Source organism: Mycobacteroides chelonae, from assembly GCF_016767715.1.
Taxonomy (GTDB): domain Bacteria; phylum Actinomycetota; class Actinomycetes; order Mycobacteriales; family Mycobacteriaceae; genus Mycobacterium; species Mycobacterium gwanakae.
The window spans coordinates 4,451,877-4,509,547 of record NZ_CP050145.1 but is presented as its reverse complement, the minus strand read 5'-3'; the positions used below and the strand labels follow the sequence as shown (position 1 = coordinate 4,509,547).

At 64.3% G+C, this 57,671-nt stretch carries 50 protein-coding genes and 1 tRNA gene (2 of these 51 cut by a window edge); 28 read left to right on the top strand and 23 right to left on the bottom strand.

Features of this window, described 5'->3' with window-relative positions; all coding sequences use genetic code 11:
• The 3 genes in view from fadD2 to HBA99_RS22150 are tightly spaced (at most 27 nt apart) and all read left to right on the top strand, a layout consistent with a single transcriptional unit that may run on beyond the window.
• Positions 1-491, top strand: the end of a protein-coding gene (gene fadD2, locus HBA99_RS22160) for a long-chain-fatty-acid--CoA ligase FadD2 (RefSeq protein ID WP_070950527.1). The gene continues 1,180 nt to the left of window position 1, outside the view; 491 of the gene's 1,671 nt are visible here — the last part of the coding sequence; its start codon lies off the left edge, out of view; its stop codon occupies positions 489-491.
• Positions 492-494: 3 nt separating this feature from the next.
• Complete coding sequence (locus HBA99_RS22155) at positions 495-1,754, top strand: saccharopine dehydrogenase family protein (protein ID WP_070951952.1); 1,260 nt, start codon at positions 495-497, stop codon at positions 1,752-1,754.
• Positions 1,755-1,781: 27 nt separating this feature from the next.
• The gene (locus tag HBA99_RS22150) at positions 1,782-2,246 is read left to right on the top strand and encodes an SRPBCC family protein (protein ID WP_070951953.1); all 465 of its coding nucleotides are present in this window, start codon (positions 1,782-1,784) and stop codon (positions 2,244-2,246) included.
• Between the two features lie 27 nt (positions 2,247-2,273).
• Here HBA99_RS22150 and HBA99_RS22145 read toward each other — a convergent pair whose 3' ends face one another.
• From HBA99_RS22145 to HBA99_RS22120, 6 genes are all read right to left on the bottom strand, one after another.
• Positions 2,274-3,218, bottom strand: coding sequence for an alpha/beta fold hydrolase (locus tag HBA99_RS22145; protein WP_064409806.1), 945 nt, complete (start codon positions 3,216-3,218; stop codon positions 2,274-2,276).
• The gene (locus HBA99_RS22140; protein WP_064409805.1) at positions 3,208-5,391 is read right to left on the bottom strand and encodes an acyl-CoA dehydrogenase family protein; all 2,184 of its coding nucleotides are present in this window, start codon (positions 5,389-5,391) and stop codon (positions 3,208-3,210) included. Before HBA99_RS22140 ends, HBA99_RS22145 begins: the two co-directional genes overlap by 11 nt.
• Positions 5,392-5,405: 14 nt before the next feature.
• The gene (locus HBA99_RS22135; RefSeq protein WP_046255035.1) at positions 5,406-6,257 is read right to left on the bottom strand and encodes an SDR family oxidoreductase; all 852 of its coding nucleotides are present in this window, start codon (positions 6,255-6,257) and stop codon (positions 5,406-5,408) included.
• A gap of 65 nt (positions 6,258-6,322) precedes the next feature.
• Positions 6,323-7,279 carry a 2-hydroxyacid dehydrogenase gene (locus tag HBA99_RS22130; RefSeq protein ID WP_109494243.1) on the bottom strand — a complete coding sequence of 319 codons (957 nt, stop codon included), beginning with the start codon at positions 7,277-7,279 and terminating at the stop codon, positions 6,323-6,325.
• On the bottom strand, positions 7,255-8,379 hold the full coding sequence (locus HBA99_RS22125) for an alpha/beta hydrolase (RefSeq protein ID WP_030097222.1): 1,125 nt from the start codon (positions 8,377-8,379) through the stop codon (positions 7,255-7,257). The genes HBA99_RS22130 and HBA99_RS22125 overlap by 25 nt, the downstream gene beginning before the upstream one ends.
• Positions 8,380-8,985 (bottom strand): TetR/AcrR family transcriptional regulator, encoded by a 606-nt coding sequence (locus HBA99_RS22120; protein ID WP_030097221.1) that lies wholly within the window; start codon positions 8,983-8,985, stop codon positions 8,380-8,382.
• A 115-nt stretch (positions 8,986-9,100) separates the two neighbouring features.
• Between HBA99_RS22120 and HBA99_RS22115 the strand changes: the two genes are divergently transcribed.
• Entirely contained in the window at positions 9,101-9,682 is a 582-nt protein-coding gene (locus tag HBA99_RS22115; protein WP_030097220.1) for a VOC family protein, read from the top strand.
• Here the strand turns inward: HBA99_RS22115 and HBA99_RS22110 are convergent.
• Positions 9,672-10,274 (bottom strand): TetR/AcrR family transcriptional regulator, encoded by a 603-nt coding sequence (locus HBA99_RS22110; RefSeq protein WP_070915765.1) that lies wholly within the window; start codon positions 10,272-10,274, stop codon positions 9,672-9,674. The genes HBA99_RS22115 and HBA99_RS22110 overlap by 11 nt on opposite strands.
• 94 nt (positions 10,275-10,368) lie before the next feature.
• Here HBA99_RS22110 and HBA99_RS22105 point away from each other — a divergent pair, with 94 nt between their 5' ends.
• From HBA99_RS22105 to HBA99_RS22095, 3 genes are all read left to right on the top strand, one after another.
• A complete protein-coding gene (locus tag HBA99_RS22105; RefSeq protein ID WP_070921097.1) occupies positions 10,369-11,280 on the top strand; it encodes an oxygenase MpaB family protein in 912 nt (303 codons plus the stop codon).
• 633 nt (positions 11,281-11,913) lie between these two features.
• Positions 11,914-13,440: a sugar transferase gene (locus HBA99_RS22100; protein WP_165612068.1), complete on the top strand. Its 1,527-nt coding sequence runs from the start codon at positions 11,914-11,916 to the stop codon at positions 13,438-13,440.
• 64 nt (positions 13,441-13,504) lie between these two features.
• Positions 13,505-14,407 (top strand): class I SAM-dependent methyltransferase, encoded by a 903-nt coding sequence (locus HBA99_RS22095; protein ID WP_070951954.1) that lies wholly within the window; start codon positions 13,505-13,507, stop codon positions 14,405-14,407.
• Here HBA99_RS22095 and HBA99_RS22090 read toward each other — a convergent pair.
• Complete coding sequence (locus HBA99_RS22090) at positions 14,404-15,588, bottom strand: alpha/beta hydrolase family protein (RefSeq protein ID WP_057969226.1); 1,185 nt, start codon at positions 15,586-15,588, stop codon at positions 14,404-14,406. The two genes, HBA99_RS22095 and HBA99_RS22090, sit on opposite strands and share 4 nt — an antisense overlap.
• 261 nt (positions 15,589-15,849) lie before the next feature.
• On the opposite strand from HBA99_RS22090, the gene HBA99_RS22085 reads away from it, so the two are divergent.
• The 3 genes from HBA99_RS22085 (at position 15,850) to HBA99_RS22075 (ending at position 18,490) form a co-directional block, all read left to right on the top strand.
• On the top strand, positions 15,850-16,260 hold the full coding sequence (locus tag HBA99_RS22085; protein WP_030097214.1) for a DUF6188 family protein: 411 nt from the start codon (positions 15,850-15,852) through the stop codon (positions 16,258-16,260).
• 149 nt (positions 16,261-16,409) lie between these two features.
• Positions 16,410-17,390, top strand: coding sequence for a hypothetical protein (locus HBA99_RS22080; protein ID WP_070932510.1), 981 nt, complete (start codon positions 16,410-16,412; stop codon positions 17,388-17,390).
• 113 nt (positions 17,391-17,503) lie between these two features.
• The gene (locus tag HBA99_RS22075; RefSeq protein ID WP_234797204.1) at positions 17,504-18,490 is read left to right on the top strand and encodes a GNAT family N-acetyltransferase; all 987 of its coding nucleotides are present in this window, start codon (positions 17,504-17,506) and stop codon (positions 18,488-18,490) included.
• 445 nt (positions 18,491-18,935) lie between these two features.
• Here HBA99_RS22075 and HBA99_RS22070 read toward each other — a convergent pair whose 3' ends face one another.
• Positions 18,936-20,369, bottom strand: a complete 1,434-nt coding sequence (locus HBA99_RS22070; RefSeq protein WP_070932320.1) for an ABC1 kinase family protein — start codon at positions 20,367-20,369, stop codon at positions 18,936-18,938.
• 149 nt (positions 20,370-20,518) lie between these two features.
• Here HBA99_RS22070 and HBA99_RS22065 point away from each other — a divergent pair, with 149 nt between their 5' ends.
• The 4 genes from HBA99_RS22065 to HBA99_RS22050 all read left to right on the top strand — a co-directional run bounded on the left by HBA99_RS22065 (position 20,519) and on the right by HBA99_RS22050 (position 24,170).
• Positions 20,519-21,298 carry a GntR family transcriptional regulator gene (locus HBA99_RS22065; protein WP_070932323.1) on the top strand — a complete coding sequence of 260 codons (780 nt, stop codon included), beginning with the start codon at positions 20,519-20,521 and terminating at the stop codon, positions 21,296-21,298.
• 658 nt (positions 21,299-21,956) lie between these two features.
• The gene (locus HBA99_RS22060) at positions 21,957-22,955 is read left to right on the top strand and encodes an acyl-ACP desaturase (protein WP_070951955.1); all 999 of its coding nucleotides are present in this window, start codon (positions 21,957-21,959) and stop codon (positions 22,953-22,955) included.
• Between the two features lie 120 nt (positions 22,956-23,075).
• A complete protein-coding gene (locus HBA99_RS22055; RefSeq protein WP_070922503.1) occupies positions 23,076-23,945 on the top strand; it encodes a cyclopropane mycolic acid synthase family methyltransferase in 870 nt (289 codons plus the stop codon).
• Between the two features lie 42 nt (positions 23,946-23,987).
• On the top strand, positions 23,988-24,170 hold the full coding sequence (locus HBA99_RS22050) for a three-helix bundle dimerization domain-containing protein (protein WP_234798074.1): 183 nt from the start codon (positions 23,988-23,990) through the stop codon (positions 24,168-24,170).
• A gap of 41 nt (positions 24,171-24,211) precedes the next feature.
• On the opposite strand, the gene HBA99_RS22045 is transcribed toward HBA99_RS22050, so the two are convergent.
• Together HBA99_RS22045 and HBA99_RS22040 are read right to left on the bottom strand one after the other, a co-directional pair.
• A tRNA-Gly gene (locus HBA99_RS22045) sits at positions 24,212-24,285 on the bottom strand.
• A 115-nt stretch (positions 24,286-24,400) separates the two neighbouring features.
• Positions 24,401-25,069, bottom strand: coding sequence for a TetR/AcrR family transcriptional regulator (locus HBA99_RS22040; RefSeq protein ID WP_070922504.1), 669 nt, complete (start codon positions 25,067-25,069; stop codon positions 24,401-24,403).
• Between the two features lie 165 nt (positions 25,070-25,234).
• Between HBA99_RS22040 and HBA99_RS22035 the strand changes: the two genes are divergently transcribed.
• The 5 genes from HBA99_RS22035 (at position 25,235) to HBA99_RS22015 (ending at position 33,121) form a co-directional block, all read left to right on the top strand.
• Positions 25,235-25,666, top strand: coding sequence for an MmpS family transport accessory protein (locus HBA99_RS22035; RefSeq protein ID WP_070922505.1), 432 nt, complete (start codon positions 25,235-25,237; stop codon positions 25,664-25,666).
• The gene (locus HBA99_RS22030; RefSeq protein ID WP_070951957.1) at positions 25,663-28,566 is read left to right on the top strand and encodes an MMPL/RND family transporter; all 2,904 of its coding nucleotides are present in this window, start codon (positions 25,663-25,665) and stop codon (positions 28,564-28,566) included. Before HBA99_RS22035 ends, HBA99_RS22030 begins: the two co-directional genes overlap by 4 nt.
• Positions 28,567-28,869: 303 nt before the next feature.
• Positions 28,870-30,147 (top strand): S1C family serine protease, encoded by a 1,278-nt coding sequence (locus HBA99_RS22025; RefSeq protein ID WP_070952424.1) that lies wholly within the window; start codon positions 28,870-28,872, stop codon positions 30,145-30,147.
• A 56-nt stretch (positions 30,148-30,203) separates the two neighbouring features.
• Positions 30,204-32,816: a LuxR C-terminal-related transcriptional regulator gene (locus HBA99_RS22020; protein ID WP_081347672.1), complete on the top strand. Its 2,613-nt coding sequence runs from the start codon at positions 30,204-30,206 to the stop codon at positions 32,814-32,816.
• Between the two features lie 32 nt (positions 32,817-32,848).
• Positions 32,849-33,121 (top strand): DUF2218 domain-containing protein, encoded by a 273-nt coding sequence (locus tag HBA99_RS22015; protein WP_070951959.1) that lies wholly within the window; start codon positions 32,849-32,851, stop codon positions 33,119-33,121.
• Positions 33,122-33,139: 18 nt separating this feature from the next.
• Here the strand turns inward: HBA99_RS22015 and HBA99_RS22010 are convergent, their stop codons facing one another.
• Positions 33,140-33,592, bottom strand: coding sequence for a nucleotide triphosphate diphosphatase NUDT15 (locus HBA99_RS22010; protein WP_070932522.1), 453 nt, complete (start codon positions 33,590-33,592; stop codon positions 33,140-33,142).
• A gap of 130 nt (positions 33,593-33,722) precedes the next feature.
• Complete coding sequence (locus tag HBA99_RS22005) at positions 33,723-36,230, bottom strand: arylsulfatase (protein ID WP_070951960.1); 2,508 nt, start codon at positions 36,228-36,230, stop codon at positions 33,723-33,725.
• A 349-nt stretch (positions 36,231-36,579) separates the two neighbouring features.
• Here HBA99_RS22005 and HBA99_RS22000 point away from each other — a divergent pair, with 349 nt between their 5' ends.
• Complete coding sequence (locus tag HBA99_RS22000) at positions 36,580-36,792, top strand: CsbD family protein (RefSeq protein WP_064409788.1); 213 nt, start codon at positions 36,580-36,582, stop codon at positions 36,790-36,792.
• Positions 36,793-36,817: 25 nt separating this feature from the next.
• Here the strand turns inward: HBA99_RS22000 and HBA99_RS21995 are convergent, their stop codons facing one another.
• Positions 36,818-37,621 carry a transglutaminase-like domain-containing protein gene (locus tag HBA99_RS21995; protein ID WP_057968924.1) on the bottom strand — a complete coding sequence of 268 codons (804 nt, stop codon included), beginning with the start codon at positions 37,619-37,621 and terminating at the stop codon, positions 36,818-36,820.
• A 129-nt stretch (positions 37,622-37,750) separates the two neighbouring features.
• A complete protein-coding gene (locus HBA99_RS21990) occupies positions 37,751-38,584 on the bottom strand; it encodes a formylglycine-generating enzyme family protein (protein WP_081347104.1) in 834 nt (277 codons plus the stop codon).
• Positions 38,585-38,700: 116 nt separating this feature from the next.
• On the opposite strand from HBA99_RS21990, the gene HBA99_RS25045 reads away from it, so the two are divergent.
• Entirely contained in the window at positions 38,701-39,375 is a 675-nt protein-coding gene (locus tag HBA99_RS25045; RefSeq protein WP_338095146.1) for a WhiB family transcriptional regulator, read from the top strand.
• A 116-nt stretch (positions 39,376-39,491) separates the two neighbouring features.
• The gene (locus tag HBA99_RS21980) at positions 39,492-39,905 is read left to right on the top strand and encodes an MmpS family transport accessory protein (RefSeq protein WP_030097200.1); all 414 of its coding nucleotides are present in this window, start codon (positions 39,492-39,494) and stop codon (positions 39,903-39,905) included.
• Here HBA99_RS21980 and HBA99_RS21975 read toward each other — a convergent pair.
• Complete coding sequence (locus HBA99_RS21975; RefSeq protein ID WP_070932525.1) at positions 39,895-40,794, bottom strand: alpha/beta fold hydrolase; 900 nt, start codon at positions 40,792-40,794, stop codon at positions 39,895-39,897. The two genes, HBA99_RS21980 and HBA99_RS21975, sit on opposite strands and share 11 nt — an antisense overlap.
• 23 nt (positions 40,795-40,817) lie before the next feature.
• Between HBA99_RS21975 and HBA99_RS21970 the strand changes: the two genes are divergently transcribed.
• From HBA99_RS21970 to HBA99_RS21950, 5 genes are all read left to right on the top strand, one after another.
• Positions 40,818-41,525, top strand: coding sequence for a L,D-transpeptidase family protein (locus tag HBA99_RS21970; protein WP_078284845.1), 708 nt, complete (start codon positions 40,818-40,820; stop codon positions 41,523-41,525).
• A gap of 43 nt (positions 41,526-41,568) precedes the next feature.
• Positions 41,569-42,249: a L,D-transpeptidase family protein gene (locus HBA99_RS21965; protein WP_109491645.1), complete on the top strand. Its 681-nt coding sequence runs from the start codon at positions 41,569-41,571 to the stop codon at positions 42,247-42,249.
• A 52-nt stretch (positions 42,250-42,301) separates the two neighbouring features.
• Positions 42,302-42,871, top strand: coding sequence for a dCTP deaminase (gene dcd, locus HBA99_RS21960; protein WP_030097194.1), 570 nt, complete (start codon positions 42,302-42,304; stop codon positions 42,869-42,871).
• 116 nt (positions 42,872-42,987) lie between these two features.
• Positions 42,988-44,721, top strand: a complete 1,734-nt coding sequence (locus HBA99_RS21955) for a DUF7159 family protein (RefSeq protein ID WP_070951961.1) — start codon at positions 42,988-42,990, stop codon at positions 44,719-44,721.
• A gap of 97 nt (positions 44,722-44,818) precedes the next feature.
• Positions 44,819-46,159, top strand: coding sequence for a UDP-glucose dehydrogenase family protein (locus HBA99_RS21950; RefSeq protein WP_057968929.1), 1,341 nt, complete (start codon positions 44,819-44,821; stop codon positions 46,157-46,159).
• A gap of 76 nt (positions 46,160-46,235) precedes the next feature.
• Here the strand turns inward: HBA99_RS21950 and HBA99_RS21945 are convergent, their stop codons facing one another.
• From HBA99_RS21945 to HBA99_RS21930, 4 genes are all read right to left on the bottom strand, one after another.
• Complete coding sequence (locus tag HBA99_RS21945; protein ID WP_044105377.1) at positions 46,236-47,546, bottom strand: pyridoxal phosphate-dependent aminotransferase; 1,311 nt, start codon at positions 47,544-47,546, stop codon at positions 46,236-46,238.
• Between the two features lie 7 nt (positions 47,547-47,553).
• A complete protein-coding gene (locus HBA99_RS21940) occupies positions 47,554-50,694 on the bottom strand; it encodes a (Fe-S)-binding protein (RefSeq protein ID WP_070951962.1) in 3,141 nt (1,046 codons plus the stop codon).
• 162 nt (positions 50,695-50,856) lie between these two features.
• Complete coding sequence (iniR, locus tag HBA99_RS21935; protein WP_070932536.1) at positions 50,857-53,253, bottom strand: isoniazid response ATPase/transcriptional regulator IniR; 2,397 nt, start codon at positions 53,251-53,253, stop codon at positions 50,857-50,859.
• 74 nt (positions 53,254-53,327) lie between these two features.
• Entirely contained in the window at positions 53,328-55,172 is a 1,845-nt protein-coding gene (locus HBA99_RS21930; protein WP_070932539.1) for an Hsp70 family protein, read from the bottom strand.
• A gap of 180 nt (positions 55,173-55,352) precedes the next feature.
• Between HBA99_RS21930 and HBA99_RS21925 the strand changes: the two genes are divergently transcribed.
• Complete coding sequence (locus HBA99_RS21925; RefSeq protein ID WP_057966221.1) at positions 55,353-55,997, top strand: Rv0340 family IniB-related protein; 645 nt, start codon at positions 55,353-55,355, stop codon at positions 55,995-55,997.
• Here the strand turns inward: HBA99_RS21925 and HBA99_RS21920 are convergent.
• The 3 genes in view from HBA99_RS21920 to HBA99_RS21910 are tightly spaced (at most 27 nt apart) and all read right to left on the bottom strand, a layout consistent with a single transcriptional unit that may run on beyond the window.
• Positions 55,994-56,419, bottom strand: a complete 426-nt coding sequence (locus HBA99_RS21920) for a DoxX family protein (RefSeq protein ID WP_044105374.1) — start codon at positions 56,417-56,419, stop codon at positions 55,994-55,996. The genes HBA99_RS21925 and HBA99_RS21920 overlap by 4 nt on opposite strands.
• A gap of 27 nt (positions 56,420-56,446) precedes the next feature.
• Positions 56,447-57,370: a M56 family metallopeptidase gene (locus tag HBA99_RS21915; RefSeq protein ID WP_070932541.1), complete on the bottom strand. Its 924-nt coding sequence runs from the start codon at positions 57,368-57,370 to the stop codon at positions 56,447-56,449.
• On the bottom strand, positions 57,367-57,671 hold the 3' portion of the coding sequence (locus HBA99_RS21910) for a BlaI/MecI/CopY family transcriptional regulator (RefSeq protein WP_081347673.1). 58 nt of this gene lie beyond the right edge of the window; 305 of the gene's 363 nt are visible here — the last part of the coding sequence; the start codon falls outside the window, past its right edge; the stop codon is at positions 57,367-57,369. The genes HBA99_RS21915 and HBA99_RS21910 overlap by 4 nt, the downstream gene beginning before the upstream one ends.

The window sequence follows — 57,671 nt, the reverse complement described above, 5'->3', positions numbered from 1 at the left end:
AAATCCTTGACGACGAAGGAAAGCCGGTCTCGCAGGGCATCGTCGGACGGATCTTCGTGAGCAACGCGATTCCATTCGACGGCTACACCGGGGGCGGGCACAAGCAGATCATCGACGGACTGATGTCCAGTGGTGACGTCGGCTACTTCGACGAGCATGGGCTGCTCTACGTCTCCGGGCGCGATGACGAGATGATCGTCTCGGGCGGCGAGAACGTGTTCCCGGCGGAGGTTGAAGATCTCATCAGCGGACACCCGGAGGTCATCGAGGCCACCGCGCTGGGAGTCGACGACCCGGATTGGGGCGCTCGGTTGCGGGCGTTCGTGGTCCGCCACCCGGAGTCGACGGTGGATGCCGACGGCATCCGTGCGTACGTGCGCGACAACCTGGCGCGGTACAAGGTGCCACGTGACGTGGTCTTCCTGGATATCTTGCCGCGCAACCCCTCCGGCAAGATCCTCAAGCGCCAGCTGCGCGATTTGGAGGTATAGCCGATGTCCCGGGAACACGACCGTGCCTATGACGTGGTTCTTTATGGGGCGACCGGATACGTCGGCAGGCTTACCGCGCTGTACCTGGCGGGACGCGTGGAGGCCACCGGTGCGCGGATCGCATTGGCGGGACGAAACACCGAAAAGCTTGCCGCCGTGCGTGATGAGTGTGGGCCGGCGGCGCGCGACTGGCCGTTGATCGAGGCCGATGCCACGCGCCCATCCACGCTGGCGGCCATGGCCGCCTCGACCCGGGTGGTTGTCACCACCGTCGGGCCGTACACGAAATACGGACTGCCGTTGGTGGCCGCGTGTGCCGAGGCGGGAACCGACTATGCGGACCTGACCGGTGAGGTCAACTTCGTGCGAGAGAGCATCGATGTCTACGGCAAGCAGGCCGCCGACACCGGCGCCAGGATCGTTCATTGCTGCGGATTTGATTCCATTCCATCGGATCTGAGCGTGTATGCGCTGTACCGGCAAGCTCAGGAAGATGGCACTGGAGAGCTGCTCGAGACAACCTATGTGCTGAGCAAGTTCCGCGGCGGCGTCAGCGGTGGCACGGCCGCGTCCATGGTCGAGGTGATGGAGGCGAGTGCCGAGGATCCGGAGGTGCGCCGCAACTCCCAGGACCCCTACTCGCTGAGCCCGGACCGTCCCGCCGAACCGGAGGTGGGGCGCCAACGCGAATTTCAAACGCTCCGTGGTGAATCCGTGGCACCGGAATTGGCGGGTAAGTGGCTGGGGGCATTCTTCATGGGGCCGGTCAACACCCGTATTGTCCGGCGTAGCAACGCATTGTTGGACTGGGCATACGGAACCCGGATACGTTATCGCGAGGTGATGAGCCTGGGAAGTTCGGTGGTCGCGCCGATCGCCGCGGCCGCCGTCACCGGATTTCTAACGGCCGGCTTCGGCCTGGGGACTCGGGTACCCATGCCGAAATTCGTTGCGCAACGCCTACTTCCGAAGCCGGGCTCGGGCCCCAGCGAGCGTACCCGGAACAAGGGTCACTACCGTGTCGAGACCTACACAACCACAACCCAGGGTGTGCGTTATCGCGCGGTCATCGCGCAAGAGGGCGACCCCGGATATAAGGCGACCGCGGTGCTCCTGGGCGAAAGTGGCTTGACCCTGGCGCTCGATCGCAGCGAATTGCCGGACAGGCTAGGGGTTTTGACGCCTGCGGCCGCCATGGGAGATCCGCTGCTGAAGCGGCTGCGGGTGGCCCAGGGTGTGACGGTCGAAGTCGAACGGCTCTAGTTCTCCGTTAAACAAAGGAGTGGGTGTATGTCGGTATCAGTGGTAGACGCTGGGCCCCAGCAGGTTCGTCGCTCGGTCGAAGTATCTGCTCCGGCATCGGAATTGTTCGGTATCGTCGCCGATCCGCGACGCCATCACGAACTGGACGGGTCGGGCACTGTCGGCCAGAACATCCGTACGCCTGATCATCTCGAGGTTGGTTCGCGCTTTTCCACCGGCATGCGGATGTTCGGGTTTCCGTACCGCGTCACCAGCACCGTGACGGAGCTCCAACCCGACAGGGTCATCGAATGGCGGCATCCGCTGGGCCACAAGTGGCGTTGGGAATTCGATGCCCTGTCGCCCACCAGCACTCGTGTCACCGAGACGTTCGACTTCCGTAATGCGGGTTCGTTGCGAACCCTGCTGAACTACAAGCTGCCTGGCTTCATCAAGGCAAACGCCCGAGGGATCGAGGGCACACTGACGCGACTTCAGGGCCGCTACAGCTAGCAGGCAAGCGCACTGCCGGGACGCCGATTACCCGGCGGACTCCGTGGCAGTGCGGCTAGCCGGCTGCTCGTGAGCTATCGCCTCGAGCACCGTGACGATTTCGTTGACAACCTCGCCGGCCCGCTCGTTGGGCAGCATGTGTCCCGAGCCCGGGTAGGTGCGCAGTTCCTTGGTCTGCAGGGCCGCGGCAATGATGCGGGAATCACCTGCCGGAGTGAGGAAGTCGCGGGCACCTGCCAACACCGCGGCAGGCTTGCCACGGTAGGCGCCCAGACCTTCGGTCAGGTCCTCGTGCAGCACCATGCTTTCGGCGGCGTCCTTGTAGCTGCGCGGGGTGCCGGAGCGGATCTGGTCCCACACTCGGCTGACGTCGTAAGGCCGCGGGTCACGCCCGAATACCAACGTCGAAATGATGGGGCGCATGAGATAGCCCTGTTGGAGGAACCAGCCCTGCGCCACCACACCCAGGATCACCGCCTTGACGACTTCGAACACCGGCGGGACGACTCGGAGCCGGTGCAGCAGCCTGCCCGCCGAGGTGGCGACGAAGACCGCGCCGGATATCCGTCGCGCGACCAGGTCCGGGTGATATTCACCGAGGCCCATCATGGTCATGCCGCCCATCGAGTGACCGACGATCACGATCTGCCCGGTCGGGATTTCGGCATTGATGAAGTCGGCTGCATCCGTGGCCAATTGGGGAACGTTCACCGAGCCTTGGGGTGCCGGATCGGACTGGCCGTGGCCCCGGTGATCCAGTGCGACGATGCGCAGTTCGGGATTGCGCTCGTGCAGCGGACCCGCCACATCGTCCCAGGCCTCGCGGTTCTGGGTCCAGCCGTGCAGGAACAGCACGGTGACGGGTGCCGTGCGGTTTCCGGTATCGGAGAACCCGATTCGGGTGCCGTCAGCAGCGGTGAAAAAGTCCTCATGCTGACGCCACGCGGTTTCGGTCGCGGTATTACGGGTCACGCGGTAGTCCTAACAGTCGCTCGGCAATGATGTTTAGCTGCACTTCGGAGGTGCCACCGTAGATGGTGGTGGCACGGCTAGCTAGAAGATAGTCCGCCCAGCGACCTTGTTCCTGCTCGGAATCGCCGATAGCGCCGTCCGGTCCGAAATGGTTGACCACGAACTCGGCGTATCCCTGTCCGGTACGCATGCCCAGCAGCTTGGACACGGCTGCCGACGGCATCGGGTCGCCGCCGGCCAGAGTGAGGAGCGTGGAGCGCAGATTCAGCAGCTTCACCCCATGCCCTTCGGCGATGAGCTGGCCCGCCCGGTCGCGTGCTACCTCGCTGAGCTCGTGCTCGCTGATGAAGGACACCAGATCGTCGAGGCTGGCAAGGAACGGCAGGTCGGAGCTGCCGATCGAAACTCGTTCCGCGGTCAGGGTGTTGCGGCTGACTTCCCAGCCGCGGTCGACCTCGCCGACCACCAGCTCATCGGGTACGAACACATCGTCGATGAACACCTCGTTGAACAGTGCGCCGCCGGTCATCTCGCGCAGCGGCCGAACGGTGACACCCTCGCTCTTCATATCGACGAGGAAGTACGTGATGCCGTTGTGTTTAGGAGCGTTGGGATCGGTCCGGGCCAGGCAGGCGCCCCAGTCGGCGAACTGGGCCACCGAGGTCCAGATCTTCTGGCCGGTGAGGCGCCAGCCGCCGTCCACCTTGACTGCCTTGGTGGACAGACCGGCGAGATCCGACCCGGCACCGGGCTCGGAGAACAGCTGGCACCACATCATTTCGCCCCGGAACGTGGGAGGCAGGAAGCGCTGCTTCTGCTCCTCGGTGCCGTACGCGACGATGGACGGCACCAGCCAGGTCGCGATGCCGAGCTGGGGCCGGCGCACCCTTCCGGTGAGGAATTCCTGGGAGATGATCACCTGTTCGATGGGTGACGCGGCGCGCCCCCAGGGCGTCGGCAGGTAGGGCAGTACCCACCCGCCTTCGGCGATGGCGGTGTTGCGCTTCCCGGACGGGATCTCCTTGAGGGCGGCGACTTCGGAACGAATCTCCTGGCGCAGCGCTTCGGTTTCCGGTGCCAGGTCGATATCTACCTTGCGCAGGCCGTGCTCGACGGCGGTGCGCACCACGGTCGTCGGCGCGCTGCCGGAACGCCCCAGGGCGGCAATGAGACCCAGCGCCCTGCGGTAGTAGATGTGCGCATCGTGCTCCCAGGTGTAGCCGATACCGCCGTGGACCTGAATGCAGTCCTGCGCGCACTGCTGGGCAGCCGCCGGTGCCAGTGTCGCCGCCGCGGCGGCCGCGAACTCCACGATGCCGGCGGTCTCGTCCTCATCGTCAAGGGCGCGTGCGGCGTCCCACACCGCAGCTGTCGCACGTTCGGTGACGGCGGCCATGGTGGCGCACTTGTGTTTGATGCCCTGGAACTGCCCGATGGGGCGGCCGAATTGCTCACGCACTTTGGCGTATTCGGAGGCGATGTCGGTGGCCCAGCGGGCCACGCCGACGGCCTCGGCCGACAGGATCGTAGAGATGATGCTGGTGGCCCGGGCGTCGGTCAGGTTGGTCAGCACGCGATCGGCGGGTACCTGGACCGCTGCGGCCGTCACATGGGCGACCGGTCGCAGCCGGTCCACGCTCTGCTGCGGTGCGAGGGTGACGTCATCGGCGCTCAGGACCACCCACACCCGATCGGCGCCGACCGAAACCGGGGCCACCACATAGGCCGCTGAGGCCGCCGTCAGTACCGAACGAGCCTGCCCATCGACGGTGAGGCCGTCGCCGGAGGCCGTACCGTTGAACGACGATGTGGAGGCGAAGGTGGCGATGGACGCACCGGAGGCCAGGTCGCCCAGTAGCGGGTGGTCGGGATCGTGGCCGCTGATCAGCGCGCTCGCGATCACCGACGGGACGAATGGTCCGGGCACGGCGCCCCGCCCGAACTCGGCCACCACAATCGCCAGCTCCAGTGCGCCGAATCCTTGGCCGCCAACGGATTCGGCGAGGTGTACGGAGGTAAGACCCTGATCGGCAGCGGCCTTCCAGAACGGGGGAGGCCACGGCAGAGGTGTTTCGAGGGTCTCGTGGAGTAGCTCGGAGGGCACCACGCGTTCGACGAACGCATGCGCCGAATCTGCAAGTGCTACATGCTCACTGTTGATGGCGATAGGCATTGGCTGTTTCCTAACTAGTCGGCGCTGGGCTCGCTGTGGCTGGCGCGGTTCTCGTATGCGGCACGCGCCGAGGTGCCATGGGCGTCGAGCATGAAGTGGTCCATACCCAGCGATCGCGCCGCGGGACCGTACAGCGCCCGGGGCAGCATGGCCGTTGTCCGCAGCAGCGGGCCGAGTTTCTTGGGCACCATGACGGGGAACTTGCCTTTTCGTACGGCCTTGAGCACACCGGCGGCAATATCTTCGGGCTGAACGATTCCCAGTAACCAGTGTTCTTCGAGACCGGCCACCAGCTCGGTGTTGACGACGCCGGGCATCACGCAGACAACGGAGATGTTGTCGTCCTTGAGTTCGAGAGTCAGCGACTCACAGAGACCGACCACGGCCCATTTCGTCGCGCAGTACGTGGCGAGCCCGGGCACGCCCATCTTGCCCGCCGCCGACGCGATGTTGACGATCACGCCGCCGCCGCGCGGCTTCATCCGCGCTATGGCGAGCTGGCTGCCCCACATGACGCCGCGCACGTTGATATCCAGCTGACGCTGGATGGATTCCAGCGACTCTTCCCCGAACGGTGTGATCGGCATGATGCCCGCGTTGTTCACGATCACGTCGACGGGTCCCACGGTGGCCGCGATGGTGTCTAAGAAGGCCTCGAAGCTGCCGTAGTCGGTGACGTCGAGTGGCAGGCCGATGGTGCCGTTACCGATCTCAGCCGCGGTGTTCTCACACAGCTTCTTATCGATATCGCCGATCGCCACCTTCGCGCCTTCGGCGGCGAACGCCGTGGCGATGGCCCGGCCGATTCCGCGTGCTCCGCCGGTGATGGCGACGACCTTGCCCGCGAGCTGTACAGCTGTTCCCATTCGTCCTCCCACGCCATTGTGGTTCGTTTACGAATACTCTCTAGTGTAAATCTCCGGGCGCTAGCCTAGCGCACGCGGTCAGCTAGCGGCAGTCCCTCATGTATACGCCGGCAGTTGTCTATCGCGTGCTCCAGATAGCGCGTCATGGTGTCCGCGGTGAACCATGTGACGTGTGGTGTGAGCACCACATTAGGCAGGGTCAGCAAAGGGTTGTCCGGCGAGATCGGTTCCTGTGCAAAGACATCCAGTCCTGCAGCCCCGAGGGGGCCTTGTCGCAGCGCGTCGATCAGTGCCGTCTCGTCGACGACTGCTCCGCGTGAGGTGTCCACCAGGACCGATCCGGGTTTCATCCGGGCCAGGGCCGCGGCGTCGAGGAGACCAGAGCTGGCGCCGGTCAGCGGGAGATGCAGCGACACGATATCGCTGCTGGTCAACAGGGCATCCAGGCTGCGCCAGCTCGCGGACCCGTCGTCGCGGGTGCTGGTGTGCAAGACACTGGCGCCCATCGCCAGCAGGATCTGTTCCAGAGTCTTGGCGATGTTGCCGTATCCCACCAATCCGACTGTGCAAGAGCCGATATCGCGCACAGTGTCGCCCAGGGACTGATCGGTGGGCCACCCGCGACCAGCGCGGATGTCCCGGTCCAGTCGTGGCAGCTGCCGCAGTGCCGCGAGCATGAGCAACAGCGCGCCCTCGGCGACCGAGGGCGCGTTCGCGCCCGGCATGTTGGCGACGGCCACCCCCTGCGCGGATGCGGCGTCCAGCGCGATGGTGTTCACTCCCGCGCCGAACTTGTGGATCAGCCGCAGCTGTGCGCCCTTCGCGACGTCATCGGCAGAGAGCGGACGAAGCACATGCCACAGCACCTCGGCGTGCGGTAGCTCGGCGTAGAAGGTGTCGTCATCGTCTTCGGCGCAGAAGCGCACGTCAAGCCAATCGGCGTGTGGTGCAAGCTGTTCGCGGACGCGTGGGCCGCCCGGAAAGTGGGCGAGGACCTTCACTCCCACCGCTTGCTTGTCCACTCTGCAATCGTATCCGCCTGCTCCTGGCGGGCTCCGGGGTTCTGGAAGTAGTGGTCGGCGTCGACAGAGGCCTGGGACTTATCGGTCGAGCCCAATGCGTCGTAGATGTGTTGAGCATCCGATGGGAAGACCCCGGTATCGCCGTCGGCGTTGATGACCAGGGCGGGAACGGTGACATCGGCAAGATGTGGTTCGGCCCGGGTCTGCGCGTGCGACAGGCTCCACATGCCGAGCCAGTTCTTCAGCGTGGTCGCACAACCGATTCCGAAAGTAGAGCGGTTGGCCTTCACCGGCACACCCGCGTAGCAGAGGTTGGCCGGGCGCTTGGTGGGCTCCAACGTGGGGTCGACCATGCGGGGGTCGGCCCAGGTCCGGTGCACGGTGAAGGCGCGGTCGCTGAACCCGTCGGCGCGCACGCGGGCGAGCTCGTCGAGCGCCCATGCGGTGATCCGGTGGTTACGCGCCACCTGTCCTTCGCGGTACTTGGTGACGAAGGCGGGGGAGTAGGCCGGTCCGTTGTCCTCGTTGAACAGGTCCAGGGCCGGGTCGGTGGAAGTCGGGTCGCTTTCATCGATGACCGAGGCGTCCATCCAGTCGGTCAGCACGTCGGGGCGGCCCAGGTGTGCGGCGCTGGCGACGTAACCCGATGCGGCCGGCAGAGTGTCCAGTCCCTCCGCGGGACGCATGCCCTCCAGCGGTGTCACCTTGGGAGCCACCGCTTGCGACTGATACGCCGCCATGAGCGAGCCGCCTCCGGAATTACCCAGCAGCAGCACGGTTTCCACGCCCGCCTGCTCTTGTAGCCAGCGCACACCCACGCCGATGTCGACCAGGGCGTGGTCGAGCAGGAAGTGGCTTTCGAATCCCCGGAATCGAGTGTTCCAGCCCAGGAAACCGTATCCATGCCGCGCCAGGTACTCGGCGATGTAATGCTCCGAGAAGTCGATCTGATAGTGGGTGGCGATGAAGGCGATCTTGGGCCGGGTGCCCGCGGCCCGGTGGTACAGCCCCTGGCATGGATGTCCGCCGGCGCCGTTGCGTCCCGCGGTGGGCGAGGGCAGTCCGACGAACTCTCGCTCGATGGTCACTTCGGTGGGCATTCAGCAGACCTCCTTGGAATAGATGGCGCGGTAACAGATTCCGGCCAGGGTGTCGATGCAGGCATCGTCGTCGACAGTGGCGGCATTGCCCTGGCTGAGCTGGTTGTAGGCGAACTGGTTCATCATCGAGACGATGGCGCTGGCCATGAGGTGTGGATCATTGCCGGGGCTGTATCCGTCGCGCTGTGCGCGTTTGATGGTGGTGGTCAGGAAATCGATGGGCTCGGAACACATCTGGTTCCAGAACTCGGCGAATTCTGCGTTGATCATGGCCAGCTGAGACACGCTGATCATCTCGGCGAGCTGGTGGCGCCAGGTGAGCCAGTGCGCGGTGGCGATATCTCGCGCGCGCTGCTTGTTGGAGCGCCCGTGCCCGATGACCGCAGATACCCGTTCCTGCGCCTCGGTGCGAAATCGCATGGCCCACTGCGCGACCATCGCCTCTTTGGAGTCGTAGTAGTTGTAGAACGACGCCGTGGACCGCCCCGCCTCGGTGGCGATATCGGCAACGGTGGTGGCGAGTATTCCCTTGCGGGCTATGACAGTTCGGGCGGCCTCATCGATCGCGGCCTGGGTTTGACGGCCTCGCACGGTGGGTTGGACCACGACGTCCCTCTCTCGCCGAATGGGTATTGACCCATTTCTGAATCTGATGTTAGATTCAGATTAGCGTAAAGCGCAAGACAGTCATGCGGTCGGATCAAGGAGGCTCCCCGTGACGATGATCAAACCGAACAACCCCAACTCCGAGTTCGAGTTCGGCGGGTTCAACCATGTGGCGCTTGTGTGTTCGGACATGGCGCGCACCGTGGACTTCTACACCAACGTGCTGGGCATGCCGCTCATCAAGTCGCTCGATCTGCCCATGGGGCAGGGGCAGCACTTCTTCTTCGACGCCGGGGGCGGCGACAGCCTGGCATTCTTCTGGTTCAAGGACGCGCCGGACGGCGTCCCGGGCATTTCGGCCCCGCCCGCCATTCCGGGAATCGGCGACATCGTGAGTGCTGTGAGCTCCATGAACCACATCTCGTTGCACGTACCCGCCGAGAAGTTCGACGAATACCGCGTCAAGCTCAAGGCCAAGGGCGTGCGGGTGGGGCCCATTCTCAACCATGACGAGAGTGAGTTCCAGGTATCGAAGGAGCTGCATCCGGGCGTGTACGTGCGGTCGTTCTACTTCCTCGATCCCGATGGAATCACCCTGGAATTTGCTTGCTGGACTAAGGAATTCACCGCAGCGGATGTAACGGTTGCGCCGAAGACGGCCGCTGAGCGCACCCCGCGGGAGGTCGCTACCGCCTGACGGGGTCGAGGAGCCGGGTCAAGATGACGATGAGCTCATCCGAACTCAGCGTCAGCTGCCCGGACACCCAGGCCGCGAGCGTCTGGCCGACGCCACCGACCGCGAAATAGGCTGCCGCGCGCATTGATTCATCGTTCGGTAGCTGATAAGTCTTGTTCAGGTGCTGGCCGGAAAGCGCCGCGAAGAGCTGCTCTGCCGCGCTACGGCGTTGGGCGATCACCGAATTGGCCGGATTGCTGCCGAAGAGCAGATGGCCGATCCGGGGGTCGGCGGCGATGACGTGCACGATGTTGGCGATGCCCGCCGCGGTCTTCTTGCGCAGCGGTGCGGCGTCCACCGCCTTCTGGGTGGAGGTGGCGACCTCGCCGATCACGCCGTCGTACACCTGTGCCGTCAGCTCGTCCAGGTCGGTGAAGTTTTCATAGAAGTACCGGGCGACCACGCCGGCCTGCTTGCACACGCCGCGGACCGTCACGTTCGGCGCGGGGCCGGAGGTCAGCAGGTCAAGACCTGCCTCCAGGAGCCGGTTCCGGCGCTCGGCCTGGCGGTCAGGGGCCTGGACACCTCCATAGACCCGCGATGACGTCACCACTACATCTTGACAGGTGGCACCCCATTGAAAGATATTTGAGAACAATCGTTCGCAGATTAAGGGGTCAACGGTGACAATCGAGCGGGTGTCTGAAATGGATGAATCGTTCGTTGGTGACGGAGGTCCGGGTACCCGGAGTCGTCGCGGCGAGCCGGTGCCACCGGCTGCGCGTCTCTCGCCGGGATGGTCGTGGCGGCGTCAGCCCACCATGGTCGACAACATGATGGGGCTGGCCTTGCTGGCGGGCCCGGCCAACATCGTCATGCAGTTGGCGCGCCCCGGTGTGGGATACGGCGTCGTCGATAGCAAGGTTGAGAGCGGACGCGCCGATCTGCACCCCGTCAAGCGGGCGCGCACCACGTTCACCTACCTGGCGGTGGCCACCATGGGCAGCCCCGAGCAGAAGGCGGCATTTCGCAAGGCGACCAACCGATCGCATGCGCAGGTGCGTTCGGCCCCCGGGGACGCCGTGCAGTACAACGCCTTCGACCCGGACCTGCAGAAGTGGGTGGCGATCTGCCTCTACAAGGGATTCGTCGATGTGTACGAGGCTTTCGTGGGTCCGATGACGCCCGATATGGCCGAGCGGTGCCTGCAAGAAGGCGCCGTCATGGGAACCACACTGCAGATGCCGCTGGCGATGTGGCCGAAGTCGTGCGCGGAGTTCGACGCGTACTGGCAGCAGTCCCTGGATCAGGTTCATATCGACGATCACGTCCGGCCCTATCTGTACCGGATCGTGTCGGCGTCCATTGCGGTTCCGCGGTTCATGCGCAGGCCGGTAGGTGCCTTCTCGAGACTCATCTCGACGGGATTCTTACCGCAGCGGTTCCGGGATGAGATGAGGCTGCCGTGGAGCCCGGCACGCCAGCGAACCTTCCGGAGTGTCGTCACTCTCCTTGGCGTCGCCAACCGCCTGCTGCCCAACGCGCTGCGCCGCTTTCCCTTCAACGCTCTGATGATCGACCTCAACTGGAGAATTCGCACCGGTCGCGATCTGGTCTGATCGATCTCCGAGCTAACACGTGGATCTTGTTAGCGGCACCTCGCGTGCCCCATCTCCTTCGTGACCATGTGGTTAAGAGTGTTACCCAAATTTATTGAATTCGACGTCTAGTTATGGGCAAAACCCTCCACATGCTCGGCGTGTGGGCTGGTGGGCGCGGACGAGTGCTGCATGGCAGGCCTGGGTTGTGACAGATGTGTTGCGCCGCCATTGACAGAAGTGGGCTCCGTCATTGCTGTGTGCGTAAGAGATGCCACGCCCGGGGAGTTAACAATGTACGCAGCGAACTTTACGGCGAGTGATCGAATTCGACATATGCGCAGTACAAGGCCAAAAGTTCGGGATCTTGATCGCGGGCGATCGATAGGTTCCGCATATTTGCCTCATCGTCATAGTGACGCTGGCCACAATTGCGGAAGCGTGTGGCTCTGGTGTTGCCAGACGGTGCCCCAGTAGTTAGATTTCCCCCGGTACGAAAACTGGTAACGGATGTTCCCTTTCTGGGGGCGCGAAATACCGGTCGTTTGCACGAGGGTTCTCATCGTCGGGTTGCGCCGAGATTTCCGCGCCCGCCGCCTCATGAAACGAGCACTTTTGCATTTGCTGTTGGGGCTGTTCTGAGAGGACACGCGCGTGGTCGCGGTGAACGAGGGCTCGTCTGCAACGACCCGGCTGAGAGGCCGGATCGGCAGCGTGCGGCGCCCTCGCCGATCCCCATCGGCAGTTGGTCAGACCTCCGCGGGGCACCGCGCAGCGCAGTGGGGCGAGCAGTACGGCCGGTGGCTGCTGATCTCCGACACCGCCATCGTCGCGGGTGCCGGCTGGACCTGGGTCGAACTGCGTAACGCGACCAACCCGATGACTCCCGTCGAGCTGTGGATCCGGATCGGCTTCTTCTGCTACTGGGCACTGCTGCTCGGTGTGTACCGCAGCAGGGACCTGCACCTCATGGGCAGCGGTGGCGAGGAGTACCAGCGGGTGCTGCGCGCGACATTCCACATGTTCGGTCTCTTCGCCATTGTCAGCGTGCTGTTCAAGTTCAATGTCTCGCGTTTCGCGCTGGGGATGGCGCTCATCGTCGGGATCGTGTTCCTGCTGCTTAACCGGAAGATCAGCCGGACCTGGCTCAACCGGCAGCGTGCGCGCGGTAAGCAGATCTTCAGGGTGGTGGTGCTCGGCGGGGATGCCGCGGCGCTCAACCTTGCCGAGGCCTTCGGGCGTGACACCGCGCTCGGATACCGCGTGGTGGGTGTGTGCGTCCCCGGATACCTGGGTGCGCCGGGCCAGAACATCGAGGTCATCGACCGGGTCATCCCGATCCTGGGTTCGGAGGACCGCATCGTCGCGGCAGTGCTGGAGGCCGGTGCGGACACGGTGGCGGTGACGGCTACTGAACAGCTTGGCCCGGAGAAGATGCGGGAGCTCGCCTGGCGTCTCAGCGAGATCGGCGTCAATCTGCTGGTAGCGCCGGGTGTGTTCGATGTCGATCAGCCGCGGGTCCGGGTGCGGCCCGCCGGGTCGGTGCCGCTGATCCATCTCGCCGAGCCGCAGTACGAGGGTGCGTCCCGGCTGCACAAGGTCCTCTTCGACCGGGTCGGCGCGCTCCTGCTCCTCATCGGATTCAGCCCGATCCTGCTGGCCTGCGCCCTTGCGGTGAAGCTGGAATCGCGCGGACCGGTGTTCTACTCAGCCGAACGCATCGGCGTGCGGTCCAAGCCCTTCCGCATGATCAAGTTCCGGTCCATGGTGGCGAACGCAGACCAGATGGTGGCGGCGCTGCTGGCACAAAATGACGGCGCCGGACCGCTTTTCAAGATGCGCGAAGATCCGCGGGTCACCGTGGTGGGCAGGTTCCTGCGCCGTACCAGCCTCGACGAACTGCCCCAGCTGATCAATGTGCTGCGCGGAGAGATGAGCCTGGTGGGCCCCCGGCCGCCGCTGCGGCGCGAGGTCGAGGAGTACACCGACGTCATCAAGCGCAGGCTGCTGGTCAAGCCCGGGATGACCGGCCTGTGGCAGGTTAGTGGGCGCTCCGACCTGCCATGGGATGAGGCAGTGCGGCTGGATCTGTCGTATGTCGAAAACTGGTCCATGGTGTCCGATGTGTCGATCCTGTGGCGCACATTCCGCGCGGTGGCGCGTAGCGACGGCGCCTACTAGCGCGCCATCCGCGCGCCCACACATGTCAACCTGGTTGTCACAGTCGCGGAGTATTGTCGCGACCATGCGTACCGATCGTGATAATTGGGACATCAACACCAGCGTCGGTTCTACCGCGCTGTTCGTGGCGGCCAGCCGAGCGCTCGAGGCCACCAAACCCGCGCCGCTGGCGGTCGATCAGTACGCGGAGGTGTTCTGCCGTGCCGCAGGCGGCGAATGGGCCGATCTGGTCGCCGGCGGCTTGCCCGAACACCCTTTACGTTCAGAGGAATTCGGGCAGTACTTCGTAAGCTTTCAAGGCGCACGCACCCGCTACTTCGATAGTTATTTCGCCAGGGCGATCGAGGCCGGTGTCAAGCAGGTGGTGATCCTGGCCGCCGGACTCGACTCGCGCGCCTATCGACTCGACTGGGCGCCGGGTACCACGATCTTCGAATTGGACCAGCCCCTCGTGCACCAGTTCAAGCGTGAGGTGCTCGCTGAGCATGGCGCCGAGTCCAAGGCGTCTCGACAGGAGATCTCGATCGACCTGCGCGAGGATTGGGGTAAAGCACTCCAAGACAAGGGCTTCGATCCGTCGGCGCCGTCGGCCTGGATCGTCGAAGGACTGTTGATCTACCTGCCGGCCGACGCGCAGGAGCGACTTTTCGAGTCCATTGATCAGCTGGCCGCCCCGGGCAGCTTCGTGGGCATCGAGCAGATGACGACGTACGCCGACGTGGTGTTCGACATGCTGGTCGCCGGCGCCAACGAAAGCGGCGACCAGGCCAATTCGGACTTCTTCTCGCTGATCTATAACGAGCAGCGCAGCGAAGCCTCCACCTGGTTCCATTGCCACGGCTGGGATTCCGTGCGCACCGAGCTGCTGGACTACCTGAACGTCTCGGGGCGCGCCGTGCCCGAGCCGAGCCAGCCCGCGTGGTACATGTTCAACTCGATCAGCCTGGTATCGGCAGTGAAAGGTTAGATATTCAGATGCCGATCCAGGAATCCGGTCATGCGGCGTAGGTAGTCGCCCTGGTTCACGTGCAGTATGTGATTTCCGGGGAACCAGTGCAGCGCACAGCGATCCCAGTGTTCCCACAGCATTTCGGCCTGTTCCGGGGGTGCTAGGCGATCACCGAGGCCGGTGATGATGAGGCGCTGTTCCTTGGGCACCACCGGCTGGTAGGTGAGGGGCGACGAATAGGAGAGTGCGCCGTCCAGCTGGTTCTGATCGAGATGGCCCAGCTTGGCGGCCAGCTTGATCGTCGGTTCGGCCGGAACCCAGCCGTGCAGAAGCGATTTGACGTCGACCACGGGAACATTGGGGATGGTGACATCGATTCGGCGCTCCACGGTGGAGATCAATCCGGTGGTGTAGCCGCCCAGCGACAAACCGGTCAGCCCAATCCTCTCCACACCGGTGCCGCGCAGATAGTTCACGAAGATCCGGAAATCGTGCACGGCCTGACACATCGACTCCGAAAAACCGGTGAACCCGTGGCTGAAGTATCCGGCTCCGCTGAACGGTGAGTACTTCTCGGCGCGCCGTCCGTGAAAAGGCAAGGTGTACAACAAGATATCGTAACCGTTGCGGAAAAACCAGGGGAGCGCGAAGAACACCCCATTGAGCAGATACGGCGATCCGAAGAACCCGTGAATCACGCACAGGGTGGGGCGTGGACCGTCGTCGTGGCGCCAGTGCTGGGCGCGCGCGATGCTGTTGTGCGGGAAGCGTTGCCAGTAGTCACGCAGGGCCGGATTGCGCGCCACGTAAGGGCTTTCGAAGTCCAGGTTCTCGACGTTGCCCTTGGCCAGGGCCTGTGCGAGCGGACCTGCGGGCCGTGAGAACACCACGGGTGTGGTCTCCGGTGCCGGGAAGGAAAGGTCCGCATCGCCCATCGCGGCAAGCTCGCCGTAAAAGGCCAGGTTGTCGCGCTCACGCGCCACGAATTCCCTGTCGACGATGAGGCTCGGGGCCACGACTCCCATCACAGACAGGGCGCCAACGGTGCGCAGGGCGACATCGGTGAGCGCGGAGGTTTCGACCATCGCGCGTTCACGAAAGGTCAGGTCACCGCTGCGGGGCAGTTGCGGGCGCTCGGTGGGCGCGGCTCGCGGGGTGATCCGCGGTTGATCTATGGGTTCCGATAGCTCCGCTGTCATGGGTGTCCCTTTCGCCCCCTGTGCTAGCCACGCTGCTAGCTCATAGCGAATGCTAGGGCACCCAAGCGAAATTCGTCCGGCAAGTACGGTGATGCCACCGTCTTAGCGGGAGTCTGGAAACGGCGAGAAAGCCAAGCAAAACAGTGTGCTGCTCAGGTTCGCGGGCAGCACAAATAACGTTTACGTTTCGACCAGTTTCGACAATAAAACTTGTGCCGTCAACCCCTTGTGCTAGCTGAGGGGCGGGTTCAGAGTGAAGGTATGTCCGAAGCATGGATTGAGGGCTTGCCGGTCCAGCGGATCATGTTCCGTGACGGATTGGTAATCAGCCTGGGTGACTACAACGAGGTGGTTATCGCCGTGCCGATGTGGCTCACGCTTCCCCCTGCGGGGCGGTGGCCACGGGAAATTGTTTGTGTCGATCCGAAGGCGATCTTGGATGAGGAGCGTCCGCTCTTCAGCATCTCGGGTGCAACGTGCACCGAGGCCAGGTGGAACGACAAGGGCGATTTGCACATGGAGTTCTCCGATGACCACGCGATCGACGTGCCGCATCACGACTTTGACACGGCGTGGGAGATCTATGGCAAGTACCACGGGTATGTAGCCAGTCTTCCGCGCGGCAAGGTCCGCGTGGTGCGCCACGATGTGCCGGAGGAAGCCGGGGCCTAACCGGTTTCACCGCGATCGAACCCGACAGTGGGTTGGTTCGTGGTTAACGCGTGAGACTTCTCGCGGTGGCATGTGCGTCAGCGGTACTTGCGACAGCTGTCGGGGCCGGGCCCCCACCGGTGTCAGGCGCGCGCAGCGCCCGGCTCGATATCGAACTCACCGCGGTATCGGTGCAGCCCGCGCCTGGGGCGCTGGTTGCCCAGTTCCTGGCCAACCAGGTGCAGAACTGCTCGCTGATCTGTCCCTTCGTGGTCCAGGGCGCCGTCCAGGTTCCGGCGGCGGCGTTGTTGACGCCGGGGACATTCGTGGCGCAGCTGCAGGCGGGGAAGCCGCTGGTGCGGGCGCTCGGGCTGACCGGCGCGACGGTCAGCGGGGCGGCCGACGACGTGTGGACCGGGCTCATCCGCACCGACCTGGATCAGGTGGTGCCACGCACGCAGTTCGGCACCGAGGTGATCGCGGTGGGGCTCGTGCGGGTCGGCGAGGCTGTGTTCACTGAGCCTGGTCAACTCCCGGGGGTTCTTGGCCAGGCGCGTTCCGATCTTTTCGACGCGCTGAACAACCCTCCGGGTCCCGAGTCTGTGCCGGTGGTGCATACGCCGCTGGAGGCGGCGGCAGTGCGCGGCACCGAGGTGTTCTGGGCGGTGGCATTTCATTCGACAGAACAGCTCACGCTCGTCGTGACGCGGGTGCCCAATGCGTTTCTGACCACGTTGGGTAGCACCGGAAGTGTCGTGAAGGCGGTGCAGGCGACGGGGGAGGCGGTGACAACGACGGTCTCCGAGTCGGTCGCTCCGATCCGGGACGCGCTGACTAAACCGATCCCGATTACGCCGCGAGCAGCTGCGGTAACAACGGATGCCAGAACAACGGAATCCAGGGCAGTGGAAGCCATTGCCCCGCAAAAGAAGGCACCTACTGTGCGGCCCGCCCTCGTGCCGAAGACGCCGACGATGTTGATGAAGCCGCCGGTGCTGACGTCGAAACCCGATTCCGGGGTGTCCCCGACGTCCAAGCGGCCGAACGTGATGCGTGGATTGGGCAGGACCATCAAGAAGGTGCTGGGAGACGTCTCGGGCAAGAAGCCCAGCGCCCCGGACAGGCCGGCGAAGAAGGCCACGGGCTGCTAAATCCGTTGCGGCATTTTTGGGATCAGAAATAGATTGGACCGATGACGTCCAAAGAGTTGCACGCGTCTCCCATCCCGCTGAGCGAACGAGTCAGTGCCCCGGCCGTGGTGGAAATGCCAAGCGCCGCAGATGACTTGACGTGGCGGGCAGCAACCGAAGATGACATACCGCTGCTGTTCGACCTCTGGCGAGCCTCGGGAGCGATTGATCACCCCACGAGCCTGGTCATGATGGACGAACTCGTAGAAGAATTCGATGACGACGACTTCGATCCGGCACTCGACTCGGTCCTCGCTGTCGACCAATCGGGGCGAGCGGTCGCGTTCGGCTCGGCAACGGTGAAGTCCAGCAATGAAACTGTCGTATGGGTGACGTTGGATGGCACCGTTCATCCCGACCGGCGCGGCGAAGGAATCGGGGCTAGTCTGCTCCGTTGGCAGGAGCAGCGCGGGCTGCAGCATCTCGTGGAGTCGGATGAATGCTTGCCTGGTTGGCTCGCCGGAGTCGCGGAGGAACACGCTGTCTGGACGATCGATTTGTTCCACCGCAACGGATACGAATCGGTGAGGTGGTGGCATGAGCTTGAGCGCGATCTCAGTCAACCCATCCCTGACGTCACTCTTCCTGAGGGCGTGCGGATCGAGACCTATGGTCCCGAATGGTCTGAAGCAACCCGAGACGCCCACAACGAGGCGTTCCGTGATCATTGGGGCAGCCAGCCGATCGCCCGCGTGGACTGGGAATCGGACCACAGGCTGAAGGCGTTCCGCGCTGATCTCTCATTCGTCGTCGTCGCACGTGATGCCGCGGGACGGGATACCGTCGCCGCGTACCTGCTCAGTGACGTCAATGAGGAGGAGTGGGAGGCGAACGGTTACTCGTTCGGGTTCATCGACTTGGTGGGTGTCCGGCGCGACTGGCGTGGACGCAAACTCGCGCAGGCGGTGTTGACGCACGCCATGCGTACCTACAAAAACGAAGGGCTTGAGCGGGCCGTTCTTGACGTTGACGCGGATAGCCCCACCGGTGCCGTGGGGCTCTATGAGGGGCTGGGGTTCTCGGAGGTCAATCGCTCGATCAGTCTGGTGAAGCAGTTGTAAGGCTGCACTCGACCGAACCGGCTTCCTGACGATCTCCAACCGACGGTCCAATCAATTTCCAACGGCGCTGCGCAGGATCATGTGGTGTCAGCGGCGTGGACGCCGCTGCGCGCCAAGGTGATGCGGGTCGAAGGCATCGCCCAGCACAGGAAGGGCCGTCATGACAATCTCTGTCGCGCACACTGTTCGTAGCATGGCGGCCCCTGACCTCGAGAGCACTCGGTCCATGAGATTCATGCCGACGGAGACCATCCCGGGCGGCCGGTTGCCGTCAAACGATATGGTTCAGGAACCGGCCTCCGAAGCCGGATTACTCTGAATTGGGAACATTTGCTGCAGCTGCGCCATGCCAAGACATTGGATTGCTGGCTTGAGGCGCTGAAGGCGAACCCGGACCGTGCGATAGCCGTGCCGCCCGAAGTTCGTGCCCGGATGGTGGGCGCCCCTAGTTCGGTGAAGATCGCTGGCTAACAGGAGCAACGGATTCGGTGCGTTGTTGGTAGCGATGCAACACCTCGGCCAGTCCGGGCCAGCCGGACACGATCTCATCGCGAAACGACACTGTGCACCCCAGTTGACTGAGGGCGCCGAACAGGAGGATAAGGGCGCGTGTGCTCGGTATCAATTCGCCGGGCACCGTCATTTGGCGTGCGACGTTGGATAGCCGAGGTTCGGTGAGGCTGTTGACTTGTTGGATGAACCAGGCGCGGTTTAGGTGAACCGCGGGCGAGATGAACAGCTCGCGAAATGGTGCGATGGAAGCTGTTATGGCCTCGATGTCGAGTTCTTGGCCCGGGACCACAAAACCGTGTTGCCTTAGGGCAGAATTGAGTTCGTCATCTCCGCCGTTGAGGATTGCCTCTCCGATGTCGTGGGCGAGTGCGAAGAATCCGGCGGGATAGGGTGAGCATGCTCCGAAGTCGACAACTCCGAGTCGTCCGTCGGGCAGTCGCCGGAAGTTGCCGGGGTGTGGGTCACCATAGAGGTATCCGGTACGTTCGTAGCTGCTCGTAACGAAGCGCAGGATCTGCGTTCCCAGTCGGTCACGGGCTTCCTGTGGAGCAGTGCGGATCAGCTCGTTCAGTGGAACAGCATCCACCCATTCGCTGATCAGTACATCGCGTTGTTGTTCGATGACGTTGGGTACCAGGAAATCTGGATCGTCGGCGTAGCCCGCAGCGAAGGCTCGTTGATAGTGCGCCTCCTGCTGGAAGTCGAGTTCCTCGCCAACGTAGTCACAGAGCGCATCAATCGCAGTCCGGACATCGGCCGCCGGGAAAACGACCCCGGCCATGGGAGCCATCGACCGGAGCAAGCGCAGTTCGTTGAGCAGCGCCTCACGCACGCCCGGATACATCACCTTGACGGCGACCACCGTGCCGTCGTGCCACACCGCGCGGTGGACCTGCCCGATCGAGGCGGCCGCCGCTCGGGAGGAATCGAACGTACTGAAGTACTGACGCCAGTTCTCGCCCATGTTGGCGGCCATGGTGTCGTGCACGAGGGAGGGCAGCATGGATGGTCCGGAGTCCTGAAGTTTGCTCAGCGCGGTCCGGTAAGGCTCGGCAAGCCCGCTCGGTAGCGTGAGCTCCGTGAGCGCGAGGATCTGGCCGAGTTTTTGCGCACCTCCCCTTAGCTCACCGAGAACCTCAAAGATGTGTTGCGCGGTACGCAGCTGGATGTCCCGGCCGATTTCCTCGGCCGAGCGACCGAGTAGACGCTTGCCCGCGCCGCCCACGCGTCGGGCCGCGTAGGCAGCCGGAAGCTTCGCGAGTTTGGCGTTGCGGACGGGCGTGGGTATAGGTATACGACGGGCCGACGCGTCGGTGGCACGCCGTGAGAACAGCGGTACTACTTTGCCTCGGTGTTGATCTGGCATGACTCACCTCAAGGAATAGTGCGACTCCGGTCACGCTCCAGCTAATGCGGGACCAGTGTCTGGGGATTCTGGCAAGTCGTCAAGTGCGGGTGATGAGTCTGGCTAGTCTGTCCGAGACGGTTCTATTGTTGGGGGTGAAAGGGCAGGACATGGAATCAAAGACAGTGGTGGCTGACATCGCCGATGAGCTGTCGCGGCGTGTTGTGCACGGGGAGTACGCGCCGGGTGAGCTCATGTTGTCGGTCCGCCAGGTCGCCGATGAGTTTGACGTGAATCGGGGGACAGCGCAGTTGGTTCTTGGGCGGCTTGAGTCGTACGGGATCGTCGTCGCACAACGTGCCCGCGGTTTCGTGATCCGTGACATCCGCCAAGAGGGCGGGGTGGATATTAGTGGTTATGTTTTCGGGTTATCGACGCGGAATTCCCGCGAGGCTCTGGACATGTTCCGCGATGTCGTCGATACGGAGCGCGCCATCGTGCTGGAGGCGCTCCTCGCGTTCGCGACTCTTGAGCAGCGGCCGGACTTGACTGTAATCGAGAACAGCATTGACGAGCTGGAATCGATTGCCCGACTGGATGAGCTGGACCATTCGGCGATGTTCGAGAATGAACTCGGCATCGTTCGTCTGGTACTTTCTGCGCTCGATCAGCCCTTCCGCAGGGCAGTCTTGAACTCGATAGGCGAGCTGATCCTCGGTCTACCGGAGGCAACCGCCGCCTATTACACGGGAGCGCCGGATGTGCATGTCCTGGTCTGGCGTGCGTTTGTGGCTGCGCGGAAGACGGAGACGGGCCCCTCAGAATCTCAGTTGGCGTTCTTCGAAGACCTTTTCAACATGTACCACGAGCAGGTCATTGAACGATTCACCGAACTGGTAGTCGGCGGTGAAGAAGAAGTGCCACTGCGCGGCTCCGCAGCCACAGCGTGATTTGTCTGCACTGAAGGGCTCCTTGCGGACGGCGGACTAGCTGTCTGAGTCAGATGGGCGCCGCCATGTCGACGCGCATTCATCGACATGGCCTCTCGGCATTAAATACGTTACGTAACAACGCTGATGGAGAACTCCTAGAGAATCGTGGAGTGCTGTCCAACCCGGTGATGGGTGTTCGTGAATGCACTGCCGACAGGCGGTAGGGACGAGACCGAATCATTCAATCTATTGCTGTCTGGGACAGTATGTCCTAGGGTGGCGCCATGGCATTGTCGGGAGAGGCAGTTCATGGTGCAGCGGGGTTTCAAAAAGGGTGCCGGTGCGCGGCGTGCCACAAGGCTGAAGCGTTGCGGTTGCGCCGGATTGGTCGCGCTGAGACCGCGCGCTGGCGGCGGCTAAACGAGCGAGCTGACCGAGCCTGGGATCGGCAATTCGAGCCCCCGGATGTTTCTCCACATAAGGTCCGCTGGTCCGATCAGGAAATCGCCTATGCGCTTGACCGATCGCGTGCTGTCGATGACATCGCGCGTGCACTAGGCCGCTCCGCGGCCGCTGTCTGGCAAATTCGCCGCAAGCATACAAAGCCGTGCACCTGCGGAGCCTCCTGGGGCGTGTCTTGACCTACGCATCTAGCGTCGCCAGCTTGGGGAAATAGATGCAGAAGGAATTCACCGACCTGGAGCTGCTCCATGAGCTTGAGCCCGTGGTCGAGGAAAATGTTCATCGCCACCTGGCGGTCACTAGGGACTGGAGCCCGCACGATTACGTGCCGTGGTCTGAGGGCAAGAATTACAAGGCTCTAGGTGGTCAGGACTGGGATCCCGAGCAGTCCAAGCTCTCCGAGGTGGCCAAGGTCGCGATGATCACGAACCTGCTGACCGAGGACAACCTGCCCTCGTATCACCGCGAGATCGCCATGAACTTCACCATGGATGGGCCGTGGGGCACCTGGGTGAACCGGTGGACCGCCGAGGAAAACCGCCATGGCATCGCCATCCGCGACTACCTGGTGGTGACCCGTTCGGTGGACCCGTTCGAACTCGAGAAGCTGCGTGTGGAGCAGATGACCCGCGGATTCTCTCCAGGCCAAAACCGCCAAGGTGGAGATTTGGTGTTCGCCGAGACTCTTTTTGACTCAGTGGTGTACGTGACGTTCCAGGAGCTGGCCACCCGCGTCTCGCACCGCAACACCGGCAAGGCCTGCGCCGAGCCGATCGCCGATGAGCTGCTCAAGCGCATCTCCACCGACGAGAACCTGCACATGATCTTCTACCGCAACATGGTCGAGGCCGGCATGGCCATCGCCCCCGACCAGGCCCTTAGAGCTGTCCATAAGGTGCTCGACAACTTCACCATGCCCGGCTACACCATTCCCGGCTTTCGCCGCAACGCGGTCACCATCGCCACCGGTGGTGTGTATGACCCACAGTCCCATCTCGAGGAAGTGGTGCTGCCGGTGCTGCGTAAGTGGCGCATCTTCGAACGCGACGACATCAGCAGGGAGGCCGAGTGGTACCGCGAGGACCTGGCCCGCATCGTCGGTGATCTCAGGAAGACCGCATCGGACTTCGAGGAAGTCAAGGCCAAGTACCTGGACCGCCAAGCCAAACGCGCCGAACGTCAAAGCGGCAAGTCAGAAATGCTCAGAGCCTAATGGGCGGCCGATTTGCCTACTTGCGCACAGGCGCCGGGTCACGAGCAAAACACCGGCTTCCCCGGCGTAGTAGGTCAGTCTCTATTAAAAAAATCCTCCGAATGATCGGTATCAAGCGCAATGCCTAAATTGACTCCTAAGTACGAGGAGTTATCGTCCATATACGACATCTCCAATTCGTTCTATGAGCTGTTCCTCGGCCCCACGATGGGCTACACATGTGGATACTTCGAACACGAGGACGCGACCGCCGACGAAGCCCAGATCGCCAAATTTGACCTAGCGCTCGCCAAGCTCGGCTTGAAGCCGGGGATGACACTGCTCGATGTCGGTTGCGGCTGGGGTGCCGGTATGCAGCGAGCCATCGAAAGCTACGACGTCAACGTCATCGGGCTGACTCTGTCTGATGAACAGCGCAAATATGCCGTCGAGAAGCTGGCGGACATTCCCACCGAACGCACGGTTGATGTCCGGCTACAGGGCTGGGAGGAATTCCCTGACAAAGTTGACCGCATCGTTTCCATTGGTGCTTTCGAGCACTTCGGGTTCGAACGGTACGACGATTTCTTCGCCATGGCCTGGAATGCGCTGCCCGACGACGGGGTGCTACTTCTGCACACCATCACCATGTTCGACGATCGCCGTTCTCAAGAGCTCGGCCTGCCTTTGACTTTCGAACTGGCCCGGTTTGCCAAGTTCATCATGACCGAGATCTTTCCCGGCGGGCGGCTGCCGACGGTAGAAAAGGTCCAACGCCATGCCCGCAAGGCCGGATTTACGGTCAATCGGGTCCATGAGATCGGCCCTCACTACGTTCGGACTTTGCAATGCTGGGCTGAACGATTACAAGCTCATCGTGATGAGGCCATCGTGCTTCAGGGTCAAGAGGTCTACGACCGATTCGATAAATACCTCAATGGATGCGTGAATCTTTTTCGTGCCGGATACACCAGCGTTCATCAATTCACGCTTACGAAACAGCCGGCCTAGCGTGCCATTAAGACCGATACTGCGATGAGCGAGCAGGCATTAATGGCGACAGTGTGTCAGCAACTGGTGGCTAACTACTCGTGGCTGCCGCCCGAACAGGTCGCGGATGTCGTGCAAGTGGCTTACGCCAGGTTCGCCGAATGCAGAGTTCGCGAGTTCGTGCCGCTCTTGGTCGAGCGCCGGGCCCGCGCCGAACTAGCGGAGATCGGTGCGCCTGGGGGGTGAAGCAGGGACTGGTATTCGAATAGCATTCGCGCTGGTAGATGTGGAGCCGATGACGGGAATCGAACCCGCGTATTCAGCTTGGGAAGCTGATGTTCTGCCATTGAACTACATCGGCGGAGAGTGGTCTGTCCGGCCGAACCGGTAGTACCTCTCGGCGTGTGAGCTTACATGTGAGAACGTCTCGGAGTCCGCGCCATCGCCGCTTTGGGGCATGCGGCGCGCACAGGCGATCAGGAACCGCGTTTGACCAGGGCGCCGGTGATGAGCCGGGCCAGCGTGGTCTCCAAGTCGGTGTTGAAGCGCATATGGACCACTGCCAGTTCGGGTTCGGCCTCGGCGGCGGCGACGGCGCTGTCGGACGGTTGCGCGTACAGCCACAGCGCGCCGGTGGTCATCAGTATGGTGACGGACACGCTGTGGGCGTCTTCGTCAAGCTCGGGGATAAAGCCTCGGATGGCCTCGGCGAACCGAGCGACGCTGGCGTACGTCGAGCGCCAGAAACACAGCAGCGTCTCGGCCGAGACATTGTGTTCCAGTACGCCTGGCTGTGCGGCCATCAAGTCACACAGCACGGCATGCTGCTGCAGAGAGCGGCTGAGCACGGCGGCCAAGCGATCGACACGTTCCTGGGCCGAGCCGGTGGGCGTTTCGTGGGAGAGTTCCGCCGCAATTTCGGACACCCAGCTGTGCAGCAAGGTACCCAGCAGCTCCAGGAGCACGGCCTCGCGTGACTCGAAGTACAGCACCATTGCCGACTTCGCCAATCCGGTGCGGCGGCTCAATTCATTGAGGCTGACCTGGCTGACCGGCATATCGCTGAGCATCGACGACGCGGTTTCCAGAATGGCTTGCCGGCGGATCTCGCGCTGCTCCTCGCTGCGCGCCCGGCGGAAGGTCATGGCCCGATGCTAATCCGACGCCCAGCGGCGTCATAGCGTACCGACGGTCTATTACCGTGGTACGGTCTGTGGCGTAATAGACCGCCGGTACACAATGCGGCGCGACCGGTCGCCTCACCGGCAGGCGCTTGCGCTCGGGCATGGAGAGGCAGGAGGGATGCACGGGTGTATCGACTGTTGAAGCGGTTCTGGATTCCGCTGCTCCTGGTGGTTGTCGTCGGGATCGGTGGCTACGCGATCACGCAGATCCGCAGTTCCGCTGCCCCTCGTCCGCCGAAACTCGGCGAGGGATCCGGCGTCACCGCGAACGTCAACCCCAAGCGCATCACCTACGAGATCGTGGGGTCGGGTGGCACCGCGAACATCAACTACCTCGACGAGAACGGTCAACCCCATCTCATCGAAAATTCCTTGCTCCCTTGGTCGTTCACGATTGTGACGACGGTGCCGTCGATGTCGGCCAACATCGTCGCTCAGGGTGATGGCGACGTCACCAGCCTCGGCTGCCGCGTCACGGTCGATGGCGAGACGCGCGATGACCGAACCAGCACAGACAAAGTCAAACCGTTCATCTACTGCTTGGTGAAATCCGTATGAGCAATTCGCACGTGAGTCCGCACCGGCCGCTCCTCGGCCACACGATCCGGCTCCTGTCGGTACCGATCATCCTGTTCTGGGTGGCGCTCGTGGTCATTCTGGGCGCCTTGATTCCGTCACTCAACGACGTCGCGGAGTCCCGCTCGGTGCCGCTAAGCCCGCAGAATTCCGAGTCGTACCAAGGGATGCTGAACATCGGCAAGGTGTTTCAGCAATACGACTCGGACTCGTCGGCGATGGTCGTTTTGGAAGGTGACGACAAGCTGGGCGATGCCGCGCACAAGTACTACAACCAGATCGTCGAGAAGCTCAAGGCCGATCAGGAACACGTGCAGAACGTCCAGGACTTCTGGAGCGATCCGCTGACCGCGGCGGGCTCACAAAGTGTGGACGGCAAGGCCGCCTATGTGCAGATCTTCCTCAACGGGTCGCAGGGCACCAGCGCCAGCTATGAATCGGTGGCCGCGGTGCGCCAGATAGTCGATTCCGTGCCTGCGCCGCCGGGCATCACGGCGTATGTTGCCGGCAGTACCGCACTCAACGCCGATACCAGTGTGGCTGGTCAGCAGAGCATGGCGATCTTGGAAATGCTCTCGGTCGGCGTGATCATCGTGATGCTCCTGTTCATTTACCGCTCCATCGTCACCATGCTCATCTCCATGGTCATTATTGGTCTGGAACTAATTGCCGCCCAAGGTGTTACGGCAACAGCGGGCTACCTGAACTTCATCGGACTGACCCCCTACGCGGTGAGCATGGTGACGGCGCTGGCGCTGGCGGCCGGCACCGACTACGTGATCTTCCTATTCGGTCGCTATCACGAGGAGAGGTCGAAGGGACTGAGCCGGGAAGACGCGTATTACGTGGCGTATCACGGTGTCTCTCACGTCATTCTGGGTTCCGGTCTGACCATCGTCGGCGCGTGCCTGTGCTTGACCATGACCACGCTGCCCTACTTCCAGAGCATGGCGCTGCCGTGTGCGATCTCGATGCTGGTGATCGTGGTCGCCGCGCTGACGTTGGCGCCCGCGGTGCTGACGGTGGCCTCGAAGTTTGGGCTGCTGGAACCCAAGGGCACGCTCTCCGCACGAGGCTGGCGCAGGGTCGGTACGTCGGTGGTGCGTTGGCCCATTCCGATCATCGTGTTGACCAGCCTGATCGCGATCGTAGGATTCGTCAGCCTCATGACGTACGTGCCGCAGTACAACGACCAGAAGTTCACGCCGGCCGACATGCCGGCCAACCTTGCCATGGAGGTCGCCGGCCGGCACTTCTCCCAGGCCCGGATGAACCCGGAACTATTGATGCTGGAGGCCGATCACGACCTGCGCACCCCGGCCGACATGCTGGTCATCGACAAGGTGGCCAAGGGCATCGTGCGTATGCGCGGTATCGAACGGGTGCAGACCCTCACCCGTCCGCTCGGGGCGCCGATCGAGCACAGCTCGCTCCCGTTCCTGATGGGAGCGCAGAACGCGGGTACCCTGCAGACGTCAAAGTTCAACAGCGACAACTCGGCGCAGATGCTCGAACAGGCCGACGAGCTGAGTAAGACCGTTGCCACCATGGAGCGGATGTACAGCCTCATGCAGGAGCTCACGGGCACCATGCACGGCATGGTGGGTCGGACCCATGAGATGAACGCGACCATCCAGGAGATGCGTGACAACTTAGCCAATTTCGACGATTTCTTCCGGCCGCTGCGCAATTACTTCTACTGGGAGAAACATTGCTTTGATATCCCGATCTGCCAGTCGCTGCGATCGATCTTCGATGTTTTGGACAGCGTTGACGTGCTCGCCGACCAAATGAACGGCCTTATCGCGGATATGGACAAGATGGATCAGCTGATGCCGCAGATGCTTCCGGTGCTGAGGACGACCATCGATTCGATGATCAGGATGCGCGACTTCATGATCTCGACGCATAGTGTGACGGCCGGTATCCAAGCCCAGCAACAGGAAATGGCCAAGGGTGCAACGGAAATCGGTCTGTACTTCGATCAGGCCAAGAACGACGATTTCTTCTATATATCGCCAGACGTGTTCACCAACCCCGACTTCAAACGCGGGCTCAAGATGTTCGTCTCGCCGGATGGCAGGGCTGTCCGCTTCATCATCACCCACGAGGGAGACCCGGCGTCGGTCGAAGGAATCCAACACGTCCGTGACCTCAAAGGTGTTGTCGCCGACTCGGTTAAGGGCACTCCGCTGTCCAATGCCAAGGTCTCGATCGGGGGCACCGCATCAATGTTTGCCGATATGCAGGACGGTGTTTCCATCGATTTGATGGTCGCGATCATCGCCTCGATGATCCTGATCTTCGCGATCATGGTGCTGATCACCCGCAGTGTGGTGGCCGCCCTGGTGATCGTCGGCACCGTCGCGGCATCCCTGGGCACGGCCTGCGGCCTAACAGTGCTGTTGTGGCAGGACATCCTTGGCCTGGGCGTGCAGTGGATCGTGATTCCGCTGTCGATGGTGATCCTGCTGGCGGTCGGTTCGGACTACAACCTGCTGGTGGTCTCCCGGCTCAAGGAGGAAATCCACGCCGGGCTCAACACCGGCATGATCCGCGGTATGGGCGCTACCGGTCGCGTCGTCACCGCCGCAGGCCTGGTGTTCGCGTTCACCATGATGTCGATGGTCGTCAGCGATCTGCGTGTCGTCGGCCAGATGGGAACGACCATCGGTATCGGACTGATTGTCGACACACTGATCGTTCGGGCATTCATGACGCCCGCGATCGCCGCGGCATTGGGACGCTGGTTCTGGTGGCCGATCAATGTCTTTGAGATTGTCCGGCGTGGCCGCGATGTGCCGTCGCCCGAACCGGCGACGGCACCCCTCGCGGTGGTGGATACGGGACAGCAACCGCCACCTACTCCGACTACCCCCTGAAAAGTCTTGGGCTGCAGAGAGGAAATTCTCAGCCTGGCCTCAGTGGATGCAGGCACTGTGACAGTGCGAACCAGAGGCGGACAGTGCCCTGACTGCATCGTGAGGAAGAAGGACATATCGATGAACTACCAGCCTGGGCATCCGCCGTACGGAAACGAATTCCCGTTGGGCCAGCACGGCTATCGCCAGGTGCACGGTCCGGCCACCGACACCCGGACACGCTACGCGTATGGCGAGACATTCCCGGACCGCGCCGAACTGGCTCCGAACCCGCTGCGCCGGAAACGTCTTCGTGCCGTCGGCTTGACCGCTGGTGCCGTCGTGGTGGCCATTGCCGCCAGCGCCACCACGGCCGTCGTCGTGGTGAACCAGTCCGGACATCCCGCCCCCGTAGCGCAGGTATCGAGCCCGGGACTCACCGGAAAGCCTTCCCTGCCAACAGGTTCAATACTCGGACAGCCTGGTGCTGCGGCCCCGGCCGGCTCGGTCGAACAGGTGTCGGCCAAGGTGCTGCCGAGCGTCGTGCAACTGAAGATCCAGAGCGGGCAGGAGGGCGAGTCGGGCTCCGGCATCGTGCTGAGCCCTGACGGGCTGATCCTGACCAACAATCACGTCGTCGCCGCAGCCATGTCGGGCAGCGACGATCTGGCGCCCTCGGCCCCGTCGCGGCGCGGGCCGCTCACCAACCTTCCGCCCGGCATCCTTCCCGGCGAACAGCTGCCCGGTGACTATCAAGACGGTCGTGACGGGCAGGTGCCCAACGGCAACGACCGGCGCAGCACCCGTCCGTCCGCCCACACCGGCGACGGCGTCAAGGCGACCGTGACCCTGGCCGACGGCCGAACGGTGCCATTCACCGTCGTCGGCGCCGACCCCGACGATGACCTGGCCGTGGTTCGGGCCCAGGGTGTCTCCGACCTCACCCCGATCTCCATCGGTTCGTCGAAAGACCTGAAGGTTGGCCAGAACGTCGTCGCCATCGGCTCACCTTTGGGCCTGCAGGGGACCGTGACAACCGGCATCATCAGCGCGCTCGGTCGCCCGGTCAGCACCGGTGATGACCAGAGCGGACAGCATTCGGTGATGAGTGCTATCCAAACCGATGCGGCCATCAACCCCGGCAACTCCGGCGGTGCACTCGTCGACATGAACGGTGACCTCATCGGTGTGAACTCGGCAATCGCGTCACTGTCCAGCGGGCAGGACTCGCAGGGCGGCGGACAAGCCGGATCGATCGGCCTGGGCTTCGCCATCCCCGTGGATCAAGCCAAGCGCATCGCGGACGAGCTGGTCTCCACCGGCACCGTGCGGCATGCCTCGCTGGGCGTTCAGCTCGGCTCTGGTGACGACATGCCCGGTGCGGTCGTGGCGGGCGTGGTCAGTGGCAGCGCGGCGGCGACGGCCGGCCTGCCCAAGGGCGCCGTGATCACTAAGGTCGACAACCAGGTCATCGACGGCCCCGAGGCGCTGGTGGCCGCGGTGCGGTCCAAGGCACCCGGCGACGCGGTCACGCTCACCTACGCGGACCAGTCGGGAACATCGCGCACGGTCCAGGTCACCCTCGGGGAATCGGCAACGTGACAGCGCCGAACCCGGGTGGCTAACCCGGGTTCAGCAGTTCCGGAGACAATGAACGGATGGCTGGCTGCGACGACCTGACTGCAGGCGGGGCACCCGCCGGCTCGACGGCATGGAGTCCGGCCCCATGGTTCTTGGCCACGCCACCGTCATCGAGTCCTGGAATGATCGCCCGCACGGACGTGCACCGAATTCTTGACCTGCACGTTCAGCAGTCTCGGGCGGTCGTGGTGCTGGCCCCATCCGGATTCGGCAAGACGGTCGCGGTGGGGCAATGGGCCGCCGCGCAGCGGCAGCACCAGCCGGGCTCGGTTGGGTGGCTGACGGTGACGGAGCAGGCGGCAGACTTCCCGGAGCTGATCCGCGGCATCATGACGGCGCTGCGGCACGCGGCGGGTGACGGTGACGACGCCCAGGTCCGGCGGGCACTGGCTACCGCCTTCGAGTTGCCGTCCCTGGGACTGGTCTTCACCGCCCTATCGACGATCCAGATTCCGGGCCCGGTCACGGTCGTGCTCGACGATTTCCAAAAGGCCATCGGAGTCACACAGTCCACGGAGTTCGTCGAGTTCATCGAGCACGGCCCGCCCTGGCTGCGACTGGTCTTGATCACCACGGAGGCGCCTGAGGCATTGCTCACCAGGCTGCGGGTGCATGGTCAGGTGGCGGTGGTTGCGGCGGGCGAATTGGCTTTCACTGCCGAGGATGTACTGTCGGCCGCCGGCCAAGTACACCAGCAGGACCTTGCCGCCGGGGATGCCGAACGCATTGTGCAGAGCACCGGGGGCTGGCCCGCGGCCGTGCGGCTGGCGCTCTTGGACGTCGAGATACCCAGTGCCCTAGATGATCTCGATGTCAGTGAATACATCCGTGCCGCCGTTCTCGCGCGGCTGCGCCCCGAGCTTGCCGAATTCGTGCTGGCTGCCACGGTATGCACGCGGGTGGATGAACGCCTGGCCGGCGTGCTTTCCGGGCGAGCCGATGCTGCCGGACTGCTCGCCGAATGCGCGACCTCCGGCCTGTTCATCGAACGATTCGGATCTGGCGAAGATGCTATCTACCAATGGCATTCGATGTTCGCGCACGGATGTGGCGAGGTGCTCAGGCAGTCGGACCCGGCGCGATGGAGTGCCTTGAACTTGCTGGCCGCACGCGAACTGCGTGACCGCTACCCGTTGGATGCCGGCGAACATGCCGTTCGCGGGGCGGACGGGCCGCTGGCCGCAGAGATAATCACCGATCACTGGCTCGAACTACTGCTGGAAGCCCGATCCGTGGCACTGGAGAGTGCCTGCATCGCGGTGGCCGACGCATTCGGCGAGACCGCCGACATTGCGATGGTGCGTTCCTGCTGCCGGGAGGTCGCCGGTGATCGCCTTGGCGCACAGCTGCATTTCGAACGCGCCCAGGACCTGGCGCATGGCCACGTCGAGTCTCGGCGCGTAGGCCTTGTCGCGAATCTGAGCCGCATCCTGATCTCCGACGACCACAGCACCATGGCGGGCGCCGTCGACGCGGTGTCCGAGGCTCTCACCGATCGGACACTGGTGCCCGACCGCGTGTATGCCTGCACACTGTTCCTGGTGGGCTGGGCCGAAACCCGGTTGCGGCGCGACGTCGGTCACTCGATGCGACTGCTGGAGTCGGCGGCACAGGAGTGCCGTGCGCTGGGTCTGGCGGCGGTCGCGGACAGGGCCACGGAGAGCCTGGCCTTCGCGTATGTCCATGCCGGACAGTTCGGCCGGGCCCAACTGTCGCTGAGTATGGCGGAGGTTCCCTGGCTCTCTCACGAAGGTGGCGGGATATCCTGCTTCACAACGGGATTCATGCAGCTGTGGCAGGGCGAGCTGGCCGGCGCGCTGGAAGATTTCACCGTGGTGGATGCTGCGGTAGGGGAAGGCTATCCGGACATCGGGCGCATGATGCTGGTGTTCAGTGCCGCAGCACTGCGGAACCAGGGATGCGATTTGTCCCTCCCGCAGCTGGAGGCGGTGGCCATGCGCATCGGCGAGGAAGACAACAGGGCCGTCCCGATAGGCAGTTTCCGTACCGCCGCGCTCGCCAGGATCGCCGAAATGCGGGGGCACAACCACGAGGCGTTGCAGCTGGCGGCGAGGCTCGTCGATGTGACGCCACTGCCGACCGCCTCTGCGATGGTCGCGGGCATATGCCGACGGCTTGGGGACGCCGATCTGGCGCAGGCCCTGGCCGACAATGCGCGTGGCGAGTCAGTGGCTCCCTACACGCGTGCCTACGCGGCTCTGGTGGGCGCGTTACTGGCGTGGGATCGCAGCGACAACGACAGGGCCCACCAGCTGCTGGAGGAGTCGCTTGCGCTGGCGGCCTCCGAATCCGTGCGTTACCCGTTCCTGGACAACGCCGATCAGGCGTGCCGTGAGCTGTTGGGGGCACATAGCTCGCGGACCGCGTATCCGGACTTTCTTGCCGAGTGTCTGTTGGCCTGCGAGACGGGCACATCGGAGAACCCCGCCGCGGCACTCACCTCACGGGAGCGAGAAGTGTTGGCATACCTGCGGACTCCGATGACCGCGGCGGAGATCGCCGCGAAGCTCTCGGTGTCCGTCAACACCCTCAAGACACATCAGCGATCCATCTACCAGAAACTGCAGGTATCTAACCGCCGCGAGGCTATCGGCATCGCGCCGCACTGACGCCGTGGTGCAGAACCTGGAAGAATCGTGGAATGGCCACTGTGCATGGCGTGATCGTCACCGACCGTCCCGAGCGATACGCGAAACAACTCGCTCAGCATTGGGCAGCCAAGAGCACGGTGACCGAACTTGAGGACGGTGCGATCCAGATCGAGATGACTCTCGATGCGGTCACGGTGCTGCGTCCGCGGCCCGGGGAACTACATGTTGAGGCCAGCTCCGCGGAATTCGGTGATGTGGTCAAACGTCATCTCGAGCGGTTCGGCACCCGCGACGAGCTCGTGCTGACCTGGGTGAGCGACTAGGTACATACCGTCGCGTTTCTATATGCGTTCCTGGACCAACAGCTTGCGTAGACGCGCGTAGGTGGGAGAGGCCAGCAGATCAGTCCATACGCCGAATAGTGGCGTGGGTAGGCCTTCTTCCAGTGCGCACCAACGCTGTTCAACGAATTTGTCAGGTTCCCTACAGATCGGTTCGCCGGATTCCCAACGCGAGACAACCCACACCGTCAGAGAACACAAACCTTCAGGATGGACAGTTGTCGTGGCGCCGACGGCGTGCGCATCGGTGGCTCGCATGCCGGTTTCCTCCCAGACCTCGCGCATCGCCGCCGATTCCGGACTCTCACCCCGCTCGATCCAGCCGCCAGGCACCGACCAGGTGTCTGCGCCGTGGGCGCCACGGCGCCGCCCCATCAGAAACCGGCCGTCCTTCACCACGAAGCAGCCCACACCGGGGTGCGGCCGGTCGCATATCTCGGGGTTACGAGTCATGTTTCCCCCTCTCGGTACTGATATCGGTTTTCGCACACCCGATTATCGGCGGATGGAGCCACCGGGCCCGGACCGACCAGCTTCCCGATGGTCAGCCCGGGCCCGGCGGCATTTCACCCCGCGTGCGAGCTCAGTCCCGCGCCCACGCTGCCTGCGCTTCCTTCTCCAGGTCGATGAAGGTTTCCTCGCTGACGTCGATCGCGACACCCTTGATGGTGCCCCCGGTGAACGTCCCGGGGTGGGCGTACAGCTGCGAGACGTTGTCCCCGCTGTCGAATCCGACACACAGGCCGTCGCCCGCCAGGGTGAACTTGCCGATCTGGGCCCGCATCGGGCCGTTGGCAACTGGCTTACCGTCGATGAACAGCGTTGTCGTCCCGAGAGATTCGCCGTACTTGCCCTTGTCCTTGCGCACGAATTCCATGCCGAGGGTGCGTTTCCCGGCAGACACCGGCGGTGAGACGAACACCTGCTCCGGCTTGAGCCCCAGGAAGTTGTAGACGTAGTGGAGCTTCCCGTCCTTCATGAAAAGGGCATGCCCGCCGAATCGCGAACCGTGCGCGAAGATCACACCCTGTGAATCCTTCGTGGTTTCCACGTCGGCGATGATCTTGTACGACCTGCCGCGGATGCTGACCGCGACGCCCTCGGGCACGGGTGCGGTGTCGGGGTAGTAGATGTAGCGGTTGCGTTTGGGCTCGGTCGAGGGCCGTTCGATGGTGAGCAGTTCGGTGGCCGACCGGTCATCGAGGGGCAGCACGAAGTTCTTGTCCGCTTCGTCGAACCACGCCGCGATCAGCCCCTTGAGCTTGTCGGGGTACTTATCGGCCAGATTCGTTGACTCGGAGCGGTCTTCGTCGACGTGGTACAGCTCCCACTTGTCCTGGTCGAAATGGCCCTTGCCGCTGATCGGTGCGTGCAGCGCCGCGGCCTTCCAACCGTCCTCCCAGATTCCACGGGTGCCCAGCATGGCGTAGTACTGCCGCTTCTTGGTCGTGGGAGCATCGGCCTTTTCGAAGCTGTACCGCATCGAGACACCGTTCACCGGATACTGCGTGACACCTCGGTACGTCTCCGGCATCTGCAGGCCAGTCACGTCGAGAATGGTCGGCACGATATCGGTGACGTGGTGGTACTGGTGGCGTACCTGGCCCTTGTCCTTGATGCCCTTGGGCCAGTGGATCACCAGTGGATCGCACGTTCCGCCCGAGAACTGCGAGTAGCGCTTGAACATCTGGAACGGCGTGGAGAAGGCCACTGCCCACCCGGTGGGGTAGTGGTTGTAGGTGTCAGGGCTACCCAGCTTGTCCAGGTACTGCATGTTCTCGGACAGCTCATCGGGATAGCCGTTGAAGAATTTGTTCTCGTTCACCGAGCCGTTGGGGGAGCCCTCGCCGGAGGCGCCGTTGTCCGCGCAATAGAACACGATGGTGTTGTCCAGCTGGCTCGTCTGTTCCAGATAGTCGACGATCCGGCCGACCTGGGCATCGGTGTACTCGGAGAACCCGGCGTACACCTCGGCCATCCGGGAGAAGAGGCGCTTCTCGTCGGGATTCAGGGTATTCCACGGCCGCACAGAGTCCGCTTCGTTGGCGACCTCCGCGGGCATCGGGTTCAGCGGCGTGAGCTTGGTGTCCTTCGGGATGACACCCTTCTCGATCATGCGGGCCAGCACCCATTCGCGGTAGGCCTCGTAGCCGTCGTCGAACTTGCCCTTGTACTTCTCGGTGTACTCGGCGGGGCTGTGATGGGGAGCGTGGTTGGCGCCGGGGCAGAACCACAGATACCAGGGCTTGGACGGGTTGGTCGCCCGCTGATCCCGCAGCATCCGAAGGGCTTGGTCGGCAAGGTCTTTGGACAGGTGATAGCCCTCTTCAGGGGTGTACGGCGGCTCGATGAACCGGTTGTCCTCGACCAGATCGGGGTACCAGTTGTTGGTCTCGCCGCCCAGGAAGCCGTAGTAGCGGTCGAAGCCCTTCTGCAGGGGCCACTCGGATCGGCTACCGCCACCGGCGATGTCTTCTTCGGGCACATTGTGGTTCTTGCCCACCCAGAACGTGCTGTACCCGTTGTCCTGCAGCACCTGCCCGATGGTGGCGCACTCGGCGGGCAGCCGGCCCGCAGCACCGGGAAATCCGTTGGAGGCCTCGGTGATCGACGCCGAACGGTTGACGTGATGATTGCGGCCGGTCAACAGACAGGACCGCGTCGGCGAACACAGCGCGGTGGTGTGCCATTGCGAGTACCGCAGCCCGTTATCGGCGAGGCGCTGCATGACGGGCATATTGATACGTCCGCCGAATGGCGACCAGGCCGCCAGCCCGGTGTCGTCGTACAACACCACCAGGATGTTGGGTGCACCTTCCGGCGCCCGTTTCAATTCGTACGGAGTCCAGTCGGGTGTCGAATCGCGCACGTCGAGGGCAATCTTGCCGTGGAAGTCCTCATTGGTGGGCCCCGTTCCCGGGGTACCCGCACCTGTCGCGTGATCGGTGCCCTCAAACCCCTTGATCGCGGCGGTGGCCGCGGCGGCACCGACACCAGCGGCCGCGATACCGCCCAGAATCGAACGCCGCGAGAGGCCTCCGCGTTTGTTGTTCTCGGTGGATTCGGCGCTGTCCCCGTTATTGGGTTCCATGGTTAGTCCTCTCGAGGCGAAGAATCTGGGTGTGCAGTGGCGTCACCGCGGCGCTATTCATCAACGTGATTCATTGTGTCTCGCCAAGATCCGGAAACGGAGGGTGATCGCGAAGATGGGCGTGAATATATGAATAGACATGCTTGCATCGACGCTAATGACAGGGGCGAGGGTGAGCATCACCCTTTTCGGGTGATTCTTCGGGGCAGTGCCGTGAAAGGAACTCATCACAGCGGGCCGAATCGGTGGGTACTGTCGATGACGGCGTTGACGATAACTGCCGGAAATCGATGTGATGAACCTTCGGCTCGCGCCTGTCTCGGGTGGAATACAGAAAGGTTTGAAACACATGGGAATTGCTGACGACGCAAAGAACACGGCGGAGGATCTCAAGGGCCGCGCCAAGGAAGCCGTTGGAGCTGCCACGGGCGACGAGGATCTGAAGGCCGAAGGCCAGCTAGATCAGGGGATCGCCTCGGTCAAGCAGAAGCTGACCGATGCCGCGGACAAGCTCAAGGAAGGCGTGGACGCGGTCAAGGACAAATTGACCGGGAACTCCTAGCCGCCGTCAGCTCATCTCCCCGTGGTCATCGCAGGGAGATGAGCTGATCGACATGATCCTGAGGTAACTCACCGTCGACCACGGCGGAGACGAAGGTTCCGTTCAGGACGATCTGCCCGCCGTGGTTGTCGAGGAACGCCGTGTCGGCGGCATCGCGCCCGGTGGTGATGCGCACCATCGTTTGTCGCGGCGCCAGGCAGGTGGCGTCCACCACGCGCCAGCGATTGTCGACGACTGCCTCGGCCACGGCGTGAAAATCCATCGGGTCACAGCCAGGCGCGTACACCGCGACCAGCCGGGCGGGCACCTTGACGGCGCGAAGCAACGCCACCACCAGGTGCGCGTAGTCGCGGCAGACGCCAGCGGCCGCCAGCAGGGTATCGACGGCGCCGTCGATGGGATCGCTGGATCCCGGTGAATACGTCAACCGCGAGCCGACCCAGGATGAGACTTTCTCCAGCAGAACCGCAGGTTCGGTGTATTCACCGAATTCGGTTGCCGCGAAGCCGTAGAACTTGTCGGCTTCGGCGTAGCGGCTCGGGCGTAAGTACGTCGACAAATCCGCGGCCTCGACCGGAACTTCGTCCGCCTGTCCGAGAATGGTTGCCTCGTAAGTGACTTGGAGGTTGCCCTCCCCGACGTAGAGCCGATGGATACGGTTGCCGTGCTCACCAGCGACCTCCTGGGCCTCGATCGGTTGTCCATTCAGCTCCAGCGACATGGTTTCCGTCACCTGGGCGCCGGGAAGCGGCGACACAGCGATCTGGAACTCCAAGGTTGACGGCGCCAAGATGTCTACGTCGAGTTGGGCTCGAACATCACGTTTCATACAGTTCCTCCGACGAGTCAATACCACCACGTGCGTTGCCGTAGCGCGGGATCAGTCTGACATCGGAACCATGTACGCGCTTGCCGTCCCCATCGCGGGCGCGCCGGTGGGCATGGCACCGGGTGGGAATCATGACCGGCTCTGCACGCAGCGAAACCCGATGTGGGTGGTCGCGCTGTCCTGCGACTGAGGCGAGCGCGCCGCCGGCCGATAGCGATGGCAGTACTCGGGCGCGCAGAGATGCGAGCCGCCCTTGAGGGCCTGTATCACCGAGGGGTCAGGATTTTCGGAAGGACTGCAGCACGAGGTGGGCGCCTCCGCCCCCGGTTCGAAGCGCGTGGACGTCCATTCCCAGACATTGCCGATCATGTCCAGAAGGCCAAAGTCATTGGGCGGGAAGGTGCCGACGGGGGAAGTACCGTGCCAGCCCAGTGCCCCATCGCTACGGTACGGGAATCTGCCCTGCCAGGTATTGGCCATCAGTTGTCCCCCAGGTGACACCTCGTCGCCCCAGGCATAAATCGTCGCGCTGCCACCGCGCGCGGCGTACTCCCACTCGGCCTCGGTGGGCAGCCGCCTGCCCGCCCAGCGGGCGTAAGCCGCCGCATCGGTGTAAGCGACCTGCACAACGGGATGATTTGGGGCGCCGTCGATATCGCTGCCCGGCCCGAATGGCCGCCGCCAGCAGGCGCCGGGAACCCAGTCCCACCACTGTTGCCAGTCGTGCAGGTTCACGGGTCCGCCGGTGGCCCGGAACACCATCGCGGCGGGGACCAAATCGTCGGGTGAGGCGCCCGGGTACAGCGCCGGGTCGGGCGCCTTCTCGGCCACCGTGACGTAACCGGTCTCGGCGACGAAATCGGCGAACTGAGCATTGGTGACCGGGTGGCGCTCGATGGCGAAAGCATCGACCGACGCGGTGCGCTCCGGCCGTTCCTCGGGGTAAAAGGTGTTGCAGCCCATGAAAAATGGCCCACCCGGCAATTCCACCAACTCAGTCAGCGGCCTATTGACTCGATCCACCGGCGAGTCCTCCTTCTCCAGACGTCGCAGATGGCCGACCCTACCCACTGGGGCCTATGTCACTTCCCGCGCCCGGCGTTATCGCATGCGCCGGAAGATCACCCGAAAAGGATGATGGCACCGAGCCGGTCGCTTCCTATTGTCGCAAGGGTGAAGGTCGGAGATGTCCGACCGCGCTGGGCCCTGCTCAGAGATCGGGCCTCAACCAGCTGGTGGTCCGGACGCGCACCGCTGACTGCCCGGCGTATCGAGAACGAAAGCTGGTTATGCGATCACCACCGCCAGATATCCACGACGTGCACTGGCAGATGTACGGCCGATGTCGGCACGCCTCCGTGGACCCCGAGCTGTTCTTCCCATGCGATCGCGAGCTCAGATCCGTGCGCCGTATGCGCGAACAACAGGCCAAAAGCATCTGCCGTCGATGCCCCGTTGCGGCGGTCTGTCTCACCTACGCGTTGCAGACACGCCAGCCCTACGGGATTTGGGGTGGAGCCACGGAAATCGAACGCCGGCGTGAACAGCGCCCCAAGCCCGCACCCGTGATGACCCCCGAACGCGCGCAGCTCGCGGCGGGATACCAAGCCGGCGCCAGTATCCGCGACCTGGCTACGGCCTCCGGAGCCCCGTACTCGGCGGTCAGGAGAATCCTTCTTGCCGCCGGGGTCACTCTGCGCCCCTGTTGCGGGGCCGGTCCCCAAGCCGCCCCGCCTCATGGTTCGGACGCTTGACGGTTTGCTGACGTAGTCGGGCGGAAACCCCTGGATCGCGGCCTCAGCTGACGCCCAGAAAATCCCTGTAGCCTGCCTAACGATCTGTAAACCTAACTGACATCTCGAGGTGTTCCATGACCGTCCGTCAACTACTTGCCGCGTCTGCCGTGGCCTCAGCCTGCGCGCTTAGCTTCCCGGCGGCGGCACACGCGGATGACAAGACGGTGACCTACGAAGTCACGTCGTCCAGCGCGACCACGGCGAATGTGCAGTACTGGGACGGCACCGAGATGCAGCCCGCCGACGGCGTCACCCTGCCCTGGAAGGTCGATGCGCCCGTCGGCGATCTGTCTCGTGGCGCCAAGACGCCCAACCATGCGGAGATCAAGGCCGATTGGCGGTCCACCGCGACCCCAGACGCGGCGGTGACAGTGCGTATCTACCTGAACGACAAGGTGGTGTGTCAGAGCACCACCGGCACCGGAGAGGCCGACTGTAACTACGCGACCTTCTCCTCGTACCTGGATACGGCCCCGCCTAAGGCGTGACCCGATCGATGTGTGCGAGAAAGTGCGTGAGCACCGCCTCGGGCGCCTCGATCTGTGGCCAATGGCCGATGTTGTCGTCGAGCAGCACCACATCCGGGTCGTGAATGACCTCGAGGTAGCGCTCGGCCATGTGCAACCCGGAGTTCGGGTCGATCGGTCCGTCGATCATCCGCATCGGCACGGCGGTTTCGCGCATGGCCCGCACCCATCGACTCCGGTTGTCATAGCGATCGTTGATGAATCGGCCCACCTGATGGGTGACCCGCGCGCCGTCGTTGTACTCCAACACCTGCTGAAACAAGGAGAGCAGTCGTGGTGACGGTTTGGTGTCCGGGCCGAACATCTCGCTGACGGCGGCATCCAGGATACGGCGCGACAGCGGGGTGCCCTGGAACCGGCTCACCAAGTCGCCCAACGGTGTTCGAGACATCAAGGTCTGGGCGATACGGGGCCGGTAGGCCTCGATGAAGAGCCCTCCGTTGAGCCAGGTGACCGAGTCGATGGGCACTCGGCCGCGCGACTGCTCGTCGAACTCGAAGCGCGCCAACAACTCCTGGCCGACCGAGTTCCCCAGATCATGGGTGAGCAGGTGCATCCGCTCGATGCCCAGATAGGACAGCAGCGCCTCGTGCATATCGGCGTGATCGAGAACTGAATATCCGTACTGAACGGGTTTGTCGGAGAAGCCCATCCCGATCATGTCCGGCGCGATGACCGTGAACCGCTGCACCAGCGTGGGCCACATCAGTGCCCAATCCCACGAGTTGAAGGGATACCCGTGCACGAGTAACAGGGGAGGCCCACTGCCCTCAACGCGGTAGAAGATGTCGAAACCCAGGTAATCGAAGTAATGCCCGGCGGCTTTCCATTCTTCAAGCTCGGCGTCCATGGCCGAACTATACCGATCGGTCCGTGGCGCAACCGTGTCCCAACCTTGAAGGATTCGAGAACAACATCAGCGAGGATGGTCTCGTGTTCCGTCTTGTGACGCTGCTGTGTGCGGCGATACTCGCCCTCGCCACCTCGACATCTGCTGCCGCGGAACCTTTCGTGCCCTGGTTCGCCCAGTCCGTCGGCAACGCGACCCAGGTGGTCGCGGTGAACGGCGCCGGCGGCTCGAAAGCCAAGATCGATGTATTCCAGCGCAGCGGCAACGAATGGAAGGCCGTATCCACCGGGATTCCCGCTCACGTGGGCTCGGCCGGATTCATCGACAAGGCACGCGAGGGAGCCTCGGCCACCCCCAACGGCGTCTACTCACTGGACTGGGCTTTTGGCACCGCACCGCCGCCCCCGAGCGGGCTGCGTTACCTCCAGATCGGACCCAACGACTGGTGGGACGGTGATAGCAACAGCCCCACGTACAACACGCATCAGCAGTGCGCCAAGGCCGAGTGCCCGTTCAACACCGCGCAGAGCGAGAACCTCCCGATCCCGCAGTACAAACACGCCATCGTCATGGGGGTGAACAAGGACCGGGTTCCCGGCGGTGGTTCGGCCTTCTTCGTGCACAGCACCGACGGCGGACCGACCGCGGGCTGTGTCTCCCTCGACGACGGGATGCTCGTGCAGTTGATCGGCTGGCTGCGGCCCGGTGCGGTCATTGCCATTAAGGGTTAGTTACTAACAGGCGGTTTTCAGGTTTGACCCGCACCATGGATGAGTGCGCCCGATCCGCCTGCTGCCGCTGAGCGTTGTGCTGCTGGCCGGCGCGTGCGGCACCGCTCCCGAGGCGCATCCGGTCGCCGTTGTTCCGGCGGCCGCGGCGCAGGCGACACCGCCGCCGTGGTTTGCCGAATCTGTCGGTACCGCAACACAAGTGGTATCGGTCCAGGGGACTGGTGGTGCCAAAGCCGTCATCGGCATCTGGCAGCGCTCGGGCAATGCCTGGGAACCGATCGAACAGAACGTGCCCTCCGATGTCGGTGCGACCGGATTCACGGACACCGCCAGCGACGACAATCCAGCGACCCCCACCGGCGTCTTCAGTTTGGACTACGCCTTTGGCACCGAACCGTCGGTGGCGCACGGCCTGAACTATCTGCAGGTGGATGCCGACGACTGGTGGGACGGCGATCCCGCCAGTCCGGGGTACAACTCTCACCAACGGTGCGCGCAATCCGCTTGCCCGTTCGACACCTCACTGAGTGAAGAGCTGGACGGATACCCCCGCGCGATCGTCATGGGCGTCAACAAATCACGCACACCCGGCGGTGGGTCGGCATTCTTCGTGCACGCCTCCGACGGTGGGCCCTCGGCCGGATGCGTGACGCTCGACGATGCCGCGCTGGTACGACTCATCGGCTGGCTGCGGCCGGGAGCTGTCATCGCCATCACGGGGTAGCCGCATCCGCCCGAGCCCCTGCGTACCGGCAGCTCCTCGGTAGGCTCGTCGCGTGCTGCTGTCCGATCGCGATATTCGCGCCGAGCTCGACGCCGGGCGTCTTGGCATCGAGCCCCTTGATCCAGCCCTCATCCAGCCGTCGAGCATCGATGTTCGGCTCGACAGCCTGTTCCGGGTGTTCAACAACACCCGTTACACGCATATCGACCCCAAACAACGCCAAGACGAGCTGACCAGCCTCGTAGAGCCGGACGAGGGTGAGCCGTTTGTGCTGCATCCTGGCGAGTTCGTGCTCGGGTCCACGCTGGAGGTCTGCTCGCTGCCCGACGACCTCGCCGGACGGTTGGAAGGAAAGTCCTCGTTGGGGCGCCTGGGCCTGTTGACCCACTCCACCGCCGGATTCATCGACCCCGGCTTTTCCGGGCACATCACCCTGGAACTTTCGAACGTCGCGAACCTGCCCATCACGTTGTGGCCGGGCATGAAGATCGGGCAGCTGTGTCTGCTGCGCCTGACATCGCCGGCCGAGCACCCGTACGGAAGTGCCGGGGTAGGGTCGAAGTACCAGGGGCAGCGCGGTCCGACCCCGTCGCGCTCCTACCAGAACTTCATCAACCCCTAGCTGGGGTAACGGGGAAACGCGCCGCACCGATACACAATCGGCAACAACTCGAACTTTTTGACGGCCTTGGCGCGTTTGTTCGGGTGACCGTCTCGATATGTAGCGGAGGATCTGACGTGGACGTCGTACTTGGTGTCTCGATGACACCGACGACTGCCCGGTTGGTGTTGGTCGAGGGCGCGGGTGCCGACGGCAGGATCGTCGACACCGACACCATCATCGTCTCCGACGGCGAAGGCACCGCCTCCGAACAGGTTCTTTCCGCGATCGTCGGGACCCGCGACGGCATGCTCGACGGCGGTCATCACCTGGTGTCCACCGGTGTGGTGTGGAGCGATCACGCCGAAGCCGCCGCGCTACGCGATTCCCTGGCCAGCCGCGGGATCGACGGCGTCGAATTCTTCTCTGCCCTGCACGCCGGAGGCGCGCTAGCCAAGGCTGCCAGCAATGTCACCGGGTACGACAAGTCGGCGCTGCTGGTGATCGAGCCGGAGAACGCGACGCTGGCAGTGGTCGACTCCGCCGACGGATCGATCGTTGGCCTGGCCAGCGAGCCGCTCATCACTGGCGTCACCCCCGGGGTATTGGCGAACCTGGTGAACCCGCTCAAGGGCCACGACAACGCACCTGACGGGGTATTCCTGCTGGGCCTGGGCACCGATGTCTCCGACCTCACCGACCCTCTCGGCGAGGCGATCGCCCTGCCGGTGAACTCTCCGGACCAGCCCGAGCTGGCACTGGCCCGCGGCGCCGCGCTGGCCTCGGCGCAGGAACCGGATTTCGAGGCCAGCACCGCGCTGCTGGGACAGGCCTACTCACTCGAGGGACCCACGGGCACGGGCTTCGCGCACCCCGACGCCGTCACCGAAAGTGCCGGCGAGTTCGGGGACGCCAAGACCGAGCTGAGCGAATACGAGGACACCGATGACCAGCCCGCCGAACGCAAGCCATTCTTGCTGGTGGGGGCGCCGCTGCTGCTGGTCTTTGGCATCTGCTCGATAGCGCTGGCCGTGTCGCTGACCGTGACGGTGCGTTCCACGGTGGACCAGGGCCCGACCTCACCGGACCGCGCGGTGGTGCAGAACCCCGTCCAGAACCCGCTGCCGCCTGAGGCGCCCAAACAAGCCCCGCCGCCCGTGGCCGAGGCACCGGCACCTGTGGCCCCCGCGCCGGTGCAGCAAGTGGTTGCACCGCAGCGCAACCCCGCACCGGCGGCGGCCAAGCCCGCCGCTCCTGCACCCGTACAGCCTGCACCTGTACAGCCCGCACCCCAGGCGCCGGCGCCCGCGCCGGAGGCGCCCCCTCCACCTGCCGCACCAGCACCCGAGGAACCCGCGCCGGTAGCACCCCCACCGGCCATCGTGCCGGTGCCGATTCCGCTCTTCCCGCCTGTGTGGGAACAGCCGAGGCGCCAGGAGAATCCGTGGTGGGCACCCCCACGTAACCGGCCGACCTACACGCCGCCGGAGTACACCCCGACGTGGACACCGCCCGCTCAGACGCAGCAGCCGCCCATCATCTCGATTCCGGGCCTGCCTCCCATTGGCGGTGGAAACTCCGACGGCGGATCCCGTGGCGGCTCGCGCGGTGGCTCGGACGGCGGATCCGGTCGCGGTGATTGGGGCGACAGCGGCTCGCGCGGCGGGTCCGATAACTCACGCCGCGGTTCCGATAATGGGTCCTCACGCGGCGGCTGGGGGGATCAAGGCGGGTCTCGTGGTGGATGGGGCGACAGCGGCAGTTCTCGTGGTGGGTGGGGTGACAGCGGCGGCTCCCGCGGAGGTGGATCAGGCAGCGGATCCGGCGGCGGCTCCAACTCGGGTTTTCCCTGGCAGTTTGGCGGCCATTAATCCGTAATTCACAGTGCTTTTCGCCGTACATCCGGCGTTAGGACACCGATGGTGCGGCGTATCCAGGTTGCTAACCCTGGAGGCCTATATAGGCAGTATGAGATGCACCGTTTTCGGAACCGGATACCTCGGCGCCACCCATGCGGCCTGCATGGCCGAGCTTGGCCACGAGGTGCTCGGCATTGACATCGACCCAGGTAAGGTCGCCAAACTCTCTGGCGGCGACATTCCGTTCTACGAACCCGGCCTTCGAAAGATCTTGCAGAGCAACATCGCATCGGGTCGGCTGCGTTTCACCACGAGCTATGCCGAGGCCGCGGAATTCGCCGATGTGCATTTTCTGGGCGTCGGTACGCCGCAGAAGAAGGGTGAATACGGCGCGGACCTGAGCCACGTCCACTCGGTGATCGACACCCTGGTGCCACTACTGACCCAGTCGGCGGTCATCATCGGCAAGTCGACCGTTCCCGTGGGCACCGCACGCGAACTTGGCCAGCGGGCAGCTGGATTCGCGGCCGAAGGCGTCGATGTCGAGGTGGCCTGGAACCCCGAGTTCCTGCGCGAAGGCTATGCCGTCAAGGACACCCTGCACCCGGACCGCATCGTGCTGGGTGTGCAGCAGAGTTCTGACCGCGCCGAGAAGCTGGTCCGCGAACTGTACGGGCCGATCCTCGACGAGGAGGTTCCCTTCCTAGTCACCGATCTGGAAACCGCCGAACTGGTGAAGGTTTCGGCCAACGCCTTCCTGGCCACCAAGATCTCGTTCATCAACGCCATCTCCGAGGTGTGCGAGGCGGTGGGTGCCGACGTCACCACCCTGGCCGACGCGCTGGGGTACGACCCGCGTATCGGGCGGCGATTCCTCAACGCGGGCTTGGGTTTCGGTGGCGGATGCCTACCCAAGGACATCCGGGCCTTCATGGCTCGCGCGGGCGAGCTGGGGGCCAGCCACGCCCTGACCTTCCTGCGTGAGGTCGACAGCATCAACATGCGCCGACGCACCCGGATGGTGGAGCTCGCCACCAAGGCCTGCGGCGGATCGCTGCTCGGTGCCAATATCGCGGTGCTGGGTGCGGCCTTCAAACCCGAATCCGATGACGTCCGCGACTCGCCCGCACTGAATGTCGCGGGGCTACTGCAGCTCAATGGCGCTGCGGTCAACGTGTATGACCCCAAGGCCCTGGAGAATTCGCGCCGCCTGTTCCCGACGCTGAACTACGCCACCTCGGTGGTGGAGGCCGCCGACCGTGCCGACGCCGTGCTGCTGCTCACCGAATGGCAGGAGTTCGTCGACTTCGACCCGGACGAGCTGGCCAAGGTTGTGCGCACCAAAGTCATTGTGGACGGTCGCAATTGCCTGGACGCCGCCAAATGGGTCAACGCCGGATGGCGGGTGTTCTGCCTGGGCAAGCGCGTGGAAGAGCTAACCCACGCCTGACCGGCGCCGACACGCCGTGTTGCGGCGATTCCGTCTCGCATATGTTCGCCACAAACGGTGTCGAGGACGAGTGCGCCTACTGGCGGTAGCTCACCAGGAAGTTACCGAGCCGCTCGATAGCGACCGCAAGATCGCGGGCCCACGGCAGCGTGACGATCCGAAGATGATCGGGCTCAGGCCAATTGAAGCCCGTGCCCTGCGTGAGCAGGATCTTCTCGTTGAGAAGCAGATCCAGAACCAGCTGGTCGTCATCGTGGATCTCGTGCACCTCGGGGTCCAGCCGCGGGAAGGCGTACAGCGCGCCCTTCGGCTTCACGCAGGAGACGCCGGGAATCTCATTGAGCTTGGTCCACGCCACATCGCGCTGCTCCAGGAGCCGACCGCCCGGAAGCACGAGGTCGTCGATGCTTTGATGCCCACCGAGGGCAACCTGAATCGCATGCTGCGCAGGAACATTCGGGCACAGACGCATGTTGGCCAGCAGATTGACGCCCTCCAGCAGGCTGGCAGCGTGATCCTTGGGGCCGGTGATGGCCAGCCATGCCGATCGGTAGCCCGCCACCCGGTAGGCCTTGGACAGGCCATTGAAGGTGAAACACAACAGGTCCGGGGCCAGTGATGCGACGCTGATGTGCTCGGCATCGTCGTAGAGGATCTTGTCGTAGATCTCGTCGGCCAGCAGCAGCAGCTGATGCTTGCGTGCCAGTTCCACCATCTTGGTGAGGATTTCGCGCGTATATACCGCGCCGGTGGGGTTGTTCGGATTGATGATGACCAGGGCCTTGGTGCGCTCGGTGATCTTGGATTCCAGATCCTCGATGTCTGGCATCCAGCCGTTGGTCTCGTCGCACAGGTAATGCACCGCGGTGCCGCCGGCCAGCGAGGTCGCGGCGGTCCACAGCGGATAGTCGGGCGCGGGGATGAGCACCTGATCGCCGTTGTCGAGCAGCGCCTGGGTGGTCATGGTGATGAGCTCGGATACCCCGTTGCCCAGGTAGACGTCGTCCACGTCCAGGTATGGGAATCCCTCGACCAGTTCGTAGCGAGTCACCACCGCGCGCCGCGCGGGCAGGATGCCCTTGGAGTCGGAGTACCCCTGCGCATAGGGCAGCGCCTGGATGATGTCGCGCATGATGACATCGGGCGCCTCGAAACCGAACGGTGCCGGGTTGCCGATATTGAGCTTGAGGATGCGGTGCCCCTCGGCCTCCAGCCGGGCGGCGTGGGCGTGTACCGGACCCCTGATTTCGTACAGGACGTCTTGCAGCTTGGTGGACTGAGCAAAGACCCGTTGATGCTGCCGCGGGGAAAGACCGGGCACGCGCGGGGGCACGTCAGTCGGCAAGTTATCGGTACTCACGGTCTCAATGGTGGCATTGCTGTCCAGCCAATATCTAATTTCGGCGGCCTGGACGGCGTGCTCCCGGGGCCATACCCAGGCCCTTCACCGGTGGTTCCGGAGCCGTGCGGGCCTCGGCGGGCTCTTCCACAGCCTCTTCCGCAGGCTCGGCTTCGGCCGGTGCGACAGGTTCCGGCGTGGCCGCGGGCTGCTCAGGTTCTGCTGCGGGAGTAGCCGCGGCAGGGGCCGCTTTCTTGGCGCCGGGACGCCGTGCACCGGCGGCAATGCCGAGACCCTTGACGGGAGGCTCTGGAGCTGCGGGAGCTGCCGGTGTTGCGGGCGCGGAAGGTGCCTCTGCCTCAGGCTCGGGCGTCGGTGCGGGCGCAGACGCTGCGGGGGCCGCCTTCTTCGCGCCGGGGCGCTTGGCCCCGGTCGCCATGCCCAAACCCTTGACGGGTGGCACGGGGGTGGCAGGTGCCGCCGGTGCTGCTGCCTCCGGCTCGGAGGCCACCGGAGCAGCCTCGGCAGCAGGGGCCGGGGTCGCCTTTTTGACGCCCGGACGTTTGGCGCCGGTTGCCATGCCCAGACCCTTGACCGGTGGTGCGGCTGCGGCGGGAGCTGCGGACGCTTCGGAGCTGGCTTCGGCGGCCGGGGCGGCGGCTTTCTTGGCTCCGGGGCGCTTGGCGCCACCCGCCATGCCCAGTCCCTTGACGGGTGCTGCGGGTGCAGCCGGCGTTTCGGTGGCGGCTTCGGCGGCGGGAGCCGCGGCTTTCTTGGCTCCGGGGCGCTTCGCACCGCCCGCCATACCGAGTCCCTTGACCGGTGGTGCGGCTGCGGCGGGTGCAGCCGGTGCTTCGGTAGCGGCTTCGGCGGCCTTCTTGGCTCCGGGGCGCTTGGCACCGCCCGCCATGCCCAGACCCGTGATGGGCTTGGCATCGGCCGCAGGCGCTGCCGCTGTGGCCGCCGCTGCCGGTGCTTCCTCTTCGGCGACAACAGGTTCGGGCTCCGCGGCCTGGGTGGCAGCCTTCTCGGCCGCCGCGGCAGCGGCAGTGCCCTTGGCGGGCAATGCCTTCCGGACGTCATCGGTACGGCCCACGGATTCGAGCAGCAACTGCGCGACGTCGACGACCTCTACGGCAGCGGAATCGTCGCGGGCGGTCACACCGTCGGTCAGCATCACGCGGCAGAACGGGCAGCCCGTCGCGATCTTGGATGCAGGTGTGGCAAGGGCCTCGTCGACGCGGTCGATATTGATGCGCTTACCCAGCTGCTCTTCCATCCACATGCGGGCGCCACCGGCGCCACAGCACATGGAACGCTCTCCGTGCCTTGGCATTTCGGTGAGTGCGGCACCCGAGGCGCCGATCAGCTCACGCGGCGCGGTGTACACCTTGTTGTGACGGCCCAGGTAGCACGGGTCGTGGTAGGTGACGTCTTGTGAAACCGGTGCGACGGGAACCAGCTTCTTATCGCGCACCAGGCGGTTCAGCAGCTGCGTATGGTGCACCACCTGGTAGTCGCCACCGACCTGTGGGTATTCGTTGCCGAGTGCGTTGAAGCAGTGCGCGCAGGTCACCACGATCTTGCGCTGCTTGTGCTCCACGCCCTCGAACACCGAATTGAGCAGCTCGATGTTCTGCATGGCCAGCTGCTGGAACAGGAATTCGTTACCGGCGCGGCGGGCGGAGTCACCCGTACAGGTCTCGTCGGCGCCCAGCACCAGGAACTTGGTTCCGGCGAGCGCGAGCAGCTCGGCGACGGCCTTGGTGGTCTTCTTCGCGCGGTCCTCGTAGGCACCCGCGCAACCCACCCAGAACAGGTATTCGAAGTCGGCGAAGCTGTCCACGTCCTGGCCGAACACCGGGACGTCGAAGTCGACCTCTTCGATCCAGTTGAGACGATCCTTGGAGTTCTGGCCCCAGGGGTTGCCCTTGTTCTCCAGGTTCTTGAACAGGCCCGCGAGCTCTCCGGGGAACTCCGATTCGATGAGCACCTGGTAGCGGCGCATGTCGATGATGTGGTCGACGTGCTCGATGTCGACGGGGCACTGCTCGACGCAGGCACCACAGGTGGTGCAGCTCCACAGCACCTCGTGGTCGATGACGGCACCCTCGCCGCCGACCAGCTGACGCTCGCCCTCGGCGACCTCGGCCTCACTCAGCTTGGACTTGTCCTCACCGGCCAGCAGGTAGGGCGCCTTGGCGTAGGTGTGGTCGCGCAGCGAGGTGATCAGCAGCTTGGGGGACAGCGGCTTGCCGGTGTTCCAGGCGGGGCACTGGCTCTGGCAGCGGCCGCACTCGGTGCACGTCGTGATGTCCAGCAGGTCTTTCCAGCTGAAGTCCTCGACCTTGCCGGCGCCGAAGGCGTCGACGTCCGGATCGGCGCTCTCCATTTCCAGGACCTTGCCGCCGGACATCATCGGCTTGGCCGCGCCCAGCGCGACGCTGCCGTCGGCGTTGCGCTTGAAGTAGATGTTGAAGAAGGCTGCGAACCGGTGCCAGGCCACACCCCAGACGAGCTTGCGCCCGACCAGAAGCAGGAACATGCCGCCGGACACCATCTTGATGAAGGCGAAGATGGAGACCATCAACGGGCTCTCGGGCAGCAACTGCGCGACGTTCATGGTGAAGAAGTCCGATGACACGTGTCCGCCGCCGAAGGTGGCGATCTTGCCGGACTTCACCAGCACCATGCCCAGGCCTTCGACCAGCACGATCGATTCGATGGTGTACGCCGCGATGAAGCTGGAGCCGCCGAAGCGGGACAGCCGTTCGGGCTTGCGGGGGTGGTTGAGCTGCCGAATGACGATCAGTGTCACGATGCCGATGACCGTGCCGATACCGAGAATCTCGTCCCACAGGTGCCAGAGGAACGTGTCACCGATGATCGGCCAGTGAAACTCGGGATTGAAGGTCTGGCCGTAGGACTCGAAGTACAGCGGGAAGCCGCCCAGGAAGCCGACCATCACCAGCCAGTGCGCCCAGCCCACGGTGCGGAATTTGTTCATCCGGGTGTGTGCGACAACCTCGACGATGAGCGTCTTGATGCGCGGGACGATCGGGCGCCAGCGGGTGCCGTCCGGCTGTCCGGAGAGGATGACGCGGATCATCTTCACCACGCCGCCGAAGAATGAGCCCCAGGCAACCAGGCTGAAGGTAACGCCGATGATTCCGAGAATGATCGTCGCGGTACTCACGGTGGTGCTGACCTCCCGGTCCCGAGAAGTTACTCGTCAGTAACAAGTGTAATGTTACTCGCGGGTAACTTGTGTCAGATGCGAGGTCATCGTCGCATTGACAGGGTCGAAAGTCCTAGTCAGGCTTACCTAACCCGCCGTACAGGGTGAACTTTGTCGCATTTATGGGGTCAGGATCGACCGCAACATCGAGAACATGTCGGAGCGTGATTCGGCCCCGAGGCGCCGGCGAATACGGGCGACGTGATGCTCGACGGTCTTCGCCGAAATGAACAGCTGCGCACCGATATCGCGATAGGGAAGGCCGCGTAGCAGCAGCTCGGCGACCTCGCGCTCGCGATCCGATAGACGCGTGGATGTTGGCGAGTCGGCGGCCGAGGACGGCGCCGCGGCCGGGTCGGGACCGTCAGTATTGGCCGACGGCGTCCGCAGATCGCGGGCCAGCGCGAGCATCGCGGCGGCCACCTTCGGGTCGTTCGCGTGCAGCGCGGCCTGGCTGGCCAAGCGGGTTGCATCCCAGCCGAGGCCGGTATCGCCCAGCATCCGCGCGGCGCCATCGACCTCGGCGCCGTCCACCTGGTTGGCGAGCACCCGCAGCCACGTGCGCCCGGCCGTCGCCAGGGTGCGCGCATACGGGCTGACTCCCGCGGCCGTGGCGAGCGCCTGCCCGTGCGGGGCGAGATTCTCCGGAGAGTTGGTCAGGATCGCGGCATGCACGCCTGCCCATCGCAAGGGGGCAGACCAGGCGATGGGATCGCCGAGCTGCGCCAGAACCGCGAATGCGCGGTCGACATGATGAGTGACGGCATCAAAGGTGCGCAGCCGTGCCGCCGCCACCCAGAGCTCGCCAACCGGGAGCAATGTGTAGAGGTCGATCGAATACGCCGACAACACATCCATAGCGGCCTGCCAATGCTGGCGTAGCGGACCGGTGTCGCCGTGGCGCCGGGCGATGCCGGTCCGTAGCGATTCGGCGAACAGGCGATCGCGCCGGGAGAGCTCGGTGTCGGCCTCAGGCAGCCATTGCGCGGCGCCGGTCAGATCACCGGACAGCATGGCAATCCAGGCGGCGAGCAGACGATGCCGCGCCGCGAACACGTCGTGGGGCAGGTCGGTACGGATCGCACCGGCGAGAACGCCGCGGGCCCGCGCCGTCTCGCCGCTGTGCAGCATGGTCAACGCAGCCAGGGCGACGGTGCTGTCCGGGGTGAAGGAAGACGTCGACGGCTGCTGCGTGACGGCCTGACCGAGCAGGGACAGCGCCTCGTGGCCACGACCCTCAACCGACGCGATGACCCCCTGGGCGGCATTGCGCGTCGCGGTGGCCGATGTCGTAGGGGGCGCTCCCACGTTGTCTTCCAAGACTTTCCGTGCACTCGTCAACTGTCCGATACCCACGAAAACCGGCGCAGCGGACAGGGCCGTCAGGCCGTCCAGGCCGGTACCCAGCCAGTCGTACAACGCGACCGCCTGACCGGAGTCCCCGTTGTGGCACGCGATGGCCGCCGCGATACGCACGGCTGCCGCGCGATGTGCTGGATCGGTGGCGTTAAGCACCTCATCGGCCTGGGTGGCCGCCGCGGCCAGATCACCCGCGCGCGCCAGCGACTCGGCCAGCGGCACCCTGATCGGGCCCGGCTCGGCGCCCGCGGTCAGCGCGGCGCGGTACAGATCCGCCGCGGTGAGGGGGTCGGATTCGGTTGCGGCCCACTCGGCGAGCAGTCCGGCGATCTGCGTATCGCGCAATCCGTGGGCTACCAGGGCCAGAGCCAGGTCGGTGGACACCGAACCGATGTCGAGCTGCGTGCGCAACAACGATCGTTCGAGATCGAGGTGCCGCGCCGCACCCAGCAGTCGTGTGGCGCAACCGTGCACTCTGGCCGCGAAGGCGATCTGACCAGGTGAGGGCACCAGCCCGCTTCCCAGAGCCTCGTCGACCAGATCCTCGGCGTCGGAAAGTGCAAGTGCCGCAGCGATATCTGAGGCCCCGATGCCGGGGTCCAGGGACATCAGCAGCACGGCGGCCTGGGCCGACGGCGAGAGGCGGCGCAGTTGTTCGTCGATGCGGGAATCAATCGCACGCAGTGCGGATTCGAGTGAATCTGCGCCGTCCAGGCGATCGACGGCCGCCGCCACCAGAGCCAGCACCCCGCCGGTGGCGGTCGCGATCTCATCGGCGAAGGCTGCTGAGCGAGCCGAAAGCCTGGCTATATCACCCTTGTCGACGGGACCGAGCGCGATGGTGGGTGATTCGCGCTCCAGGGACTGAAACAGTGCACGTAGCGCAGGCTGGCGCCGGGGTATCGCGGCCACCACCACGATGGCCGTCGGATCGTTCTCCACGACGGCACGCAGGGTATCGAGCTGTGGGCCGCTGAGCGAGTCGGCGTCGTCGATGACGAACGGGCCCAAGCCTTTTCCGGTCGTTGTCTCCGGGACATGGTTGACCGGCGCGGAGCCCGTGTTGCTCAGGACGTCTCTAACCCGCGCCAGAATCGACGTCTTTCCGCTACCGGCGGCGCCGCTGATGAGCACCTTCGCCGCGCCGCCCGCGGACAGCGCCTGCGTGATAGTCGTTACCGCCGAGGCGATTCCATCGAATGTCCCGGAGGTTCCGTTTTCCCGAGGGGCGCTCAGTTGCGCGGACCGATCGGGATCGGCGGCAACCCCGGGATCGTGATCATGGGGCGCGACGTGGACGTGGAGGCCGGTTGCGTGGTCGTTGTCGGCGGCTGAGTGGTCGTCGTGGTTGGTGGCGTCGTCGTGGTGGTCGGCGGGGTCGTGGTTGTCGTGGTCGTCGTTGTGGTGGTGGTCGTTGTCGTGGTCGTCGGGGGTGTGGTTGTCGTCGTCGGTGGCGGCGGCGGAGGCTCCGGCGAGGGCGGCGGCGGTTGCACCGACTGCGTCACGGTGTGGGTCTGCGGTGGTGGCGGAGGTTCGGGCGACGGGGGCGGCTCGGCCGGGGCATCGCCTGTGCTCGGCACCACGCTCACGCTTGGTGTGGTCGGGGCGGGGGCCGGTGACTCATTGCTGGTCAGCGACACCATCATTCCGGTGAAGGCGATGCCGGCCACCGCCGCCGCGGCGATGAACCACACCAGCGGCCGGCGGTACCACGGCAGCGGTGGGTAATCGTCGTAATCGTCGTCGGCCGCATACGGTTCGTGGCTGAACTGAAGCTCGGGACGGGCGGTGGTGGGTTCAGCCGGGCCGTGGTAATCGTCGTCGAGGTCAACCGTGTATCCGGTGCTGTATCCGCTCTGGTAGCCCGTCTCTTGCAGCGGAGCCAGGTCAGGGGCCGAATCATCTTGGGACCACGCCAATTCCGGTGCATCGTTGGCGGCTGCGGCCACCGGAGCGGCAAAGGTTCCGGTACCGGTGGGCGCCGGGCGCATCATGGTGGCATCGCCCGTCGGTTGCTCGACCGGGCGCATCGCGGTGGCATCTTGCGGCGGCAGATCGGGCCGGGTGGCCAGCAAGGCCACGCCCTGGGCGGCCGCGAGCTGTGGCTGGGATCCGGTGATGACCGGTACTCGCATCCGCTCGGAAAGTTGTTGGGTGACAAGAGGAATGTTGGCACCACCGCCCACGGAGGCGACCGCGTTGATATTCGCCGGATGAATACCGTTGCGTTCCACAGTGTCCTGAATGGCGTTGATCAAGCTGGAGAGCGGGCCGCGCAGATGGTCTTCGAGTTCGGCGCGGGTGAGCCGAACGTCGGTGGTGATGCCGGGAAGCGCCACCGGCACCGAGGTCGCGGTCTCGCCAGAGAGCCGCTCCTTGGCCAACCGGCACTGATCGCGCAGTCTGGTCAGCGCGCCGACCGACGTGGTGCCCTCGGGATCCTGGTTCAGGTCGGTGAGGACCTGCGTGAGGAGCATCTGGTCAATCTGCTGGCCGGAGAACTCGACGAACCGGACGGTCTGCCCAATCTGCTGGAATCCCCGTGCCGCATCGGCCAGGGTGATGCTGGTACCCGAGCCGCCGAGATCGCACACCACCACGACACCGCGGTCGGGCACTCCCGGCCCCGCGGCCAGCGACTCCAGGGCTGCGCGCGCATCGGGGATCAACTTGAGCTGCCTACCGCCCGGTGCGAGGGCGGGAACGCGATCGATCGCGTCCCGGAGCGTGGCGACGGTCTGCGGGCTCCAATGCGCGGGAATTGAGGCGGACAGTGCCGGAGGCGCGGTGAATTCGGCAGCGGAGGCCGCGTCGGCGATGAGTACGCGCATGGCTTCGGTGAGTGCCCATTCGGCCCGGTGAACCGATCCATCCGCCGCCACGATGCCGACGGGGTCGCCGACCCTGCCGACGAATCCGGTGAGCGTCAAACCTGGATGGCTCGGTACCCCAACCTCGGGTGGACCGTCCTCATGCAGGGTGAGGATCGAACTGCGCACCACGGGTTGGCTCTGCGGGTCGTCGGCTGTCGCGACCAGTTGAGTGGCGCCGATCGACAGTCCCAGTGCGTTGGCCATACCTATCCGTTCGTTTTGCGGCGCTGTGGCGTTTCACCCCGCAGCCCAACAGTAGGGGATGACGGTCGTCACACCCCCTAATGACGACATATCCCCTAACGCGCGTCCCCCAACGGGCACTGGTGGGAAACGGGTCGCGCCCCGTAGCCGAGGTTCCCGGTGGCTCCTACCATCGCAGACATGGGCAATAACCTGTTGGATTTCGTCATGGCACTGGTCCGTGACCAGGACATGGCTGCGCAATACGCGGCCAATCCCGAACAGGTCATTGCCGACGCGCACCTGGACGGAGTCCAGCCCGCCGATGTCTCCGCGCTGATTCCGGTGGTCAGCGAGTCGATACCGGCTGCCCTGGGAACACAGGCCTCGCAGTTCGCCGCGAACCCGGCGGCCACCGATCTGACGCATGCGGTGCAGACCGCAATCCCTGCCGACAACATCTGGGCAAGTGGTGCGGCGACCAGTGCCTTCGAGGCGTTCGATTCGCCGTTCACCGCGCCGACGCATGATCCGAGCCTGGATGCGGGTCTGCACGCGGCGACCAATGCGGTATCGGACCTGAGCGTTCGTCAGGACGCGATCACCGTTCCCGACCAGTTCGGTCCATCGGCCGACAGCGCGGTGGCCGCGATCGACCAGTTCCAGGCTCCGTTGCACGCATCCCCGTCCGGGTTGGACGCAGCCGGGTTCGAGCCCCAGCATTTCGGTTCCGAACTGGGAGCCGGCGGTTCCGGCGATGCGGGTCTGCAGGATCCGTTCTTCGATCATGGAGACCTTGGCCATCAGGCCGGAATCGATCACGATCCCGGAATCGACCAGTTCTAACGCTGAGCGCGCCGGGCGCGCACACGGTCGAGCGATAGCCGGGTGTCATCTGCCACGAGGGCCAGGAGCAGGAACCCCCAGCAGAATGTGGCCGCGAAGGCTCCACCGTTTTGCATGGGTTCCCAGTGCACCGGCAGGTGTTCGAAGAAGTATGCGTACGCCATCATTCCCGCCGCGAGAACCGCGGACACTCGTGTCCACAATCCCACCGTCAGCAGGACGCCGAGGGCGAGCTCGAACACGCCTGCCCACCAGTACGGCCAGTTGAGGAATGGCTCGGGATGTCCGGAACCGGTAGGTGATCCGCTCCACCAGCCGAAGATCTTCTGGGTCCCCTCCAACAGGAAGATGACGCCGAACACCAGGCGGGCGCCGGTGGGAATGGCCCAACGCGCGATCTGACCGGCGCGCTGAATGTTCATGAACCCTCCTCGTCGATCCGACCGGGTTTAGAACGTGCAGTACGCCCTGAACAGCGCCACCAACACCGCGCCGGCAAGGGCCGTGGGAAGTAATGCGAAGCCGAGCATCAGTCGGCAGCGTCCTATCGACGCACGGCAGGTGGGTCCCTGGGCTCGCAGCCAGATGAGTCGCACCGCCACCGATTCGCTGGACATGTTCAGTGCGCCACGCATGGCCATGCCCGACTTGCTCATGGCCAGCAGCGCGGCGTGCACGGTCCGCGGCCCGTGGGCCCGCGCTGCCGCATCGTCGGCTGCCAGCTCCACCATCAGCCGCACCATTCCCGGCGCACGGCGCATCAACGGCAGTATCGGCAGTGCCGCTGCCGCGATATCGGCACACAACACAGCCACGTGGTGCCTGCCGCGAATGTGTGCCAATTCATGCTCGATCACTGCCGCGCACTGCTTTTCGCCGAGGCTGCGGATGCCGTGAGTGGCGACCACTGCCCCGCGAGCACCCCCGAGGCTGTAGGCGATCGGCCGGGGGTCATCGATCCAATGGACTTGCCCGGAGCGGCACGTCGCCGCCCGCAGCATCCAGAAGTGGCGGGCGCGGTGCCGGCGCGCAGCGCGCAGGCCCCGAACGGCCACAAACGCGACCCGAGCCAGGATGGTCAGCGGCAGTAGCGAGATCGCAAGCTGAACAAGGGTTCCGAAGGATGAGTGCGGGATGGTTCCGCTCAGACATCCGCCCACCAGCGTCGTGACACCGCGGGTGTCCAGTATGTGAGGAAAGAGCAGCAGCATCGCGGACAACGCCGTGAGTACGAGGAAGGCCATCAGCGCTCCGAGCCACGCGGCCAGCGCTGCGGCCGGCAGCAGTGTGGGACGCACGGTCGGCCGCAGACATGCCGGTCCGGCGACACCAATGAGGGCCGCACTTGCCATCAACACCAGGGCGACGGTCATGTCAGGCCGCCCCGGCGGAGGATTCTGCGCAGCACCGTAAATTCCTCGGGGGAGGCAGATCCGGCGAAGTGCAAGAGCACCCCTTCGGCATCGCCGCTCGCGGCCAGGACTTCCCGGACCATCTGTGCGGCCGCGGCTTCGCGCGTTTGCGCCGCCCGGTAGCGAAACGCCCGCCCGACCTTTTCGCGAGTGACGTGCCCTTTGTTGTGCAGGTTGTCGAGGACCGTCATGACTGTCGTGTACGCCAAGGGGCGCTCCAGTCGATCCAGGACATCACGGACAGTCACCGGTTCGGCCGCGG

Excerpts from the sequence above, each read along its gene's own strand:
- HBA99_RS22155 (WP_070951952.1), top strand. The coding sequence starts at position 495 with ATGTCCCGGGAACACGACCGTGCCTATGACGTGGTTCTTTATGGGGCG.
- HBA99_RS22150 (WP_070951953.1), top strand. The coding sequence starts at position 1,782 with ATGTCGGTATCAGTGGTAGACGCTGGGCCCCAGCAGGTTCGTCGCTCG.
- HBA99_RS22140 (WP_064409805.1), bottom strand. The coding sequence starts at position 5,391 with ATGCCTATCGCCATCAACAGTGAGCATGTAGCACTTGCAGATTCGGCG.
- HBA99_RS22135 (WP_046255035.1), bottom strand. The coding sequence starts at position 6,257 with ATGGGAACAGCTGTACAGCTCGCGGGCAAGGTCGTCGCCATCACCGGC.
- HBA99_RS22125 (WP_030097222.1), bottom strand. The coding sequence starts at position 8,379 with ATGCCCACCGAAGTGACCATCGAGCGAGAGTTCGTCGGACTGCCCTCG.
- HBA99_RS22115 (WP_030097220.1), top strand. The coding sequence starts at position 9,101 with ATGATCAAACCGAACAACCCCAACTCCGAGTTCGAGTTCGGCGGGTTC.
- HBA99_RS22105 (WP_070921097.1), top strand. The coding sequence starts at position 10,369 with ATGGATGAATCGTTCGTTGGTGACGGAGGTCCGGGTACCCGGAGTCGT.
- HBA99_RS22095 (WP_070951954.1), top strand. The coding sequence starts at position 13,505 with ATGCGTACCGATCGTGATAATTGGGACATCAACACCAGCGTCGGTTCT.
- HBA99_RS22090 (WP_057969226.1), bottom strand. The coding sequence starts at position 15,588 with ATGACAGCGGAGCTATCGGAACCCATAGATCAACCGCGGATCACCCCG.
- HBA99_RS22085 (WP_030097214.1), top strand. The coding sequence starts at position 15,850 with ATGTCCGAAGCATGGATTGAGGGCTTGCCGGTCCAGCGGATCATGTTC.
- HBA99_RS22075 (WP_234797204.1), top strand. The coding sequence starts at position 17,504 with ATGCCAAGCGCCGCAGATGACTTGACGTGGCGGGCAGCAACCGAAGAT.
- HBA99_RS22070 (WP_070932320.1), bottom strand. The coding sequence starts at position 20,369 with ATGCCAGATCAACACCGAGGCAAAGTAGTACCGCTGTTCTCACGGCGT.
- HBA99_RS22065 (WP_070932323.1), top strand. The coding sequence starts at position 20,519 with ATGGAATCAAAGACAGTGGTGGCTGACATCGCCGATGAGCTGTCGCGG.
- HBA99_RS22060 (WP_070951955.1), top strand. The coding sequence starts at position 21,957 with ATGCAGAAGGAATTCACCGACCTGGAGCTGCTCCATGAGCTTGAGCCC.
- HBA99_RS22055 (WP_070922503.1), top strand. The coding sequence starts at position 23,076 with ATGCCTAAATTGACTCCTAAGTACGAGGAGTTATCGTCCATATACGAC.
- HBA99_RS22050 (WP_234798074.1), top strand. The coding sequence starts at position 23,988 with ATGGCGACAGTGTGTCAGCAACTGGTGGCTAACTACTCGTGGCTGCCG.
- HBA99_RS22040 (WP_070922504.1), bottom strand. The coding sequence starts at position 25,069 with ATGACCTTCCGCCGGGCGCGCAGCGAGGAGCAGCGCGAGATCCGCCGG.
- HBA99_RS22030 (WP_070951957.1), top strand. The coding sequence starts at position 25,663 with ATGAGCAATTCGCACGTGAGTCCGCACCGGCCGCTCCTCGGCCACACG.
- HBA99_RS22020 (WP_081347672.1), top strand. The coding sequence starts at position 30,204 with ATGGCTGGCTGCGACGACCTGACTGCAGGCGGGGCACCCGCCGGCTCG.
- HBA99_RS22015 (WP_070951959.1), top strand. The coding sequence starts at position 32,849 with ATGGCCACTGTGCATGGCGTGATCGTCACCGACCGTCCCGAGCGATAC.
- HBA99_RS22010 (WP_070932522.1), bottom strand. The coding sequence starts at position 33,592 with ATGACTCGTAACCCCGAGATATGCGACCGGCCGCACCCCGGTGTGGGC.
- HBA99_RS22005 (WP_070951960.1), bottom strand. The coding sequence starts at position 36,230 with ATGGAACCCAATAACGGGGACAGCGCCGAATCCACCGAGAACAACAAA.
- HBA99_RS22000 (WP_064409788.1), top strand. The coding sequence starts at position 36,580 with ATGGGAATTGCTGACGACGCAAAGAACACGGCGGAGGATCTCAAGGGC.
- HBA99_RS21995 (WP_057968924.1), bottom strand. The coding sequence starts at position 37,621 with ATGAAACGTGATGTTCGAGCCCAACTCGACGTAGACATCTTGGCGCCG.
- HBA99_RS21990 (WP_081347104.1), bottom strand. The coding sequence starts at position 38,584 with ATGGGCTGCAACACCTTTTACCCCGAGGAACGGCCGGAGCGCACCGCG.
- HBA99_RS25045 (WP_338095146.1), top strand. The coding sequence starts at position 38,701 with ATGTCACTTCCCGCGCCCGGCGTTATCGCATGCGCCGGAAGATCACCC.
- HBA99_RS21980 (WP_030097200.1), top strand. The coding sequence starts at position 39,492 with ATGACCGTCCGTCAACTACTTGCCGCGTCTGCCGTGGCCTCAGCCTGC.
- HBA99_RS21975 (WP_070932525.1), bottom strand. The coding sequence starts at position 40,794 with ATGGACGCCGAGCTTGAAGAATGGAAAGCCGCCGGGCATTACTTCGAT.
- HBA99_RS21950 (WP_057968929.1), top strand. The coding sequence starts at position 44,819 with ATGAGATGCACCGTTTTCGGAACCGGATACCTCGGCGCCACCCATGCG.
- HBA99_RS21930 (WP_070932539.1), bottom strand. The coding sequence starts at position 55,172 with ATGGCCAACGCACTGGGACTGTCGATCGGCGCCACTCAACTGGTCGCG.
- HBA99_RS21925 (WP_057966221.1), top strand. The coding sequence starts at position 55,353 with ATGGGCAATAACCTGTTGGATTTCGTCATGGCACTGGTCCGTGACCAG.
- HBA99_RS21920 (WP_044105374.1), bottom strand. The coding sequence starts at position 56,419 with ATGAACATTCAGCGCGCCGGTCAGATCGCGCGTTGGGCCATTCCCACC.
- HBA99_RS21915 (WP_070932541.1), bottom strand. The coding sequence starts at position 57,370 with ATGACCGTCGCCCTGGTGTTGATGGCAAGTGCGGCCCTCATTGGTGTC.